The following is a 57,671-nucleotide window of genomic DNA, read 5'->3' as shown; positions in this document are numbered from 1 at the left end:
ATACAAAAAGGCCTTTTGTTCACAGGGGTTACACCCTGCACCCGCCCCGCGCGCAACCCGTGGCAGGCCTGACTCTCATGGGGCACCGGTGCCATAGCTCGATGGGATCGGATGATGCGGATGAGTATCCGTAGAAAGAAGTAAAAAAACAGATGTGAAAAGGAGATATGGTGACAGGTCAGGAGAGGTTAATGGCCCGTACCGCCCAAGCCATGGGATTTGAGTTTGCGATACAAGGTCTTGTAATCGATCTTCAACCGGCGGGCAGCCTCCCGCTTGTTGCCCCGGCTCTGTTTTAAGGTTTCCCGGATGATCTCTTTCTCCCAGAGGCCCGAGACATGCTTGATAGCATCGGTGAGGGAGCGGCCCCCCAGGCCTGAGGCCGGAACCGGGAACGCGGCAGGGGCCATCACCTCGTCCTCGGCATGGAGCGCCAGGCACCCCGGTTCGATGAGCTGCCCTTCGCAGATCAGGGACGCCTGACGCACAATGTTCTTCAATTCGCGGACATTGCCGGGCCAGTCATGGGCAAGCAGGGCCTCCATGGCCTCGTCGGAAAACCCCATGACCTGCCTGCCGTAGGAGCGTTTGCGGTTGCGGTTGAAAAACCGTTTCGCAAGGTAGGGAATGTCCTCCTTGCGCTCCCTCAAAGCCGGGACCCGGATGTAAAACTCCTTTAACCGGTAGTACAGGTCCGAACGAAAGCGGTCGGAGTGACGGTCCTGGTCCAGGGCCTGGTTGGTGGCCGCCACAATCCGTATCTGAACGGGCTGGGCCCGCTTGGCCCCCAGCCTCTGCACGCAGCGCTCCTGCACCGTTCTGAGCAGCTTCTGCTGGGCCCCGTAGGGGAGGCACCCCACCTCGTCCAAGAACAGGGTGCCGTCCTGGGCCAGCTCGAAAAAACCCGGCTTGTTCTCCTGGGCACCGGTAAAGGCCCCCTTCATGTACCCGAAGAGCTCGCTTTCGATGAGGGTCTCCGGGATGGCGCCGCAGTTCACCGCCACAAAAGGTCCCTCCTTCATGGGGCTCAGGGCATGGATGGTCTGTGCCACCAGCTCCTTGCCCACCCCGCTCTCCCCTTCGATGAGAACCGTCAAGTCGCTGGCCGCAACCTTCTCCACCTTCCAGGCCAGGGTCTGTACCGCATGGCTCCGCCCCATAGTCTCAAACAGGGGGTTCTCCCCGACGCACCGCCCGGCCCCGGGCAGGTTGCGGTTTAAAATATCCGCGTGCTGCAGCGCCTCCTCAATGAGGTAAAGCAGGTCGTTGTTGTTGACCGGCTTGGTCACGTAGTCGCGGACCCCGATCTTCATGGCCTTCACCGCGGTTTTCACCTCGGAGTAAGCGGTCACCATAATAATGGGAAGGGAGGGGTACTGCCGATACAGGCACTCGGCAACGGCTATGCCGTCTTGTCCGGGCATCCTCTGGTCGAGAAGCACCAGGTCCGCCATGTCGTCGTTTAACAGCTTCAGGGCATCGTCCCCGTTGAGGGCCTGCCTCACGTCGTACCGCGCAAGGGAAAGCACATTGGAGATGGCCCAGCGAAAGTCCTGGTCATCGTCCACCACCATGATCTTTTTCTGCATCGCCTCTGTGGGGTTGTTCATCCAGCCTCCCAGTCTCCGTTCCTGTTACGGTTTCCCGATGGGCAGCAAAATGGACATATCGGTGCCGTGCCGAGCGTCTCCGCTGATGCGTATCTGCCCGCCATGCTGTTTGATGATGGCATGGGAAATGCTCAGCCCCAGGCCTGTGCCGTTGTCTTTGGTGGTAAAAAACGGATCGAACACCTGCTCCCGATACTCCTCGGGAATCCCCGGCCCGTTGTCGATGACGTTGACCTCCACCATGTTTGCCGTTTTCACATGCCGCGTGGTGAGGGTCACCCGCCCCTGGTGCGCCACGGCCTGAAACGCGTTCAGGGTAATGTTCAAAAAAACCTGCTCCAGCTTTTCCCTGTCCCCCACGATCCGCGGCAGGTTGGGGTCTGCCTTGAGGCAGGTCTGGATCCTGCCCTGACCGGCCTCCAAGCGGGCCATCTTCACCACATGGGCCAACAGCGCGTTCACGCTCAGCCGTTTCCAGTCCAGGTTGGACGGCTTGGCAAAGGAGAGCAGCTCTTCAATCAGGCGGCTCGCCTTCTGGCTGTTTCGGTAGATCACCTTCAGGTTCTCCGCCAGCGGCCTTTCGATGGTGAGATTTTCGATGCTGAACTGGGCACAGGAGCTGATCACCGCCAGGGGGTTTCGCAGCTCGTGGGCAAGCCCGGCGGACAGGTGTCCCAGGGCAAGGAGCTTCAGGGACTGACGCTTGAACTCTTCGGTGCGGCTCTTTTCCGCCAGGGCCACGCAGGCCCCCATGAGCCCTGAGGGCCCCCGGCCCGATGATTGAAAGAGGCTGATGGCCGCCTCCACGGGAAAGACGGTGCCGTTTTTCTTCACCGCCGTCATCTCCCGAATCGCCTCTCCCGTGGGCCCAACCCCACTGCGCCACTTGCCAAGCCCCCCCTTGAGGATAAAAAACCGATCCAGCTTTGCCCCCAGCACCTCCTGTGTCTCCCCATACCCCCACAGCCTCAGAAAAGCGGGGTTGACGTCAAACACGGTCCCTTGAGAATCGGTGAAAAAGACCGCATTGAGGGAGTGGGCCAGGGCATGCTCCTTTATCCTCAGGGCGCAGGCCAGGCGATGGCACTCCAGTACCTTTTCCTTGAGCATGTCTCGCTGGTCAGGTCGTTTCATGGCACGCCTGTTCGTCATAGGTCGGATAAGGCGGGGATATGGTCTTCCTGTGCCCATGCAAGGGGTGTGGCACGGAAAAGAACCCGCGACCACAGCCCGTCTACCGGGGTGGGTGATGGTCTTCGTTGAGTCGGAGAGAAAGCAGGTCACGATACGGGCAAAGGAGCCAGGATGGACGCGGTGTTTCAGGTTTGGGGCCAACGGGCAGGACCACGGCCATGGGCCACCAAAATAACCACCGCAGCAAATTGCTTTACATTACACTAAAAACAGCTATAATGTCAATTATTTATACGACAAAACCCCATAGTATCCCACGCACCGCCGGATGCCCGCACGCCCCCGACCTCTCCTTGACAGCCTTTGCACCCCCGATCTATAGAATAGCCATCCCTGAACGCAGGTTCAGGCTCCAAGGGCAAGGGAGGGTGCCGCGTCCCCTGAACGGGGTAGGCCCCCCGTTGCAGGCTCCCGACAAGCCTACCATACCGCCCGAACGGCTCCCCGGGCCCCGTGGGAAGCCCTCACAACCCGAGACGTGACCATGAAACAACTTTTCTTCACCCTTATGGCCCTCATACTACTCGCTGCCCCCACGTCAGCCCGGGCCAAGGCCCCCGTGTCCTCCCGGCCCTCCCAGGCAGCCGTGGCACAAAAAGATACGGGGAACCGCCACTTCAAGGCCGGTCGCTACATGGAGGCCGTCGCCAGCTACACACAGGCCATCAAAGCCTCCCCAGACTATTTTGAAGCGTATTACAACCGGGGGCTGGCCTGGCACAGCCTGAAACTTTTCTACAAGGCCATCGTGGACTTCGACCGCGCCCTGGAACTCCGGCACAACGACCCGGACGTTCTCTACTCCCGGGGGCTTGCCTACGAAAAGACCGGCCAGTTCGGGCTGGCCCTTTCCGATATGCAAAGCGCCGCCGGCAAAAAGAACAGGCTGGCAAAAGACCACTTGAAGGACGGTGAACTCAAGCGCAAAGCCGGTTCCATGTCCCGGAAGGACAAGGCCATCGAGCTCCTGGCCGAGGGGATCTCGGGGACGGCGGGCGCCCGGACCACCCGCACCACCCTGACCCACAATCTGTATGGCGGTAAAACCACCACCACGGTCTTTTCCAAGGGAGACCCCCTTTACGATGGCCCGGAGGGCATCTTCAAGCAACTCAACCACTTCAACGAAGCCGGCGTTCTCAGGCGCAGCGACACCTTCCACCACGCCCTGTTCAGCACAAAAAACAACCGAAACAAAACCATCACCCACTTCAACGCCCAGGGGGACTACACCCTCATGGAGTATCACCTCACCGGCAAAAAACTGGGCAACGTGGAGCTCTTCTACTACGGAGAGAAGGGCGACCTCATCAGGTCCGAAACCGTCTCCCTCGCCAGGTATCACGCCATGGAGCTCAACACCCCGTGACCCGAAGCTGTCCACGCCTTGCGTATGAAATCTCTCGGGCAAGGCTGCCAAACGATAAAAGCCCGATCCGCATGATGCGGGACGGGCTTTATGTGTGAGAATCGATGATATCTTTCGGCCCCATGGGGCCCATGGCAACCGGGATCAGGGCCGTGCGGCAAGCCCCTCGGCGATCTCTTCGGCCACCTTGTCCGCGGCCGCCGCAGGGTCGGCAGCGTCCCGTATGGGCCGCCCGATGACAAGGTAGTCGGACCCGCCCGCCATGGCGGCGGCAGGGGTCATCACGCGCTTCTGGTCGTCCGCTCCCGTGCCTTCCCAGGCCGGGCGAATGCCCGGTGTCACCGTGTAAAACCCGTCGCCCGCGGCATCGCGAATCACGCCAGCCTCATGGCCGGAGCAGACCACGCCGGCACACCCGCAGGTATGGGCCATCACCGCACGCTTGACCACGAGCTGCCTCATGTCGTCGGCATACTGGGGCAGAAAACCTGATTTGCGGATGTCCTCGGCCCCCACGCTGGTGAGCACCGTGACCCCCAAAATCCCCACCTTGCCCTGGCTGCCGGCCACCGCGCCTCTGAGCATGGCCTCGGACTCCCCGCAGTGCACCGTCAGAAACCGCACGCCGAGATCGGCCACGCGGGCCACGGCCCGCTCCACCGTCACGGGAATGTCATGGAGCTTCAGGTCCAGGAAAATATCCGCATTCCCCGCCTTGCGGACCTTCTCCACAATGGACGGCCCGCACTCCAGGAAAAGCTCCAGCCCGATTTTAAACAACCCCACCTTGCCGGAGAGCAGGGCGGCATACGCCAGCGCCTCTTTCTCCGACGGGAGATCCAGAGGAAAAATGATTCGATCGTGGGAACCCAAGGGCGCCTCCTTACCTTCATGTTGATTGCGGTCATTGAACAATAAAAAACCACGGCTGTGTCCATGGTCACAGGGGGTATACCCTATTTCTCCCACAGGATAAAGCATCAAAATTGTTTGGCATCACCCCCCCGGCAGCCCCCCGCCGGGTCCGTGGTCCGCACACCGGAGCATAGCCCTTCGAAAACAATGAAAAAACAGTGAGTTTAATGCCTTTTGGGTTGCAATACACCAAGCAAAGTGCTACCTCTTTTCTCTTAACAGCGCTTGAAAAGCCGGGAAGGGACCTTTTGCACCCACCAGGGTGAGCAACCGCTCACTTTCGAGGACGCTGGCTAGTACGGTGCCCCCCTCTCCGAGCCCGATCCGGTCCTTTGCCCGAGCGCATTCCGGTTGAACAGGTACCCGACATGGCAAGGGCCTTGTTCACCACACTTGGGAACGACCCCTTGCAAGAGAGTCTCTCCGTATGACCTACTACCAGAAATATCATGTTCCGGCAGGAACGTTCCAGGTAAACGCCCGAAAACCCCTGATTCTCCAAGCGTACCTCAACTCCTGTGTCGGGGTCGCCCTCTTTGATGCCGAAGCCGGCATCGGGGGCCTCTACCACATCCTCCTGCCCGAGCCCGTCTCCCACAAATCCGAGTACAACCGGGAAAAATACGCCGCCACCGGCCTGCCACTGTTTCTGGGAAGTCTCGTCCGCGAAGGGGCTGACATCTCCCGCCTCCAGGCCGTCATCGCCGGAGGGGCCCTGGCAGGAAAGGTCAGCAACCAGGACATCCGCCTCGACATCGGCGGGCGCACGGCCGAGGTGGTCAAAGAGGTGCTGGGCAAACACGGCATCAAGGTGGCCCTTTCCGAGACCGGCGGTTTTTTTACCTGCTGCCTCAACTTCAACCTGGAGACCTTCGACTACGAAGTGATCCCGGCACTCCTCTCCGACGAGCAGGAAGCCGATGACACCACCCACGGCCGCATCTCCCGGCTGGACGACATCCAGCCCATCCCCCAGGTGGCCCTGAAGATCCTCAGGATGATCGATGAGGACATCTACGACATCCACAACCTCTCCCAGGAGGTAAGAAAAGACCAGGTGATCAGCGCCCAGGTCCTCAAATACTGCAACTCCGCCGTATTTTGCGGGCAGGGGGGCATCGACTCCATCGACGATGCCCTGCTCATCATCGGCCAGGCCGCCCTGGCCAAGATCGTCACGGCCATGGCCGTAAAAAAACTGCTCAACAACAGCTACACCGGCTACTCCCTGGCCAAGGGCGGCCTGTACCACCATGCCATCGGCGTGGCCCTGGTGGCGGAAAAAATAGCCTCTTTAAGCGGCAAGGCCTCCCCCTTCGCCGCCTACTCCGCAGGCCTCACCCACGACCTGGGTAAGGTGGTCCTGGACCAGTTTGTCTCCGGCGCGCGCCCCTTCTTTTACCGGGAGATCATGGGTGAAAACGACCTGGTGGAGACGGAGAACCGGCTCCTGAAGACCAACCACACCAAGGCCGGGCTCAAGCTGGCCAAAAAATGGGACCTGCCCGCCTCCATCGCCAACACCATCCGCTACCACCACTGCCCATGCGAAGCCGAAGCCCACCGGGAACTGGTGACCATCATCTCCGTGGCCAACTCCCTGTTCCACATGTTCAGCGCCAGCCCCAGCCTCCATAAGGTGGACATGAACTCCCTGTCCCGCAGGCTGGAGCTTCTGGATATGTCCATCTCGGACTTCCCCGCCATCGTGGACGCCATCCCTCACCAGGTGCTTTCCGGGAGCCCGGAACTGGCCATCACCTGACCCCTTGCAACGCCCCCCTTCCCGCGGGGAAAAGCATTTGCCGAGGCAGACCTTTTGAGATACAAAGAAGGGGTTTGGCAGAACTGATGAAACCATCTCCGGCCCTGCGGGCTCCCTGTCGTCCCTGTCCCTCGAGACCCGGATACGGGAAGCCGCACCACGCCGCATCCCACTATATTTTTAGGTAGTCAAAAATGGAATTACGGGACACTCAGAAACAGCTGCTTCGCGCCCTGCCGGGTGTGGATACCCTCCTTGACGCCCTGACGGCAGAGATCCCTTCAGAAACGGTGCCCCGAAGCGTCCTCACGTCGTCGGCCCGGGAAGCTTTGGAAGCCACCCGTCGCGCTATCTTCACCGGGGCAAACCCCACCGTGGACCTGGCCTCGGTGCTCACCCTGGCCCATGAACTCATCGCAAAAAAAATGCGCCCCAACCTCACCCGGGTGGTCAACGGAACCGGCGTGGTGGTTCACACCAACCTCGGACGGTCCCTGCTGGCCGAAGAGGCCCTGGACCGCATCAAGGCCGTGGGGGACCGCTACTCCAACTTAGAGTTCAACCTGGCCACCGGAAAAAGGGGCCTGCGCTATTCCGCCGTGGAAGAGCTGATCTGCGAGATCAGCGGGGCGGAGGCGGCCATGGTGGTGAACAACAACGCAGGGGCCGTGCTCCTCTGCCTGGATACCCTGGTCAACGGCAAAGAGGCCGTGGTCTCCCGGGGGGAACTGGTGGAGATCGGGGGGGCCTTCCGCATCCCCGATGTCATGGCCAAAAGCGGGGGCATCTTAAAAGAGGTGGGCACCACCAACCGCACCCACCTCCGGGACTATGAAAACGCCATCACCGACGAGACCGGCCTCTTTCTCAAGGTCCACACCAGCAACTACAGCATCGTTGGCTTTACATCGGCGGTCTCCGTGGCCGAGCTGGCAGCCCTGGGCAAAGAACGGGGCATCCCCGTCATGGACGATTTGGGCAGCGGCACCTTTGTGGACTTCGGACAATACGGCCTGCCCAGCGAGCCCACGGTGCAGCAGTCGGTGAAAGCCGGGGCCGACATCGTCACCTTCAGCGGGGACAAGCTTTTGGGCGGTCCCCAGGCCGGGATCATCGTGGGCAGCAAGACCCACATCGACGCCATCCGCATGAACCCGCTGACCCGCGCCCTGCGCATCGACAAACTCACCCTGGCCGCCCTGGAGGCCACCTTGCGCCTCTACCGGGACGAAGCCGAGGCCGTGGCCAAGATCCCCACCCTGCGCATGATCACCATGGACAGGGAAGAGACAGAGACACGGGCCACGGCCCTCATGGAGGCCCTGTCAAGCCTTCCCGTCACCACCGAAGCCCTGGCCCTTGCCTCCCGGCCCGGCGGCGGCTCCCTGCCCCTTCTGGAGCTGCCCTCCTGCTGCGTGGGACTCACCGTCCCCGGCATGGGGGCCAGCGCCCTGGAAAAGGCCCTGAGAGAAAACGAGCCGCCCGTCATCGGGCGCATTGAAAACGATACCTTCATCCTCGACCCCCGAACCCTGCAGGAGGGCGACATCCCCCTCATCGCAGGCGCCCTAAAGACCCTTGTGGAGGCCCGCCCATGATCACCATCATCAACGACACCCTTCAGGCCAGCATCGAGACCAAAAAATCGGCCATCGCTGAAAACGGTGAGCGCCTGGTAAACGCTGCAACCCTCATGGCCGAAAGCCTCACTGCCGGAGGAAAGATCCTCCTCTTCGGCAACGGGGGCAGCGCCGCCGATGCCCAGCACATCGCCGCCGAGTTCGTCAACCGGTTCCAGACCGAGCGGGTGCCCCTGGCCTCCATCGCCCTGACCACGGACTCCTCCATCCTCACCAGCATCGGTAACGACTACAGCTTTGAGGAGATCTTCTCCAAGCAGGTCACCGCCCTGGGACAAATCAACGACGTGGCCATCGGTATCAGCACCAGCGGCAACTCACCCAACGTGGTCAAGGCCCTTGAAGCCGCCGAAAAAAAAGGCATGCACACCATTGCATTCACCGGCAAAGGGGGGCGCGCCGCCGACATGGCCGACATCGCCCTGACCGTGCCCGTGGGGGTCACCGCGCGCATCCAGGAGAGCCACATCCTCATGGGCCACATCCTCTGCGACCTGGTGGACCGGATCCTCTTTCCCGAAAATTTTTAACGACACCGTTTGCCATCCTGCCCCAGGGTGCTTATTGTGTGTCGTACCCGAAAAACCCTGAACTTAAGGACAGGCCCGTCCGATGCGTCCAAACGCCCGGCCTGAGGGGCCATAACCCGAATAACCATGAGGTGAGACCATGCCCATTTATGAATACAAGTGCGGTGCGTGCAGCCACGAGTTCGAGTACCTCGTCATGGGAGGAAAAGACCCGGAGAGCTGCCCCAAATGCGGCGACAAAAACGTTGCCAAACTGATGTCCCGCTGCGGATTCGTCAGCAAGGGAGCCGGGGGTGAAATCTCCTCCTCATCGGCTTCCGGCTCTTCCTGTACCGGCTGCACAGCCACAAGTTGCGCGGGGTGCGGTTCCTGATGGAAAATAAAATTGTCATCGGCACCCGGGGGAGCCAGCTGGCCCTCTGGCAGGCCAACTGGGTCAAATCTGAACTGGAACGACTCCACACAGGGGTCACCTGCGAGCTCCTCGTCATCAAAACCAAAGGGGACAAGATCCTCGACGTGCCCCTGGCCAAGGTGGGGGGCAAGGGCCTTTTTGTCAAAGAGATCGAAGAGGCCCTTTTGGACGGCCGCATCGACATGGCCGTCCACAGCATGAAGGACATGCCCGCAGACCTTCCCGAGGGCCTCAAGATCGGCGCCATCCCCGAACGCGAAGACCCCAGGGACGCCCTTATCTCCAAAAACGGCCTCACCTTCGAGAACCTGCCCCAAGGCGCCCGGGTGGGCACCAGCAGCCTCAGGCGCTCGGCACAGCTGCTTGCCAAACGCCCCGATCTTCAGATCGAGACCCTGCGCGGCAACATCGACACCCGCCTTCGGAAAGTGACGGAAGGCGATCTGGACGCCATCATCCTGGCAGCCGCAGGCCTCAAGCGTCTGGGGCTCGGAGAGCACATCACCGAATGCCTTGCACCGGAGCTCATGCTCCCGGCCGTGGGCCAGGGCGCCCTGTGCATCGAATCCCGGGAAAAGGACGACCGCATCGACGCGGCCCTTGCCCCCTTGAACCACATGCCCACACGGGTCACGGTCCTTGCCGAGCGCGCCTTTTTGAACACCCTGGAAGGAAGCTGCCAGATCCCCGTGGGCGCCTTTGCCGAAACCGACGGCAAAGACGTCACCATCCGCGGCCTGGTGGCCGAAGTGGACGGATCCCGCATCCTCATGGAACAAGAGACCGCCGAAAACGCTCAAGGCCAAGCCCTGGGCGTCACCGTGGCAGAGCGCCTCAAAGAGGCCGGCGCAGCAGATATCCTTACGAGACTCCTGGAGAACCAAGCATGAGCAAGACATACGGAACCGTCTATCTGGTGGGCGCAGGACCCGGAGACCCCGGCCTGATCACGGTCAAGGGCCGAGAGTGCATCGAAAAAGCCGACGTCCTGGTCTACGACTACCTGGCCGCACCCTCCCACCTGGCCCACGCCAAAAAAGATGCAGAGATCATCTACGTGGGCAAAAAGGGCGGAGACCACACCCTGAGCCAGGACGGCATCAACGCCCTTCTGGTGGAAAAAGCCAAAACAGGGGCCACCGTGACCCGCCTTAAGGGAGGCGACCCCTTTATCTTCGGACGCGGCGGCGAAGAGGCCGAAGTCCTCATCAAAGAGGGCATCAACTGGGAGGTGATCCCGGGCGTGACCTCGGCCATTGCGGCCCCGGCCTACGCAGGGATTCCCCTGACCCACCGCAAGTTCACCGCCACCTTGTCCCTGGTCACCGGCCACGAAGACCCGGAGAAGGAGAACTCCAACATCGATTGGGATGCCATCTCCAAGTCGGGCACCATCGTCTTTTTCATGGGCGTGAAGAACCTGCCCAACATCGTGGAAAAGCTCAGCGCCTGCGGAAAGCCTTCGGACACCCCCGTGGCCCTGGTCCGGTGGGGCACCACCACCCGCCAGGAGACCGTTGCCGGTACCTTGGCCACCATTGTGGAAGACGTCCGAAAAGCAGGGCTCAAGTCCCCCAGCATCATCGTGGTGGGCGATGTGGTTTCCCTGCGCGACACCATGACATGGTTTGAAAACCGCCCCCTCTTCGGCAAGCGCATCGTGGTCACCCGCGCCCGCAAGCAGGCCAGCGGCCTCACCACCCGCCTCATGGAGCTGGGAGCCGAGTGCCTTGAGGCCCCGGCCATCGAGATCGAGCCCATCAAAGACTCCGCAGCCGTAAACGACGCCCTGGCTACCCTCAAGGACTACGACTGGGTCGTCTTTACCAGCGTCAACGGGGTCATCACCTTTTTTGACGAGCTCTTCGCAAAAGGCCTGGATGCCCGGGCCCTGGGTGGTCTTAAAACCGCCTGCATCGGCCCCTCCACCGCCGCCGAGCTGAAAAAATACGGCATCGGCACCGATGTCCTGCCCGACAGCTACGTGGCGGAATCCGTTGTGGAGGCCTTCAAGGACCAGGAGATCCAGGGCGCAAAGATCCTGCTCCCCAGAGCCGAAGAAGCCCGCCCGGTCATCCCCGTGGAGCTCACCAAGATGGGGGCCACAGTCAACGAAGTGGCCGTCTACCGCACCACCATGGACACCACCTCCACCGAAAAAGTGGCCGAAGCCCTCACCAACCGCGAAGTGGACATGGTGACCTTCACCAGCTCCTCCACGGTGAGAAACTTCGTCTCCATGATCCCGGACGGCGACCTCTCCCTCATGGAGAACGTCACCGTGGCCTGCATCGGCCCCGTCACCGAAGAGACCGCCAAAGAGCTGGGCCTCACCCCCCACCTCGTGGCCGACACCTTCACCATCGACGGCCTCGTGGACACCATCGTCGGTGCTGCCGAATAAAACGAGGTGAACCACCTCGAAAGCGGATTACTGCGGCGCTGTGCCCTTCGTTCTCAAGGCACAGCGCCGCAGCTTTTCATATCCGCCTTTGCATCGAAATGCATTCAAGAAAGATGCTTAAAGCCTATCCTCCCCTTGCCACCTGAATTATTCCTGCTACAATCAACATCCGGATTTACCGTACACCACGCCGGTGGCCGCCTCCATGGGCCCCCCCCGGCCATGACCCATAATAAAAGGCTCGTTGCCATGACACACACACTTACCGACAGCTATGACCGAACCATCGACTACCTGCGTATCTCCGTCACGGACCGGTGCAACCTGCGGTGCAGTTATTGTGTGCCCCCCACCCCCTTTGCCCACATGGACCACACGGACATCCTCTCCTATGAAGAGCTGATCCGCCTTGTGCGCATCGGCATCTCCCTGGGGATTCGAAAGGTGCGCCTCACCGGGGGAGAACCCTTTGCCAGAAAAGGACTCATCGGGTTCATCCGGGAGCTTGCCGCTCTGGAAGGCCTTGAGGACCTGGCCGTGACCACCAACGGGACCCTCATTGCAGATGAGATTCAAAACCTGAAGGAGGCCGGGCTCACCCGCATCAACATCAGCCTGGACAGCCTCAAGCCCGAACGGTTTGCCCGCATCACCGGAAAAGACCTCTTTGCCGAGGTCAAAAAAAGCATTCAGGGCGCCCTGGACGCGGGGCTTGCCCCGGTGAAAATCAACACCGTGCTGCTGGACGGGACCAACGGCGACGAACTGGAAGATTTTGCCCGCCTCACCTTCGATCACCCCGTGCACATCCGCTTCATCGAGTACATGCCCATCGGCAAAGGCTCCGGCCCGGATCACAGCGAGCTGCTGGCGCCTGCCATCACCCGCCGCCTCCAAGCCCTTGGCACACTGACCCCTGTGCCAAAAAGCCCCCACGATGGCCCGGCCAGGCGCTTCAGACTCGACGGCGCCAAAGGGGAAATCGGCCTCATCAGCCCCATGACCAACCACTTCTGCGCCACCTGCAACCGCCTGCGACTCACCGCAGACGGCCACCTGCGCCCCTGCCTCCTCTCCGACGTCACCGTGAACCTCAAGGACGCCCTGCGAGGCTCTGCCGACGACGCCACCCTGGCCGCCCTCTTCCGCCATGCAGCAGGTATCAAAGGCAAGCGCCACGACCTTTCGGCCAATGGGGTTCAGGACATGATGTCCTCCATCGGCGGATAAAAAACGTTACTATTCAACTTATGCCTCCGGCGGCCCTGCCGGGGGCCAAACTTTTAAAAAGTTTGACAAACAGGTCTTAAGCAAGCCTTTCCAGGCTCCGCCGAAATAATTTCCACTTTTTCGCCATTACAAACGTTTTTTGTGGAGCTTTTTTTCAAAAAAACGACCCGCCGGAGGCAAGCTGAATAGTTACCAAATTTCACGTGCTATCTCCATGACAAGCCCACCAGAACGTGATACACCAAATCCCGGAAACATAAGGGCTTGATGAACCAACCGGAAACGCCGAACCACGACGACCTTTCCGTATGCAGCCCGCAGCACCTTAATCACCATGGCCCTGCGGTGCGTGCATGGTCTCCGGTTCCCTCGAGCCCAACGCGTATCACCTGTTTTGACCTGGAGATTTTCAATGAATATCACGACAGCACACCTCATCTGCTACTCCCCCACACGCACCACCTTCACAACCCTTGAGCACATCGCCAAAGGGCTGGACGTGACCGAAACCAAAAGCCTGGACCTGACCCGGCCCACCGAAGCAAAGGCCCCTTCGATCGCCATTGAAGACGGCATCGCCGTCATCGGAGCCCCGGTCTACTCCGGCCGCATTGCTCCGGTGGCCGTGGAACGCCTCAAAGGCATCCGCGGAAACGGCACTCCGGCCGTCGTCGTGGCTGTCTACGGCAACCGTCACTACGACAACGCCCTTTTCGAACTCAAGACCCTTGCGGAAAACGCCGGGTTCAAGGTGGTTGCCGCAGCCGCCCTCGTTGGCGAGCACACCTTCTCCACCCAGGAAAAGCCCATTGCCCAGGGCCGCCCCGATGACAAGGACAAAGCCGCAGCAGAAAGCTTCGGTGCCGACGTGGCAGACAAGCTGAAAGGACGTTCAGATCTCTCTACCATGACCCCGGTCACCGTCCCCGGAGAACTCCCCGAAGGCCCCTACGGCGGCCCCGGCAACATCGCCCCGGACTGGAAAGCCTCGGCCTGCGCCCTGTGCGGCCTCTGCGCCCAGGCCTGCCCCACCGGCACCATCACCGTGGACAAGACCGTCACCTTCGACCCCTCCCGCTGCACCGTCTGCTGCGCCTGCGTCAAGACCTGCCCCAAAGGGGCCCTGGCCTTCAATCAGCCCAAGATCGCCCACATCGCAGGGGTCCTTCACCAAAACTGCCGACAGCGGCGTGAACCTGAGCTCTTCCTGTAGACGATAAAGCCTCCGGCGGCGAGGTGGAGCCACCTCGAAAGCAGATTGCCCTTGCGCTTTTTCAGATAATTGTTCCGTTGCCTCCGGCGGGTCGCTTTTTTGAAAAAAAGCTCCGCAAAAAACTTTTCTAATACACCCGTGCGTCGTTTTGATCGCCCCGAAGGGCGATCAAAACGACGCACGGGTTCGAAAATATCGAAATTATTTCGGCGGAGCCTGGAGCTGATGATTTAGGACCTGTTTGTCAAACTTTTTAAAAGTTTGGCCCCCGGCAGGGCCGCCGGAGGCTGTTTTTTTCCTGCGATTTTCACCATAAAAGGCACCATGGAGCCATCATGAGAGTGCATTACCTGCAACACGTCCCCTTTGAGGGCCTGGGAAGTATGGAAGCTGTTCTCACTGAGGCCGGTCACAACTTGACCGCCACGCACCTGTACCGCGACGAGGTGTTGCCCGAACCGTCGGCCTTTGATCTTCTCATCATCATGGGCGGGCCCATGGGGGTTGGCGATGAAAGTGTCTACCCCTGGCTTGCCCCGGAAAAGCGATTTATCAGGGCGGCCGTTGAACAGGGCAAAAAGGTCCTGGGCGTCTGCCTGGGGGCTCAGCTCCTGGCCGAGGCCTTAGGGGCTGAGGTCACGAAGAATCCCCACCGGGAGATCGGCTGGTTTCCCGTCACCCGGGACCCGGCCCTTTCCGGCACCTGCCTTGGCGACATTTTTCCTGAGCAGGCCGAGGTCTTTCACTGGCACGGGGACACCTTTTCTGTCCCCCACGGGGCCGTTGCCGTGGGCTCAAGCCAGGCGTGCAGGCACCAGGGGTTTCTCATGGACAACCGGGTCCTGGCCCTGCAGTTCCACCTGGAGACCACCCCGGACTCTGCTGCCCGGCTCATCGAACACTGCGGCCACGAGTTGGAGGCCCTTCCCTATGTGCAAAGCGAGGCCGAGATGCTGGGCAAAGCGGAACGGTTTGAGGCCATCAACCGCATCATGAAAGGAGTTCTCAGCGCCCTGGGAGCCTGATTCGCGAATACTCCCGGTCTTCGCCCCTCTGACCGGTCACATGCTCATTATTTTTGACCGAACCCCTTGACTTCTTTTCCTCATAAAGAGAACGTTTATCAACCCGGAGATCCCTTGAGGGTGTCTTCGGTCCCCCCACCTGTCCGAGCTGGTTGCCACACATCACGCATCCGTCACAGGAGACAACGATGGGTCTTTCGGAAAATCGCAAGGCTTTATTGGTGGAAGGAAACCGAAAAGAGTACGGCAGGAGTTACGCCGCCCTTTCCTGGGTGACGCCGGAGCAGGCAACCGCCGGGGAGGCCAGTCGCGACGCCCTCATGGACAAAATCCACGGCCTGGGCGGAGAGATCCTCGCTTCAGGGACCAAGGTCGCTGCCCCACCGCTCTCCCCGGGATGCCGGGCCTGCATGCAGGGGACATGGTCCTGCCTCTTTGTCAACGGCCGGTGCAACGGCAGGTGTTTTTACTGCCCCACACCCCAGGATGAGGTGGGGATCCCCACCACCAACCACCTTGCCTTTGCCTCCCCGGAAGATTACGCCGCCTACGTGGCTGCATTCGGCTTCTCCGGCATGAGCATCAGCGGGGGCGAGCCCTTCCTCACCTTTGAGCGGAGCCTGGCCCATATCCGGGCCGTGCGCGAGCACCTCGGCCCGAAAATCCATATTTGGCTCTACACCAACGGCACGCGCGTGACCCGGGAAAAACTGAAAGCCCTGGCTCAAGCAGGGCTGGACGAAATCCGCTTTGACATCGGGGCCACCAACTACGCCCTGAAGAAAACCGCCATGGCCAAAGGGATCATCCCCACCGTCACCGTGGAGATCCCCATGATCCCGGAGGAGACCTCCCGCCTGAAGGCCCTCCTGGCCCCCATGGCTGAAGCGGGCGTCTCCCACCTCAACCTCCACCAGCTGCGCCTCACCCCCCACAATATCCGTCACCTGGCCCTTCGGGACTACACCTTTCTCCACGGCAGCCGGGTCACCGTGCTGGAATCGGAGCTGGGGGCCCTGGAGCTGGTGCGCCACGCCCTTGAACTGGGCCTTCCCATGGGGGTCAACTACTGCTCCTTTGTCTACAAGCAGCGCTTCCAGGGGGCCGCTGCCCGAATCCGTGCCGCCGAAGCCCTGTGTGCGCCGTGGGAGGCAGTGACGGCCAACGGATACATCCGAAACCTCACCATTGCCGGGGCCAACAACACCGTGGGTTCTCTGGAGACAAGCCTGGCCGACGCCGGTCATGGGGGAGCCTTTACGCGCACCCCTGACGGCCTTCACCTGCCTGCGCACCTTGCACCGCACACGCCCGATAAAAACACGACCTGCAGGGTCTCCTACGACGAGGCAGCCTTAAGTCCCATGCCTTTAGGAAGCCCCGGAGAAAAAGAGATGCATTTCGGCTCATGCACGGTTTACGCCCAGCGAAAACCCCGCAGTCCCTCGCTCATCCTGCCAGATAACGTCCCATGCCACGACCCCATGGACAGGATTCTCGAAGGCTGGGCCCCAGCCGCACCATTTGAGGCCATTCCCCAAGGGCTCCTTTCTTATTTTTAAAAAACAGCCTCCGGCGGCCCTGCCGGGAGCCAAACTTTTGAAAAGTTTGACAAACAGGTTTCATTTTTTTGGGGCGCATCGAAACCGTTCACTGCCCTCTTATTTTTTCGTTTTACCGGAACGTTTTTGCGGAGCTTTTTTCAAAAAGCGACCCGCCGGAGGCAACTGAATTGTTACATGCGTTGGCCCTGGAGTGCCCTGCCAGGGGACTTGACACCCCTGGGTTCATCCCCTATGATTCGGCGCAATAACTACAATACCTTAAAAGGAGTAAAACATGAAAAAGGCGATTGTTGTAGGATGCGGCTCGTATCTGGATTCTGGCTACGGATGCCCCGGTGAATGGCGATGTCTCAAGGCAGGTGCCATGGGCGACGGCAAATTCGAAGAGCCCACCCAGATCATCGGGTTTGTGAAATGCGAATGCCCCGGACGTTCCGCAGCACCCAACGTCGGCATGACCATCAAGCTCTCCGGTGTCAAGCCCGACGCCATCTTCCTGAGCAGCTGTATGGTGGGCGCCAAGCCCGACTGCCCCTACTCCACCCCGGAAGAAAAAGCCAAGTTCATCGAAGAAAAAACCGGTGTTCCCGTTATTTTAGGCACCCACGACTACAAATAAGGGGTGTTTGAGGAGCCACACGGCAAGGCCCTTGTTCGGCCATGCTGCTTGTCCTCAGCCCCACCCGCCGCGCGCCCTTTGGCGTCGATGCCGCTTCCCGTCGGCCCTCGACATCGCCACAAGGGTGCGCCGCAGGTTCTGTATCTGCTGCCTTCCAGGCCGTCATGTTTCTTTTTACAGAAACACCTTCTCTGTGATATAACCCCATTTCAATCGACCTTTGACCTTACCCTTGGAGCGACATGATGAAAGAGGCCTACGACGAATTATTGAGCGTGCTCGCAGAGACCACCGACCTGGAAAAGGTGCGCGCCTTCCTTGACGACATCCTCACCCCCAAGGAGCGCTCGGATCTTGCCATGCGATGGCAGCTCATGGTGGAACTCCATCAGGGACAGACCCAGCGAAGCATCGCCAAACGCCACAACATCAGCCTCTGCAAGATCACCCGGGGCTCCAAGATACTCAAGACCGAAGACTCCTTCACCGCCAACGCCCTCAAAAAACGCCACCCCAAAGAGTAGTTCACGCCTCCGGCAGACCTGCCGTGAGCCATCATTTTCCGACTTTTATGCGATGTGCCTGGCTTGACGCACAGGCCATGCTTTTGCGCGTGCCGCCATCTCGACCGTGGAGGCAGAGCCTCCGTGCGTCATTCCCAGGCAGAGCCTGGGAACGAAAGGTCCCCCTGACGCAGGCTCGGCATTCAACACGGGCGAAGCCCGTCAGCAAATGCGCAGGGCGAGGAACGAGCCCCAAGACGTCCGATCATAGCCACTGGACGGATGAAAGGGGATAGGAGACGCGGACGGTGCGGCCCGGTTCCGGGAGCTGGTGGGGAGGACAGGAGAGGGTGAGGGGAAATCCGGCGCCGATGAGGGTAACCCGAGCGCCTGTCCGGCCTTTTTCCAGGGCGGTTTCCCGCACCTCGGCGTCGAACCCGGCTTCGTGATCCCCCTCTTCCGCCCCCATGCGAAGGCACCGCTCGGGGATGGCGGCCACGGCATCGGCCGACGGGGGTTCGGGAAGGGCAATGGTCCCTTGCCCTGTGCCGGCAACCCACGCGCCGGAGGCAGGGTCTTTGGCAAAGGGACCGAAAAGGAGAAGGCCCATCTTTTCGGTGACACGTCGCCCCCGAAAGAAAAAGAGGACTTCGTCGCTGACGCTGTCGAGCCAGGCCGCATCGTGGCTGGTGAGGATCACGGTTTTTCCGGGCTGGGCGGCAAAGGCGAGGATGGCCTGATGGATGAGAAAGGAGCTGGCGGCGTCCACGCTGGCCGTGGGCTCGTCTAAGATCAGCACCTCAGGATCCAGGACCAGGCGGGCTGCAAGGGCCACCCTCTGGGCTTCGCCGATGTCGGTGTCGCCTGCGCCGTGAAACCACTGGATCAGGAGCAGCACGGGCAAGGGCCGAGCAGCCTTCTGGGCCGCGTCGGTGGTCTGTTGTTGAGGAAGGCGGTCGGCGCACAGTTGTTCAAAGACGCTGCGGTCCAGCAGAAGGGGGTCTGGGGCATGAGGGTCACGCGGTGGCGGACTGCCGGGGAAAAGGGGTGCTCTTCCCGGCCCTCAAAAAGGACCCGCCCTTCATCGGGTCGCTCCACAAAGGCCAGAAGGCTCAGAAGGGTGCTCTTGCCGCTGCCGTTGGGCCCGGCAATGCCCGTGACCCGGCCTGCGGGAATGGTAAACGAACACCGATCCAGGGCCCTGGACGCACCGAAACACCGGGACACCTCTTCCAGCTGATACAAAGGGCGATCCATGCCTACCTCCTGAAAACCGACACGCTGACATTCACCACCAAAGCGATGCTGAGCAGCACCAGCCCCAGGGCAATCCCCTCGGCAAACATGCCCTTGCCCGTTTCCAGGGCAATGGCTGTGGTGATGGTGCGGGTGTGCCATTTGATGTTTCCCCCCACCATCATGGAGATCCCCACCTCGGTCATCACCCGTCCCATGGCCGTCATGGCTGCGGCCACGATGCCGTAGCGCACCTCCCACAAAGTGGTGAAGAAGAGCTGGCGCTTGTCGGCCCCCAAAGAGACCAGGGTGAGCCGCATGCCGTTGTCCAGGTTGTCCAGGGTTGCCGCAGTAAGGGCGGTGATGACGGGAAGGGCCAGGATGGTCTGGCCCACGGAGATGGCGGGAATCGTGAAAAGAAGGCCCAACCCGCCCAACGGCCCCCGATTGGAGAGGAACGCATATACCAGCAAGCCGATGAAGACTGTCGGAAGGGCCAACATTGTATCCACGATGGTGCGCGCCGTTTTTTTTCCCCGGAACTCACAGTATCCGAGGAAAAACCCGGCGGGCACCCCGATGAAAAGGGACATGCCCATGGAGAGAAAGGCTGCCTTGAGGGTGGTGGTGACCGCCGAAAGGGTCTGGGGGTCTGCCTGAATCAGCAGCACCAGGGCCCGATAAAAACCGTCAACGAGAAAATCCACCGCCCCTCCTTGGTCCTGGCCTTATTGGGCGTTGGGGGTAAACAGCGCCATGCCCAGCAGGCGGAAATCGGCGATGAGCTTCTGGGCCCTGTCGCCTGCCATCCACGCGGAGAAGGCCTCGGCCAGCTCCTTTTGGGCATCTGGGCAGTTGCTGCTATTGAGGATCAGCACGCTGTACTGATTCTTCAAAATAGCCCCGCCTTCCACGAGAACCTTCAAAGGCGGGTTGCCGCCGTTCTTGTGGCTGTACTTGATGTAGGTGCCGCGGTCGGTCATGGTGTAACCGCCGCGCTCTGCGGTGATGTTAAGAGACGCCAGCATGCCCTGGCCGGTCTGGACGTACCAGGCTTCCTTTTCGGGAAGGGGGCCGCCCGCCGCTTTCCAGAGCAGCTTCTCTTTTTTGTTGGTGCCGGAGTTGTCCCCGCGGCTCACAAAGGTCTTGCCTTTGGTGCGGATGGTGGCAAGGGCCTTTTCCACGGCCATGCCCTTCACCTTGGCAGGGTCGGCTTCGGGGCCGACGATGACAAAGTCGTTGAACATGATCTCTTTGCGGGACTCGGCGTAGCCGTCTTTGATGTACTTCTTCTCGGCAGGGGGCGCATGGACGAGGAGGACGTCCACGTCACAGTTCATGCCCAGCTTCAGGGCCTTGCCCGTTCCAACAGAGGTCCACTTGAGCTCAATGCCCGTGTCCTTGGTGAACTCCGGGGCCAGGTAATCCAGGAGTCCGGTGTTGTCGGTGCTGGTGGTGGTGGCCATCATGAGCGCCTTGGCCTGTACACTTCCCGCCACGGCAATGGCCGCCACAAGGGCCATCATCGTGGTCATAAATCGTCTCTTCATCATGGTAAATCCCATCCCTTGTTGCATCTGGTTGTTCATGTCACGGACTGTCGGGAAACCGCATCAGCCCGCTCCCCTCAATATCGTATCCGGTCAAGCCCTGTTTCAACTCGTTGAGAGAGCTCTCCCGAAGCAGGGCCAGAAAGCCCTGAACCCTTCGATCAAAATAGAACTCACGCAGCACAAGCAGGTCGAACCGCTCCCGTCGCAGGGGATAAAAGCCAAGCCCCAGGAGATCTGCCACGGTCCGGATGCCCGGTCCGGCGTCGGCCCGCCCGGAGAGCACGGCCAGCCCCACGTCCATGTGGCGGGAAACCTCCTCACCGTAGCCTTCGAGGCTCACGGCCTCAATGCCGCAGGCCTTGAGTTCCCGGTCGAAAAGAAGCCGGGTGCCTGTTCCCAGGGGACGGTTGACAATGCGAATCCCGGGTGCCGAAAGGTCGGCCACACCGGAAAAATCGGTCCATCCCGGGCGGTACACGATGCCCTGCTCCCGGTGGCAGAAGTTGATCACCACCGGCTGCCGCTCCAGCTCCCGACCGGCAAACTCAAAGTTGTAGTCCTGGTCGTCGGTGGATACGAGGTGGCTGGAGGCGATATGGCACATGCCGCTCTTAAGGGCCTGGATGCCCCCCATGCTGCCCACGTTGCCGAAAACCGCCAGCTCTCCCCGGCTGCTCTTGTTGTACTTTGAAAGCACCCGGTCCAGAAGCAGATCGTTGCTCCCGGCCACCACCAGGGGGCCGCTGCCGCCGGTGTGGATATGGGCGGCATCCGGGTAGTTGATGGTGCTGTTCTCCACCCACTGCTCCACCAGGTATCGAGGGAAAAGCCACTTTCCCGTGACCTTGGACGCGGGCAGGCCCTTGTCCGAAATCAGCTGATACACCATCTTCTCGTTGACACCGAGAAAATCGGCCACCTCCCTGGTGGTAAGAAGGTCTTTTCCACGACCCCTGTTTTTCATCCATCCCCCTTGAAACAATGCATTTCAGCGTTTCAGAGTTTGGTCCATTGATTTCTTGTCAACTCATTTTGAAGAGACAGACCAAGAATAACCCAAAATGACCCAGAATGACAACTATCCCCCATAGTGTCCCTTTTCCGCCGGTTTTTCCAAAGCCTCATTTCGTGTTTCACGCGGCCCCGCCCCTTGCCAAAGCAAAATTTGTCTTTATCTTTTGGTGAATACACTTCGGAGTCATCCCCTTCAGCGCCCCAAAGGCCAGAAAGAATGCAGACCGACGTCCCGCAATCCGCACCGCCAGCCATTGCGGGCCAAGGTACCGGGCGCAGGGGCGATGTTTCCGAGCCCGAATATTTCATTCTCATCAAGGAGTCTTCCATGGGCAACCAGATCAAAACCACGATGCTCTTAACGGTCTTAACCCTTCTTATTGTCATGGCAGGACGTGTCATCGGCGGCCAGGCTGGCATGGTCATCGCCCTGGTCCTGGCCGGGGGCATGAACTTCTTCTCCTACTTCTACTCGGACAAGATGGTCCTTAAAATGTACAAGGCCAGGGAGGTGAGCCGAACCGAAGCGCCCAAACTCTACGCCATGGTCGAAGAGCTTGCAGGTCGCGCCGGGCTTCCCATGCCCAGGGTGTGCATCATCCCCCAGCAGGCCCCCAACGCCTTTGCCACGGGCCGCAACCCGGAACACGGGGTGGTGGCCGTCACCCAGGGCCTTCTGGACCTCATGGGGCCCGAAGAGGTTAAAGGCGTCCTGGCCCATGAGCTGGGCCACGTCGAGGCCGGGTTCGTCCTCGTGGGTACCGTGGCCGCCACCCTGGCCGGTGCCATCATGACCCTTGCGTCCATGGCCCGCTGGGCCGCCATCTTCGGCGGAGGGCGCAGTGATGAAGAAGGAGGCTCCGGCATCTTCGGCCTCATCGCCATGAGCATCATCGCCCCCATGGCCGCCGTGGCTGCTGCAGATGGCCATCTTCGGTGCCGGGATGCCTGCAGGCCAATGCAGCGGCCGCCCAGCTCACCGGCAACCCCGAAGGCTTGGCAGGCGCCCTTGAAAAGCTCGGGGCCGCCTCCAGCCGCATCCCCATGGACGCGGAACCGGCAACGGCCCACATGTTCATCACCAACCCCCTGTCGGGCCGCAGCCTGGCCAACCTCTTCTCCACCCACCCTCCCATTGAAGAGCGGGTGGCCAAGCTCCGGGGCACGCGTCCCCGCCCCACGGGCGGCACCCCCAAGGGCCCTTCCGGCCCCGCCAACCCCAGAATCCGGGGAAAGTCAACAAGAAGCATCCAAAGCTTATTGCCCTTGCGCTTTCTCCTTCGTTCCTCAGGAAAAAAGCGCAAGGGCCGGCGGCCTTTTGGGGGGTGTCATCAAAAACACCCCGGTGGCCGATACGATGACGAAGGCCACTACGCCCCATTCACCACTCACCATTCACTACACCCTATTCACCATCCCCTACTCCCTGTTTGCGTTCCCCTCCAAGATTTTATAAAATCCTTTCAAATTCCTGTTTTATCCCTCCCTGATTTGGTGTATACAAAGCTGCCTCCCCATGGAACATCTGCCGTTTTCCAAACCCGGGGAGCTGTTTGCCCGGCTGCCGGAGCCCGAAGTGTCCCGGCGTGCCCATGCGTAGTATTCTGAATCAAGGAAGCAAGCCCCGTGGACCTCTCTTTATTCATCAACGACGCCCTGAAGATCTTCTTTATCTTCACCCCCTTTTTCGTTCTCTCCGCCTTCATCTCCATGACCCAGGAGATGGAAGAGAAGGAGAAAAAATGCCTGGCCCTGCGGGTGACCTTCGGCATCATCGTCATCTCTTTCTGCGTCTTTCTCTTCGGGAAATACCTCTTTGCCCTCTTCGGCATCACCCTGGATGCCTTCCGCATCGGGGCAGGCAGCATCCTCTTCCTTTCGGGGGTCTCCATGGTAGGAGGCAGCTCCAACATCAAGAGCGCCGGGGAGGGCAACGACATCGCCATCGTGCCTCTGGCCCTGCCCATCACCGTCGGTCCCGGGGGGATCGGGGTCCTGCTCCTCTTCGGTGCAGAAGCAACCACCCTTCCGGCCAAACTGGAGATCGGTGCGGCCATCCTCACGGCCTCAGGCTTTGTGGGTTCCATGCTCTTCTTCGCGCCCCTGGTGGTCAAAGCCGTGGGCAAGCAGGGCGTGGTCATCCTCTCCAAGGTCACGGGCCTCATGATCTCCGCCATCTCCGCCCAGATCATCTTCACCGGCATCCGAAATTTTCTGCTGCTATAGAATAAAAGCCTCCGGCGGGTCGCTTTTTGAAAAAAGCTTCCGTCTTCGCCTTCGGCAGGGCCGCCGGAGGCAATTTTGAGCTGAAAACGATGAAGGGCATTTAGCATTTTTTAAACAGCTCCCCTGCCACGAACACCCTTGTCCCCTGGAGCGCCGCACTCCTGTGCGGCACGGGTAACGACGGACTAAAAAGCCGCACCGGAGTGCGGCGCTCCGTTTCGGTCGATCTTTAGCGGTTGTTTTGAAAGCCCCCAGCAAGGCTACTGAAGGTTTTTTCCCTTCAACCGCCCCGCCTTCTATAACCCATCCCCTATGCCCCATGACCTGCTTCCCCCTTGCAAGCACCCGACAAAATCGGCAGGATAGGAGCCATGAAAGCCGAACCCCACAACCACACAGCCTAAGGGACCGCCCATGATCCCCCTGAGAGACACCCTCACCTCCCGCACCCTGCCGGTGGTGAACACCACCCTTATTGTCATCAACCTCCTGGTCTTTCTGCAGACGTTGTCGCAACCAGCCCACTTTTACCATATTTACGGACTGGTCCCGGCGCGCTACACCACCCCTGCGGCCTGGGAGTACTTTGGCGTGGCGGGCCAGATGACGGCCCTGGTCTCTTTCATGTTTCTCCACGGCGGCTGGCTGCACCTTCTCGGCAACATGCTCAGCCTTTACATCTTCGGGGACAACGTGGAAGACCGGCTGGGCCATGTACGCTACCTTCTTTTCTATCTGGGCGGGGGTGTCGTCTCCGGGCTCTCCCACATGCTTTTAAATCCGGGCTCCACCGTGCCCACCATCGGCGCCAGCGGTGCCGTGGCAGCGGTCATGGGGGCTTATTTCCTCCTCTACCCCCGGGCCAAGGTCCTGACCCTGGTGCCCCTGTTCTTCATCCCTCTTTTCTTTGAAATCCCGGCTTTCATCTTTCTCGGAATCTGGTTTCTCATGCAGTTCTTCAACGCCACCGGCGGCAGTGCCAGCGCCATTGCCTGGTGGGCGCACATCGGCGGGTTTCTCTGCGGCATGGCCTTTGTTCTGGTCACGGGTGCCCGCAAGGCGCCCACCAAACCACACAGGTTCCAGGCCGTCCGGTCACGGTCCCCGCGCCTGCAGATCATCCATGTCCGCGTGGACCAGGGAGGCTTCAACCTCACCGGGCGCCTTGCCATCACGCCCAAAGAGGCGCGCAAAGGGGCGGTCAAGCGTATCAACCTCTTCCGCTTCGGCAAGGGCCGCCTCATCAAGATCACGGTGCCACCCGGTGTCGAACCGGGCAAACGGCTTCGCTTAAAAGGCCTGGGGCTTCCCCACCCCAACGGCTCACCGGCAGCATCTTCCTCACCATTGCCATGGATTGATGGAGCCGAAATCATCGGACAACGGCCGGTGCTGTATCTGCCGATCACCCTGCCTTTTCTTGGTCTTAGCCCAAAGAAATCGCGTCCCCCTTTTTGTATTAACAGCATTCCCGAACAATACTCATAGTATTTTCCTTCCCACGTTTTTTTTACAGGCATTACTGCATCCTCAATAATAACATAGTTCATGTGCGCCACCATAGTATCAAGGCAGGATCCGCGGGCTTCGAGCCCCATGGAGACATTGAAACAGCAAGGGGGGATATGGGTTATGACAAGTAACACAACGTACCATGACAACACCTCCGCCTGTGTGGAAGAAGTCATCCGCACCGTCGGAAACGGATCCTGTTTCGGCATGCCTCTGGCCTTGGGAAAACCGGCCCTTTTTGTCAACGAACTCTACCGACACGCCAAAAGAAACCCGCAGATCAAGCTGACCATCCTCACCGCCCTGGCCCTGGAAAAACCCGAAGGAGCCAGCGACCTTGAAAAACGCCTGTTAGGTCCCCTTGTGGAGCGCATCTTCGGCGGATGCCCGGAGTTTGACTACATGAAAGACTTCCGGGCCGGAACCATGCCCGAAAACATCAAGCTCTACGAGTTCTTCAACAAAGCCGGGGGGTACATGGGCAGCCCCGAAGCCCAGCAGAACCACCTCAACTCCAACTACACCCACGTCATCCGGGACGGCATCAATTTCGGCATCAACGTCTACGGCCAGATGCTCTCCGTGCGGGACGGCAACGGATCGGGCCCCCAGTACTCCATGGGCTGCAACACCGACATCAGCTTAGAGTGCATTGCGGCCCTGAAAAACCAGCGGGCCAAGGGCAAAAAAGTGGCGGTGGTGGGCGAGGTCAACACCAACCTCCCCTTCATGTACGGAGACGCCGTGGTCCCGGCTGCGGACTACGACTTCATCTTAAACAACGACAACACCTCCTACGAACTGTTCGGCCCGCCCAAGGAGTCGGTCTCCGACGTGGACCACCTCATCGGGCTCCATGTGAGCGCCCTGGTCAAGGACGGGGGGACCATCCAGGTGGGTATCGGCTACTTGGGGGACGCCCTGGTCTGTCTCCGGCCTGCAGCTTCGCCACACCGACAATGCCAGGTACAACACCATCATTGAAAAGGCCGGGATCACGGCCGCCTACGGCGACCTGATCCAGAAGGTGGGAGGCACCGACACCTTTGCCCAAGGGCTCTACGGCTCTTCCGAGATGTTTGTGGACGCCTTTATGGAGCTCTACAAAAGCGGCATCCTCAAGCGAAAGGTCTTTGAGAGCGAGCCCCTCATGGAGCTGATCAACGAAAAACGCCTGGACTGCGAGGCTCTCCCGGAGAACCTGTTTGACCTTCTCGTCGAAAAAGAGGCTGTGCAGGAAGCCGAAAAGATGTCCGGTTCCTCACCGCCTTCGGCCTTCTCAAAGAGGGGGTGACCTGGAGAGACGGCACACTCTACGACGGGGAGACCGCCTATGAAACCGACCTGTCCGTACCGAAAAACCTCCAGGCCATCAAAGCGATCCGCGGAGAAAAGCTCAACGGGGGCAGCGTGATTTTAGGGGCCTTTTTCATTGGTCCGCGCAGTTTCTACAAGGCCCTCAACACCATGGACGAAGAGGAGAGAAAGCTCTTTGGCATGTCCGGGGTGGACAAGGTGAACCAGCTCTACGGCGACGAAAAGCTCCGCAGCCTCCAGAGAAAGGACGGCCGCTTCATCAACACCGCCATGATGATCAGCATCTTCGGCTCCGTTGTCTCCGACGCCCTGGACGACGGACGGGTGGTGAGCGGCATCGGGGGGCAGTACAACTTTGTCTCCATGGCCCATGCCCTTCCCGACGGCCGTCTCATCATGATGGTCCGCAGCACCCGGGGAAACGCAGACAACCCACAGTCCAACATCGTGTTCAACTACGGCCACTGCTCCGTGCCCAAGCACCTTCGGGACATCGTGGTGACCGAATACGGCATCGCCGACGTCCGGGGCTTGCCCGACAAGGATGTCATCCTGGAACTCATCAAGATCGCCGACTCCCGCTTCCAGGGCGACCTTTTGGCCCGGGCCAAAAAAACCGGCAAGGTGCCCTCTCACTACGAGATCCCCGAAGCCTATCGTCACAACACCCCGGAAAAGGTTTCTGCCTTTCTGGCCCCGTACAAACAAGAGGGACTCTTTCAGGTCTTTCCCTTTGGCACGGACTTTACCGACGAAGAGGTGGCCCTGGGCGGTGCCTTGCGGGCCTTCAAGGCCAAGGCCGGCAAAAACAAGCTCGGCGTGGCCATGTCCCTGGCCGGTGAATTCTTTAAACCCGTGCCCGCTGGGGCCGAGCCCTACCTGAACCGCATGGCCCTAAAAACCCCGGCGGTCTTCAAGGAGAGGCTCCTCCAGAAAGTGGTGATCTCCGCCCTGAAAGCCAACGGACGGATCGCCGGGTAACCCGCCATCCCGAAACAGGGCCTGCACCCCGTCCGGGGGGGCAGGCCCTTGCATCCCCATGGCCGTTACAGGGAGTACCGGCGCCCCTGATTTATTCTGTTGAGATTCAATACAATATATCGCATACTTCACAGGTCGGGTCCTGGAACCCGACCCTTGTGCCCAAGGATGCCCGTATGCACACGATGATCCGCACCAACTCACCCCACGTCACCCGACAAGGCACGTTCCTCATCAGCTGCAGCATATGGGAGCCCAACCCAGCGACGCACTCATCGGTTCCCGCAACATCACCCAACGACGCACAGCCAAACGGCACCCGGACCCGTTCACCGGGGCCGCCGTCCCACATGAGGGAAACCATGACCGTTCGGAAAAAAAGCCGACGACACCCTTATGCCAAGCCGCATCGCAAACGAGAGCGAAAGCCCGTTGTGACGCCCGCCCAGATCTGCATTGTGGCCATCCTCACCACCGCCCTTTTTGCCGGTGGGGCCATTTTCCTCAAGATCACCAGCGCCTCGGCCTTCAATATCACCACCCAACACGATCTTCAGCTCTTTGCAGACTTCCAGAAATTCCATTTCTCCATGAACGGCACCTGCATCGGCGACCAGGGGGAGTCCATTCGCAACGACGGCCTGCCCTCCACCATCGACCTGACCGACTACACCCTCTCCAAGGGGGTCTCCATCACCATCGTTGCAGGATCACCCGAGGACCCGTACAATCCCAACAATCCGTTCACCATGCAGGCCAAGCACAAACGTGCCGCCACCGTTTACGAATACAGCTTTGCAACCGACACAATCATCGAAAGGTAGAGCCGTCATGTCCAAGGATCATGAACGCAAGCTGAGAAACTATGTCATCAACCGCTCCCTTCAGCTCCGCCTGATCTTTGTCAGCCTGGGGTACATGGCCATCACCCTTGCCGTGACCCTCGCCTTTACCCTCCTGCCTGTTCTCCACGCCATGTTTGACGCCTCCGACCCCAACGCCCAGTACGAGGCCGCCCAGGTCTTTCTCCTGCTGGCCCAGCGCCTCGTGCCCGCCGTGCTGGTTCTCTTCCTCTTTTTTTTCGTCCACCTGGTAATCATGACCCACCGCATCTGGGCCCCCTCAGTGGACCCCGCCCCTTGAGTGACTCCTGGCAAGGCAACCCCCCCGCCGCTTCGCCGTCCGCCTTCGGAACGGGACTATCTCCGGGACGAAGCAGACATGGTCAACGAGGCCCTGGACTCCTTGACAGACCAGCTCACCGCCCTCCGGCAAGAAAACCTCGCCCTTGCCGAAAGCCTGGAAAAGGCCTCCCACAACCCTGAGATGCTCACCGAAGCGCGCCGCAGAAACGACCGTATCGACGAGCTGCTCAGCACCTTTCATCCGTAGCCGGCCTCAGCCTCGCCCATCCATCCCTGCACGCAACAAAGGGTTTCAAGGTGCCCCACCTTGCCGCCGAAGGCTTGCTTTTTCCCCACGTTAACCATAGAAGGCTCTTTTGAACCGAACGGTTACAAAGGGAAAAACCCACGCCTACAGGGTTAACGCATTTAGATTTTGGCCTCCGGCGGCCCTGCCGGGGGCCACACTTTTGAAAAGTTTGACAAACAGATTTTGTTTTTTGAAGGTGCGTTACTTCAGAGCATAGTCCCTCTTCTTTTTTAATTTATCAAAGCGCTTATCTCCAGCCCCTGCGGGGCTGGAGATAAGCGCCTTTTGATTACCCGGAACGTTTTTGCGGAGCTTTTTCAAAAAGCAACCGCGAGGCGGCTCATTTTTAAATGCATTGGCCCTGCCCACGCCTCGCCGTGGCCTTGATTTTACATGGCATTGTCATTAAAGTGTCCCTGCCGAAGCCGGGGTAAGAGTGGAAACCCCCGGAGGATTTATCACCCGTGGAGAGCAGGAGACGCATGGAATCACAGGCGTTTAAAAAAGAGGTGGAACGGGCCTTACGGAGCCTGGGCCGCACCATGATCAGGGACCGCCACCCATTGCGGCGGGACCTGAAGAAACTCGAACGCATCAACACCCCGGACGAGAAAGCCATGGGAAGGCTTACCGCCCTCCGGGAGCGCCTTGCAGCGTCCATGGACGAGCGCAACCGCCGCCGCCAGAACCCGCCTGCCCTCAACTACAACCCGGACCTTCCGGTTACCGCCCGAAGAGAAGAGATCGTCGAGACCATCAAGAAGCACCAGGTGGTGATCATCTCCGGGGAGACCGGCTCGGGCAAGACCACCCAGATCCCCAAATTCTGCGTGGAGGCAGGGCGCGGCACGGGCGGGCTCATCGCCGTGACCCAGCCCCGGCGTATTGCCGCCGTCTCCGTGGCCAACCGCCTGGCCGAAGAGATGGGCGAAGAACCCGGCAAGAGCGTGGGCTACAAGATCCGGTTCCACGAAACCGGAGACAAAGACGGCACCATCCGCCTCATGACCGACGGAATCCTCCTGGCCGAAGCCCAGGGCGACCCCTTCCTCTCCACCTACGACACCATCATCGTAGACGAGGCCCACGAGCGCAGCCTGAACATCGACTTTATCCTCGGCATCCTGCGCACCCTGGTGAAAAAACGGCGGGACCTGAAGGTCATTGTGACCTCGGCCACCATCGACACGGAGAAATTCTCCAAGGCCTTTTCCGGGGCCCCCATCATTGAGGTGTCCGGCCGCACCTTCCCCGTGGAGGTGATCCACCAGCCCCTGGAATCCAAGGACGACAGCTACGTGGAGGCCGCGGTCACCGCCCTGGATCAGCTCGTGGCCCTGGGTCCCTACGGGGATGTCCTCATCTTCATGCCCACGGAGGCCGACATCAAAGAGGCCTGCGACATGATCGAGGGTAGGCGCCACAAGGCCATGACCGTGCTGCCCCTGTATGCGCGCCTCTCCGCCCACGACCAGAAAAAGGTCTTCCAGAGCGCCTTCGGCCGCAAGGTGATTGTCTCCACCAACGTGGCCGAGACCTCCATCACCATCCCGGGCATCAAGTACGTCATCGACACGGGCGTGGCCCGAATCCCCCGATATTCCCCCCGCACCCGCACCACCAGCCTGCCGGTCATGGAGATCTCCAGGTCAAGCGCCGACCAGCGAAAAGGGCGCTGCGGCCGTGTGGAAAACGGGGTGTGCGTCCGCCTCTACGACGAGGCATCCTTGGAGAGCCGCCCCCTGTTCACCCTGCCGGAGATCCTGCGGGCCAACCTGGCCGAGGTTATCCTGCGCATGCTTTCTTTAAAACTCGGCCGAGTGGAGACCTTCCCCTTTGTGGATCCCCCCTCTCCCCAGAGCATTGCCGACGGCTTCCAGACCCTTCTGGAGCTCGGGGCCATCCAGGAGACAAAGGGCCGAAACGGGGAGGTGCGCCATGCCCTCACCCGCACCGGGCGCATCATGGCCTCCATCCCCGTGGACCCCAAGCTCTCCCGCATCCTCATCGACGCCTCGGCCAACGGCTGCCTCGAAGAGGTTCTGGTCATCATCTCGGCCCTGACCATCCGGGACCCCAGGGAGCGCCCCGACGGCAAAGAGGCCCAGGCCGACCAGAAACACGCGGCCTTCAAAGACCCCAGCTCCGACTTCGTGACCCTGCTCAACATCTGGAAGCGGTTCAAGGAGCACATGGGGGGCACCAAAAAAATGAGCGCCATGAAGGCCTTCTGCAAGGAGAACTACGTCTCCTTTCTGCGCATGCGCGAATGGATCGACATCCACGGCCAGCTCTCCCGCATCGCAAAGGAGTTCTCCCCGGACGTCACCCAAAAATCCACCCGATCGGCTGAGCCCCAAAAGGGGAAAAAAGCGACCTTCGGAGCCGAGTACACCGCCATCCACAAATCCATCCTGGCCGGTTACCTCTCCAGCATCGCCACCTGCAAGGAGAAAAACCGCTACAACGCCACCAAGGGGCGCGAAGTGATGATCTTCCCGGGGTCGGGGCTCTTCAACAAGGGTGGGCAGTGGATCGTGGCATCGGAGATGGTGGAGACCTCCCGGCTCTTTGCCCGGAACGTCGCCCGCATCGACTCGGACTGGCTGGAGGAACTGGGGGAAAGCTGGAAGCGCACCTTCTCCAACCCCCGCTGGGAAAAGAAGATGGGCGCGGTGGTGGCCGACGAGCAGGTCACCCTCTTCGGCCTGATCATCGTCGCAGACCGAAAGGTCCTTTTTGGGCCCACCGATCCCGAAGAGGCCACCCGCCTCTTCATCCGCAGCGCCCTGGTGGAAGGGGATCTGGAGGTGCCCAAGGGCAACCGGCATTTTACCTTTTTAGAACACAACCGGGCCCTCATCGACGACGTCCGAGAGGTGGAAGACCGCATCCGAAGACGGGACATCCTCATCAGTGAGGAGGATCTTTTCTCCTTTTACGCGGACAAAATCACCAACACCTGGGACATCCGCACCTTCTCACGGCACCTCAAGGTGGCCGGGGGAGACGCCCACCTGATGATGGACCCCGAGGCCATCGCCCGGTACACCCCGGAGGAAGAGGAGCTGGCAGCCTTTCCCAAGGGCATCACCGTGGGAGGCGGCACCTTTTCCCTCTCCTACGCCTTTGAACCTGGAAAAGAGAAAGACGGCGTCACCCTCACCGTTCCGGCGCACTCGGCCAAAGCCCTCTCCAAAGAGGCCCTGGACTGGGTGGTGCCCGGCCTCATGCCCGAAAAGATCGAGGCAATGATCAAGGCCCTGCCCAAGGAGCACCGCAAGCGACTGGTGCCCGTCTCCGACACCGTGGCAGTCATCGCCCGGGAGATGGAAGAGCTCGACACCTTGAAACAGGGAGCCTTTCCCACCCGCCCCCTCATCACCGCCCTGGGCTCCTTCATTGCCAGGCGGTTCGGGGTGCGCATTCCCCCCAACGCATGGCAGGCCGGGGCCGTGCCCGATCACCTCAAGGTGCGCATCGCCGTCACCGGCGCCAAGGGCAAGGAGCTGGCCGCGTCCCGGGACAAATCCGTCCTCCTCACCCCGGCAGCCGAAGCCGTGGCCCCCAAGGACGACGCCTTCCGAAAGCTGAGCCGAACCTGGGAGAAAACCGGCCTCACCGAATGGCCCATGGACGAGATCCCCGCATCCGTCCCCGCGCCCGGAGGCCTTTTTGCCTACCCGGCCCTGACCGTACGCAAAGGTTCCGTGGACCTTGTCCTCCACCGCCACGACAAGGAGGCCCTGCGCCTCCACAGAAAAGGGGTATCGGCCCTCACAGCCCTGCGCCTGGCCAAAGAGGTCAGAAGCCTCTCCAAAGACCTGAAACTCACCGGAGAGGCAAAAAAACGCGCCGCTTACTTCGGAGGGGACGCCCCCCTCACCACGGCCCTGGCCGCCAAGACCACGGAGCTGCTCTTTGCAGCAGACATCCGCACCCGCGCTGCCTTCGAGGCCCACGTCAACGAGGTGTCCAAAAAGCTCTACGCCACGGGAACCAAGCTCCTGGCCGCGGTGGAGGCCATCCTCACCGAGTACCACGCCACCAGCAGCCTCATCTACACCGAAGAACTCCGGCGCTCCAAGACTCCGGCGGGCCAGCTCTTAACCGGCATGATGCGAAACGAGCTGGACCTTCTGGTCCCCAAAAACTTCATCGACCTCTACGGCCCCAGCCGCCTCACCCGGCTCGACGCCCGCATCCGGGCAGTAGCGTCGCCAAGCGCGCCTTTGACGCCCCGGAAAAAGACCGCGTCAAAGCCCGGGAAGTGGCCCCCTTTGTCCAGGCCATGAACAGCCTGGTGGCCTCCCTCAACCCCGACTCCTCCGAAGAGAAAAAAGAGGCCATCGAGGCCCTCTTCTGGTCCATCGAAGAGTTCAAGATCTCAATCTACGCCCAGGAGATCGGCACCCGGGAAAAGGTCTCGGCCAAGCGACTCAACAAATGGATCCGGGAGATAGAGGTAATGATCTGACAGATTGCCGGGGTATAGCCCCCCAGAAAAAAAGGCGCGAAGGCCATGCCTTCGCGCCTCCCCCTGTCATTATTCCCTCAAGGGAAACGCCCCATTGACCGTTATATGATAAAACACCGTTCCCGCATCCCCGCGGGAACATCCGAGGATACCGCACGGTGCGGTGTCTTCCCTTTAAGTTGACCACCCCATCATTTCCAAGCAGGACAAACTGATGATTTTTCGTTTTATCGTGGCCCTGGCGTTTTTCACGGCCACCCTTTTCGTGACACAACCAGCAGGGCCACGGCGATAATCACCCATGTGGCCCAGAGGATTCTATCCTTCACAAACCCACCTGGATCATGCCCGCCACCTGGTCCAATGAATACAACGGAGATGAAACCGAGGCGGTCTTTCAGATCAGCGTCAAAAAGCGGATCATGGACACCGGGCTCTACGTGGCCTACACCCAGAAATCCTTCTGGCAGGCCTACAACACGGACGAGTCCAGCCCTTTCCGGGAGACCAACTACAACCCTGAAGTCTTCTACCGCTTTGAACCCGGCAACGACCTGTTCCAGTCCCTGGGAAGCCAGAACCTGGGCCTGGACATCGGCTTCGAGCACGAGTCCAACGGCCGCTCCATGCCCGAGTCCCGAAGCTGGAACCGCGCCTACCTCACCCCGTACTACGCCGACGGCAACCTGCTTGTGGCCCTAAAGCTCTGGTACATTACAGAGGACAGCGAAGACGTACCCGAAGACGGAAAGAGCGGAAGCAACAACCCGGACATCGCCGATTACATGGGGTACGGAGAGCTCAACCTCACATACCAGACCTACGGGGACCAGCTCTTCAACCTCATGGGCCGATGCAACCCGGCAACGGGCAAAGGGGCCGCGAGCCTCACCTGGAGCATTCCCATCACCGACGGCGGGGCCTTCTTCATGGTCCAGGGATTCCATGGATACGGGGACAGCCTCATCGACTACAACCGGTCCGTCTCCCGCATGGGTGTGGGCATCATGCTCTCCCGGTAAGCCCTCCGGCTCCTGTGGCGTCAAGGTATTCATAGCGTGGCCCCCACTCAAAACATTGTACACATCACGTGAAGCCTTTTCACAAATCAGCCTTTCATGCTAACGTACGGCGCTGATATGCAAGCAGCACGCTTCTCACCGGGGCCTTCCGCGCGGAGGCCCTCAGACCCATGCGAGCTTTGAAAAGGTAACCCCCATGCGCCCACGTGCTTTTCACCTCCTCCTGCTCCTTGCGGGGCTTGTGTTTTCAACACCCGCCCGCGCCTTTGACTACACCATCACCGACATGGCCCAGGGCATCTCCCGGCACAAGGCCACCTGGATCATGCCCTTCACCTGGTCCGATGCCTACCACAGCGAACACAGCGAACTCGTTTTTCAGTTCAGCCTCAAAAAACAGATCATGAACACCGGGTTCCACGTGGCCTACACCCAGAAATCCTTCTGGCAGGCTTACAATCACGACAAGCTCCTCCCCTTTCGGGAGACGGGGCAGGCCCCCAGACCCCGGAGATCTTCTACCGGTTCCTGCCGGGCAGCCCCCTTCACCAATTGTTGGGAAACGGCCCCCTTGTCAACAAGATGGGGGCGGACCTCGGCTTCGAGCACGAATCCAACGGCCAGGACATGCCCGACTCCCGAAGCTGGAACCGCTTTTACGTCACCCCCTTCTACGCCGACGGCAACCTCCTTGCCTGGCTGAAGCTCTGGTACATCACCGAAGACAGCAAAGACGTCTCCTCAGACGGCTCCGAAGGAAGCAACAACCCGGACATTGCTGACTTCATGGGCTACAGTGAGTTCAACATCAAGTATCAGTTCGCCAAAGAGCAGCTCATCCACCTCATGGCCCGGGGCAACCTGCGGGAAGGAAAAGGGGCCGCAAGCCTCACCTGGAGCATCCCCGTCACCGAAGGGGGCGTCTTCTTCATGGTCCAGGGCTTTCACGGATACGGAGACAGCCTCATCGACTACAACCGCGAGATCACCCGCGTGGGAGCGGGTTTTATGCTCACCAGATAAACCCGCCCACATGCAAACAAAGGCGAAGGATGCTAAATCCTGAAACTGCTGATGGCAGACCTCAGGTCCCTGGCAAGAACGCTGAGCTGCTCGGCGCTTCCCTGGACCTGCCTGCCGCTGCCGGACATCCGCTCCGCTGACTCACAGACATTTCTGATATCCACGGTGGTCTCCCGGGCACTCAGGCTCCCTGCCCTGACCCGTTCGGAAACCGTATCGATGCCTACGGCGATCTGATTGATGTGCCTTGTGATGTCTTGGGTGGATGCGGCCTGCGCATCCACAGCCTGTTCCATGCCCCCCACCATATTGTGGGTGTTTTTCACGGCCTCGGTCATGGCATGGATCTCTTCCAAGCTCTCCCGGGTGGCATCCTGGATGCCCTGAACCGTTTTTTTGATGGCCTCAATGGCCTCGGCTGTCTGGAGGGACAGGGCCCGGATCTCGTCGGCAACCACGGCAAACCCTTTGCCGTACTCCCCTGCCCGGGCTGCCTCGATGGTGGCATTGAGGGAGAGCAGCTTGGTCTGCTCGGAAATTTCCGTGACCGCCTCGGAGACCGTTTCAATCTGGGTCGCGGCCCGCCCCATGCGAGTGATGGTTTCAAGGGTCCTGTCCGCTGTCTCCACAGCGGCTCCGGTCTGCTGCATGGCCTCTCCGGCCCCCTTGGAAACAGCCTGGATCGCCACCCCCATCCCATCGGCTGCGGAGGTAATCCCCGCCGCCTGGCGGGAGGTATCGGCCATGGTTTCCGAGATGGCCTCGATGCCCGAACCCGTCTGCTCGGTGGCGGCGTTGGCCGCAGAGGCTTTTTCCGAAGTGTCACGGGTTTCATTGACCAGGTCCCGGGAGATGCCCAGCAACTCCTCGGATGCCGCTGTCACCTCCTCTGCGCTCCTCGAAATCCGCGCCACAATATTCTGGAGCTTTTCCATGAAGGTGTTGACCCAGGAAGCCAGCTCTCCGATTTCCATCTTTGCGCCCCCTACAGAGCCTGAGGTCCATCCGCCCTCCCCCGTGGCAATGTCTTTGATTCGGGCAACGGTTTCGTTGATGGGCCGGTGATGGTGATACAGAGAACAGGCAGGCCCCGATCCCTGCACGGCAAGCAGCAGGAAGGTGACCACAAGGATGGCGATCAAGCCGTTCATCTCTTTTAAAAGGGTACTGCTCACCGTCTCGATCAGCTCGTCCTCATTGGCTTCGGCCACAAGGGTCACCAGTCCGGGACAAAGCGCGTCATGGCGATAATGGCATCGCCCCGGGCATCGGTCAGGCGGATGACTGAGCGCTTCTTACTCAGTACGGCTTCGGCGTGCTCCCCCCACCCGGCTTTGTCCGCAAGGGTCTGCCGTTGAATGAGGTCCCGGTTCCGATGCAACATCACCCGTCCCGTGCGGTCCACCATGTAGGTTTCCCCTTTTTCCCCCACGGTGGTGTCCGTAATCTGGTGGTTGAAGGTCGCAAGGTCCAAAGAAACGGAGGTCAGCCCCAGGAAGCGCCCGTCTGATTCAATGCGACGGTTGATAAAGGCCATGGAACCATACACCGGGTCATTGATGTGCAGGTTGATATCGAGGGTTTTCCCGCTCTCCTTAAACGCCTTGAACCAGGCGTCGGAAGGTGAAAGTGTCTTGAAGCTCGCTTTCCCGTCCCGCATGTCGTAATAGCTCTGGTTGTCCCACAGCACCACATTGGCCCCACCGGTGCCCAGGCTACCAAATGACGCCCTTGGAGCTGATCTGCCGGTCTCACGGCCCGCTTCGGGCTCTCCCTCTTTGACCCACCGAATCAAAAAGGGGTTTTCCGCCACCATGTCCAGGCTTTTCGCAGGCCAGATCAACCGATCATCCACCACGGAAGAGATATTCTTCATCACCGCCGGCATGTGGATCGCCTCGAGAAACGTTCCAAGGCAGGACCGCCCGATACGATAATTGATGGATGTCACCGCAGCACAGGTCAACAGAACCAGAATACCCGTCAGGATATTTAATTTCGCCCCTACCCCTCTTACCCTCATATCCATTCCCCATTTAAGCAATATGTTATTTAAAATTGAAGAATGGTATATAAATTTCAAGTAAAAGAATCAACATTATTTCAATGAAGGGAGCCCCCTGTAGGCATTCCTCATAACATCACCTGCCCACCCTCATCGCCACACAGTTGATCATCTCAAAGGTAACAATTTAACTTGTTTTTTGCCTCCGGCAGAATCACCGGAGGCAGAAGGTGGCTCAGCGTCTCAATTGCTTCGTTTCACGCCCAGGGTTATTTTGTACAGCACGGTAAGGACCAGAAGACCGATGGCCGTAATACCCGCCGAGATCATCAGCTCCATGAAGGAGGGCACATACTCGGTGACATGGTGGAGGGGAGACGGCATGATCATGCCGAGGCCCTTGTCGATCCAGATGCCCACAAAAGCGCAAAGACAGGCCACAGCAAGGGTCGTCTCATTGTTGCGGGTCACGGGGGGAATAAGCAGGAGCGCGGCCGCCCCCATGAGAAGCAGGGAGCCCCGCATCCAGGGAACGAGGACCCCGTGGCCGTGGAGCCCCACGTAGAGGTACTTCAGGTGGTCCATGTGCTCTGGAATCCGGGAGTAAAACGCCACAAACGCCTCGCACCCCAGGAAAAAGAGGTTGGCCACCATGCCGTAGGCGGTGATGACGGCAAGGGTCTTGATCGCCTTCTGGCCGGGGTCAAAGTCCGAGACCTTTCGAATGATAAAACAGAGCAGGATCAGAAGGGCCGGACCGGCGGCAAAGGCCGAGGCAAGGAACCGGGGGGCCAGAATGGCCGTCAGCCAGAACCCCCGACCTGGAAGGCCGCAGTAGATAAAGGCCGTCATGGTGTGGATGGCAAAGGCCATGGGAATGGAAAGATACACCAGCACTTTCACCCAGGGGGCCGGTGCCACCCCGTTACGCTCGGCCTCAAGGACATTCCACCCGATGATGATGTTCATAAGAAGGTAAGCCATCAGCACGTTGCCGTCCCAGAAGAGCATGGACGACGGCGTGGCGTTGAGGAAAATATTCAGGGCCCGGAAGGGCTGCCCCAAATGAATGAGCAGGTAGAGAAAACACATCACAATGGAAGCCACGGCCAGAAATTCCCCCAGCACCGTGATCCGCCCGAAGGCCTTGTAGTCATGGAGGTAATACGGAAGCACCAGCATCACCCCCCCTGCCGCCACCCCCACCAGAAAGGTCATCTGGGCCGTGTAAAATCCCCAGGAGACATCCCGGCTCTGGCCCGTGATCATCAACCCGTGTTCAAGCTGTTGCCCGTAACACAACGCCCCCAGCACCAGCACCGCCAGAAGCCCCGCAATCCACGCCCAATACCCTTTTCCGCCCTTAATCGCCAACTCAAGCATACGCCCTCCGCATAGAAAAATTCCAGGTCATCAAACATCTGTCGGGAGGGAGTATACAAATCGCAAGTTAAGCAGGAATAAAGCAGCAGTAAAAACGCCAGGGAAAAGCGTGCCTCCGGCGGCCAAGGGCTGAGCCCTTGGAACCCAGGTTCGCAAATACTCCGGGACTCGTTCCTCGCCCTGCGCATTTGCTGACGGGCTGCGCCCGTTCTGAATGCCAAAGGCAAGGGGCAATACCCTTACCTTTCGTTCCCAGGCTCCGTTTGGGAATGATGCACGGAGGCTCTGCCTCCACGCCCGAAATCGCTTCACCCGGTAAGGGAAATCCATTACGTCGCTATGCTTCACACCGGCAAGGCGGAGCATTGCTGCCGACACTCCCAGGCAGAGCCTGGGAGCGAGCAACGGTAACCGAAAAATCGGAACGGCCATGCAAGCACACGCCACGATATTCTTTCGTTCCCAGGCTCCGCCTGGGAATGATGCACGGAGGCTCTGCCTCCACGCCCGAAATCGCTTCACCCGGTAAGGGAAATCCATTACGTCGCTATGCTTCACACCGCCAAGGCGGAGCCTTGCAACCGACACTCCCAGGCAGAGCCTGGGAGCGAGCAACGGTACCCGAAGGTCCGGTACCGTCATGAGGCAAAACCTTTCAGCCAATAAGCTGCTCGTACAACGCCATGGTTTTTTCGTGCAGGGGGCATCCCAGGGCCTGCATGTGGGTTTGGCAGGCTGTGTAGGCGGTCACCACCCCGGCGTTGTTGCCCATGCGGGCATTAAGGCGCATAACGGTGCGGTAGACGGGTTCGGCATGGGGATCGAGCCCCAGGTAGGTTTCTGCGCAGGCAAGGGCTTTGGCGGGGTGGTCTGCCATGTCCGGGTGATCCATGATCCGGATAAGCAGGGCAAGGTACCGGGTTGTCAGGGAGTCGCGCTCCGGCTGGCACCAGGCGTCAAAGGGGTACTCTTCCAGGAGAGGGCCTTTCCAGCAGGCTTCGGCGGCAAGGAGGTCCTGAAGGGGGGCGTCCTTTTCGTTGTCCAGGGCCTCCAGATGGTCCAGAAACACCTCCACGTCGATGATTCCCCCATCGCCCAGGTCGAGCCGATAGGCGTCCTGCTGCCTCACAAGATAGGACGAGGCCCCTTTGGCGGTGCGGTGGGGCTCCAGGGTGGCGCGCAGGGCGCTCATGGCCACGTTGAAGCGCTTGGCGGTCTTTTCCGCATCCTCTTCGGGCCAGAGGAGTTCGGTGAGGGTCTCCCGATGGACAAAGCCCGCGCGCCGTTTTGCCGCCAAGGCCTGTAGAATTGTCAGGGCCTTGGTGCTGTTCCAGGCCTCGGAAGGGATTGCCTCACCCCCAACACTGACCGCAAACGGCCCCAGAAGAGAGAGAGTCAAAGGGGACGAGGCAGGGGAGGGCATGAGGGCCATCAGTGCTTTTGCGCTGCCTTTGGCCGCAGAGTCCCTGCCCCTGGCAAGAACGGCCAGCCCATCTGTTGCGGGAGCGCCCATTGCCTTGAGGAGACGCACCACCAGCTCTGTCCGGCAGCCTTTTGCATAACATCGGGCCAAAAGGGGCACGAGCTGCTTCGGTTCACCGGTCATCCGGTGGACAAGTCCCTTGTCTGCGGCAAGGTGAAGGGCGCGCTCGAAAGCGACCTGAGCCTCTTCCTCCCGTGAGGCTGCCAGGTGGCACCTTGTCTCCAGAAGATAAAGGGCAAGGAGATGATGGGCGGCGGGCCGAACCTTGTCTCTGCTCTCCTCAAGAATGCTCAGGGCTCTTTCCGGGTTCCCCTCTCCCAGGGCCAGCCCGGCCTGACCGATGCCCAGAATGCCTTCGGTGACGGTGAGACCGTAACCTTTGATGAGCCCTGCGGCGGTCGCCAGGCTTGCCCGGGCAGACTCGACATCGCCCCGCGCCAGGCTGATCTCGTGAAAAAAGTCGTGGGTGCTGGCCATGCCCCACCTGTTCTCCGGACACTCAAAGATGGCAAGGCCCTTTCGCGCCAGAGACTCGGCCCTGTCAAGGGCTCCCAAGCCCAGGCAGTTCTGGGCCCAGGCCACATAGACCCATCCCTTCTGGCTGTCGTTAAGGTCAATGGCCTCGGAGGCTGCGATGCCCTGCTCCGCATAGGCGCACCCGTCATCAAAGGCACCCATGAAAAAGCAGCACACAGAAAGCTGGTAGTAGGTCAGGGGCAGGCAAAAATCCAGCCCATGCTCCCCGGCCCGTTGAAGGGAGCGGCGGCTCACCTCCAGGGAGGCCTTGAAATCCCCTGCGTAGTAAAGGCGGTAGGCCAGGGAGGTTTCCACGATGGTGAGGTTTGCGGACCGGTCGGGTTCGTCCAGGAGTGAGATGGCATCCATGGCCTCCCGGGTGTAGGCGTCCGAGGCCTCCATATCCCCCAGCACTGCGGCAAAAAAGATAAGGAAGGTCATGGTAAAGGCGTAGGTCTCGGAGTGGGTGTCCTGGCCCCCCACGATCTGCTCCAGCAGGAGCCTGGCTTCACGCACGTTGCCGGTGTAGTAATAGAGAAACCCCAGGTTCGACAGGCACTTCATCTCGTTGGAGCCGTCATGGACATCGCGAAAAAGAACCAGGGCCCGCCTCAACAGGGCGATGGCCTCCCGGGGCATGCCCGCACAGGACAGGAGCTTTGCCTCGATGGTCAGAAGATGGGGGGTCCGGTTGCGATAGGCCGACGGGAACGCCTCCAGGCACGCCCTTAAGGAACGAACCTTGCCCTGGATGATGAACCGCCCCTCCAGGGATTCCACAACCCGGGCGGCCTTGTCATACCACAGCCCGTCCAGGTAGTGGTTCAGAGCTTCCAGAGGCGTGTCCGTCTCCATGGCCTCGCCCGCCGCAAGGTGAAGGGCGCCAATGTCCTCGCCGCTCACCTGTTCGGAGAGCTTTTCCCGCAAAAAATCCCGAAGCAGATGGTGGTACTGAAAGGACCTGCGCCCTGGGTCCAGGGAGAAGGTAAGCAAGTGGCGGTCTTCGAGGGCTCGAAGGCGCGCCAGGGAGTCGTCAATGCCCAGGACGGCATCGCACAGCCCGGGGTCAAGGGTTGCAAGCAGGGAGCTCTTCACCAGAAAATCCTGTTCGTCGGGCTCCAGCGTCTCGAAAACATTCTCCTCCAGGTAGGAAAAGACATAGCCCTGGGATCCTTTGAGCTCCAGGAGCCTGCCCTCCACCCCGCGGTCCCCCGCATCCTGCAGAGAACATCGAAACAGCATGAGACTGGCGGCCCATCCCCCGCTTTTCTCACGCAGATGTCCCACGGCATCCCGTGAAAGGGACATGCCGAACACCCGGGAAAAGAGGGCGCCGATCTCCTCCTCGGTAAAGGCAAGCTCCCGTTCGCCGATCTCACGAAGCCCCCCTGCCACCCGAAGCCTCGACAGGCGAAGGGGCGGGGCCGTGCGGCTGATGACAACCACATGCACCAAAGGAGGGAGTCTCTCCAAGAGAAAATCCAGAGCCCTGTTGACCTCGGCGCTCTCGCCCACCAGGTGGTAGTCATCCAGCACAATGACGGTCTCGGTGGCGACCATCTCTTCAAGGCCTTTGACAAAGGCCAAAAGAAACGCTTCGCGCTCCTCCCGGGAGACCGATACCCTCTCCGGGACAGCCGGAAGCACCCCGCCATACCCGGCACAAAGCCCTTCGATCCCGCTGATGAGGTACCCCATGAACACCGACAGGTCCCGGTCAAAGGCATCCAGCCGGTACCAGACGGTCTGAGCCCCGCCTTGCCCTAAGGCCCGGGCCACCAGGGTACTCTTGCCGTAACCGGCCCCGGCCACCACCGTCGTAATTTTTCGTTGGAAGAGCTCACCGAAGCATGCATGGAGCCGTCCCCGGTCGAGGAGGCCCTGCGGGTGAGGCGCAAGGAGCTTGGAGTGAAGGATGTCTGCCATCTTGGGGAAACCCTGCCGAAGACGTTGCCCATAAAAAAACGTTTGCCTTTGGCAATCTATACCAGAAACCCGGGCAAGGGCCAGCCAAGATTTTGCAGGGTGCGGCTTCCACCAAAGGATCCCTTGATCTTCCCCGGGCACCGAATTACACTAAGGGTATTCCCCGTGAACCAAACCAAAACAATGGATGGCCCCATGGATTATTCGCAGATCAACAGCGCCGAAGCCCTTGTGCTGATGCGCATGGAAGTTGCAGGCACCCTTGAGATCTGGGCGGAAGAGTCAAAGGACAACGGCAAGACAACCCCCAGAAGGTCCCCCCGCCTTTTTCACATCGCCTTCCCCGGCGAGATCATGGCCTTAGAGAGCCTCAACGCCAGTTACACCCGCGAGGCCGACAAGGGAACGTACACCGGAGCGACACTGCTAGGCAGCTCCACCGGCCTCCCCCTTCCTCGACTACGTCCGGGCCGAGACATACGCGGCCTCCACCATGAAGCATCCCCTGCACCACTTTCAGATCATCACCGAAGAGGCCATCATCGACGTGGTCACCATCACCCCGCCCCAGGTAAGCGAGGTCACCCTCGGCTAACCGGGGACATGCCTCTGCTGCTTTTCTTGAGACGAACCAGCCACCGCCCCGGACAGAGAATCGTTGCTGTGCCCGCAAGACATTCTGCAAGATTCCCCTGCCGCGACAAAGGCTTCGGCCTTGAGGGCATGGATGCGCCTGCGTGCCTGGCAGGCAAGGGCCCGATACCACTCGGACCCGGCCTCCTCGCCGGCACAGCGCCTGTACCCATGGCCCGGCCTCACGGCGTCCCTTGCCTTTTCTGAGCCCCCCAGCTGCACCAGGGCCCTTGCCAGCACATCATGCCCGTCGGGATAGTGAAACCTGACCCCCACAGACGTCAGCGCCTTCTCGGCGGCCTCCTGGCATCGCCGACGCGCCACGGTGCATCGCCTCAGCCCCAGGGTAGCCCCGGAGTTGTCCGGGACCACGGCAAGGGTTCGCTTGAAGTATCTCTCCGCGTCGCTCCAGCATCCCATCTTCAGGAACATCGCCCCCAGGGCCTGGCAGAGCCCCGGCTCCTCGTCGGAAGCAACCAGAACCACCGTGGCGCCGTCTTTCACCTCGTCCAGCACCCCGCACAACACCTTGAAAAGAGAGTCGTCTCGGTTCGTTACAGGTACGTTTCCGCTCTCCATCAGGAAGAAGATGGCGTCCCAGCACGACGCATCCCACCCGATGAGCAACACACGTGAAGGAGAGCTCATTGTTTGTTTTCCTCAGCAACCATTCTTTCGATACCTCGTTGTCTTGAGGCATTGCAGGGCAATCACCCATGTTTTCCGCAGCCATTTTTTCGCACACACCATCCGGGATGAAACCGTATACCGAGGCAGACGCAAAAAAAAGTTAAAACAAGGCCAATTTTTTCCAATGGTTTCCTTGCATCAAACACAAAAGGCCCGGCGGGCGGATGCCTGCCGGGCCTTCAGTAGTAAGTTCATTCAAGGGAGCATAGTCACCCTGCCATGGCGTCAGATGGAGAGGTACTGACGCTGCTCCCTTGCCGAGATATGGATGCGATCCGCTTCCCACTCCTCGATTTTCAGGGTCATGAAGTTGTCGTAAAGCTTCTCCCCGAGAAAGTCCTTGAGAAACTCGCTTCGCTCGGCCTCCACCAGTGCTTCGTAGAAGGTGCGGGGCAGGAAGCGCTCGTCCCAGACCTTCATCTGGTAATCACGCTCGTAGGTGCTGCCCTTGTCCGGGTTGTCCGAGGCAAGGGCCTCCCGAATGCCCTGCAGGCCCATGGCGATGAGGGTGGCCATCTGCAGGTAGACGTTACCCGCCGGGTCCGGGTTGCGCAGCTCGATGCGGGTGGCCGAAGGACTTGTGGTGTAAGGGACCCGAACCATGGAGCTGCGGTTTCGAAAGCCCCAGCCACGCACAATGGGAGCCTCCTTTTCCACCACATACGCCTTGTAGGAGTTGACGGTGGAGGCCATGACCACCGAGGTTTCCCGGGCGTACTTGAGGATCCCGGCGATGAACTGACGGGCCACGGTGCTCAGGTTCTGGTCTGCGGCCTCGTCGTAAAAGAGGTTGGTGCCCTCGGCGTCCTGAACGGAGAGGTGCATGTGAAAGGCGTTGCGGTTGTGCTCCTTGAAGGGCTTGGGCATAAAGCTGGCATAGAACCCGTTCTCCTGGGCCACCCGCTGGGCCACATAGGTGAACAGGAGGGTCCGGTCTGCCGCGCTCACGGGGTCGGTGCACTCCAGGTTGATCTCGTGCTGGGACGGGGTGACTTCGTGGTGGGATTTTTCGTAGACGATACCGCAGCGCTCCAGGACATCCGTGATCTGCTGGCGAATGGCCTGGCCCTTGTCGTGGGGGGTGGAGTGGAAGTAGCCTGCCTGATCCGTGTGAACATCCGAGGGAAAGCCCCGCTTTGCGGTCAGGGCAAATTCATCGCCGTTGAGCAGGAAAAATTCGTGCTCGGGCCCCACCAGGAACCGGAAGCCGAACTCCTCTTCGGCGCTCCGGACCACCTCCTGGAGAATGGTCCGGGGATCCACGGCTGCCGGGGCTCCCTCCTCGTTGAGTACATTGGCGATGAAAAACCCCACCTTCTCCTCTTCAAAGGGAATCTTCCAGAGGGTGTCCGCGTCCGGCATCAGGATGCGATCGCTGTGCTCCACGTTGGCGAACCCGGCAATGGAGCTGCCGTCAAACCCCACGCCGTTTTCGAAAATTTCGCCGATTTTGTGCTTGTTCACCGACAGGTTCATGAGCCTGCCGTTGAGGTCTGTAAAAAAAAGCTTGGTGCAATCCACGTGTTCAAGATGACTGTCTACCTCGTCCATAATCTCCCGCCCAGGTGTAATTTCCGCCATGACAGCAAAGGGCCTGCCCCTGCGCTGCCTGTTTACCAGGTAAAAACATTGATTCACCACCTACCACGAAATTATTTTGAACTCAATATATGTTTGCCCCGACCTCCAGTGGATTTTATTTATAATATCTCCCAAAAAAGGCCGTTTTACCACAAAAAATTAATTACAATACAATACAATTTTTCAGTTTAACCCAACCCCACACCCCCTGATTGGCCTCGTCAGCCAGCCGAGCAGTGGAAGGGGAACACCCCTTGGCCACCAAGGATAAAGCCCCCTGCGGAAGATGAGATGAGGCTTGACGAACCCTGCGATCTCTGAGACAAAATGGGGTATTCGCAGCACACACTTACCGCCCGCGACGGCCTGCGGGCACAGATTCCACAGCCATTTACACGACAAGACCATGCACGACGGCAAACCCGGCGATGAATCGCAACGGCAGGGGTGCAGGCCATGACGTGCCTGCCCCCATCCCATCGCGGTGATCCACACGGTCCGGGCTTTTTCACGGGTGACGAGGGAGGATAAGATGTCCGATAGTCTGTATATTGCGGGAACAGAGGCCAGAAGCGGAAAATCAGCCATAGTCCTGGGGGTGATGGAGCTGCTGCATCGAAAAATCGGCAGGGTGGGATTTTTCCGCCCCATCATCTCGGGGCTGGACGAGCTGGACAGCAACACCCACCTCATCGCCACCCACTTCGGCCTGGAGGCTCCCTACGAGAAAATGTACGGCTACTCGGCCAAGGAGGCCACGGACCTGGCCACACGGGGCAGGCCCATGGAGGTCATCGAAGGGATCATCAAAAAGTACAATGAACTCAAAGAGACCTGCGACTTCATCGTCTGCGACGGCACCAACTACGCCACATCCACCGCCGCCTTCGAGTTCGACATCAACGCCGAGATCAGCAAGAATCTCTCCTGCCCGGTGCTGCTGGTGGCCAACGGCCACGGGAGGTCCACCCACGAAACCGTCCGCGCCATGGAAGTGGCCCTGGAGTCCCTCCAGGACAAGAAGTGCCAGACCATAGGCGCCGTGATCAACCGCACGGCGCCGGAGCAGACCGAAGAGATCGTCCGTCGCCTCCGGTCCAACCCCCAGGCAGCGTCCCTTCTCATCTGCGGTATCCCGGAGAACCCGGCCCTGGCGCGTCCCACCGTTTCAGAGGTGGCACGCGCCCTGGGAGCCGAGGTGCTCTGCGGGGAGAAGTGGCTCGGATTTCACGTGAGCAGCTTTACCATCGGCGCCATGCAGATCCAGAACCTGTTGAAACGGGTCAGGCGAGGCTCCCTGGTCATCACCGCAGGGGACCGCACCGACGTCATCGTGGCCTGCCTGGCCGCCGGAGCCTCCGCCACCCGCCAGAACATCGCGGGCATGATCCTCACCGGGGGCCTGAAACCCGACGACACCATCATGGACCTGCTCACCACCGCCCCCCGGAGTTTCCCGGTCCTCAGCGTGCAGGAGGACACCTTCCCCATTGCCAGCCGGGTCAGCCGTCTCCACACCAAGATCTCCCCGGACGACGACCGAAAAATCACCCAGCTTCTGGCCCTCTTTGAAAAGCATGTGGACACAACCGAGCTGGAGCGAAAACTCGTCACCACCCGTACGGCCATCGTCACCCCCAAGATGTTTGAGTACAACCTCATCCAGCGGGCAAAAAAGAAAAAACAGCACATCGTGCTTCCCGAAGGGGACGAAGAGAGAATCCTTCGTGCCACCGAGCTCCTCCTTCATCGGGAGGTGGCCGACATCACCCTGCTGGGAAACACCGAGCGCATTCAGGAAAAAATCACCCAACTGGGCCTGCGCCTCTCCCGGGGCAACATCGTCGATCCCCACACCTCTCCCCTCCTCGAATCCTATGCCCGAACCTACTACGAACTGCGCAAACACAAGGGCATCACCGAGGAAAACGCCTGGGACGTGGTCAGGGGGCGAAACTTTTTCGCCACCATGATGGTCCGGCAAGGCGACGCCGACGCCATGGTCTCGGGAGCGGTCCACAGCACGGCGGACACCATCCGGCCCGCCCTGCAGATCATCCGCACCAAGCCGGGGGTCTCCCTGGTCTCCAGCGTCTTTCTCATGTGCCTGGAGGACCGGGTCCTCGTCTACGGGGACTGCGCGGTGAACCCCGACCCCGATGCGGCCCAGCTTGCCGAAATCGCCATCAGCTCGGCCGAAACCGCCCGCACCTTCCACATCGACCCCACGGTGGCCCTCCTCTCCTATTCCACCGGGGGCTCGGGAAGCGGCGCCGACGTGGAGAAAGTCCGCGAGGCCACCCGCCTTGCCCGGGACATGGCCAGGGCAAATGGCCTGGACCTCAAGATCGAGGGGCCCATCCAGTACGACGCCGCCGTGGATTCGGCCGTGGCCCGCACCAAGCTCCCCGACAGCGAGGTGGCCGGCAAGGCCACGGTCTTTATCTTCCCGGACCTGAACACCGGCAACAACACCTACAAGGCGGTGCAGCGATCCGCCGACGCCGTGGCCGTGGGCCCCATCCTCCAGGGCCTGAGGTACCCGGTCAACGACCTCAGCCGGGGCTGCACCGTCCCCGACATCGTTAACACCGTGGCCATCACGGCTGTCCAGGCCCAGGCGGCAAGGGAGGAAAAGCCCCGATAGCCCGACCCATCCTGCGCAGGGTACCGCCTTTACAGGCGGGCCCTGCCCGGTTCCCCTTGACGGTTGAACGATTCAAGGCCGCGGTATTTTCGACCCCACGGCTTCCATACGCATCACCATGACATCGGCCCAACGCTATGCCTGTACCCTGCACCTCTTTTGAGTCCCGAAACGGAAAGACCAGACAGGTCCCGTCCCCTTCCACGCCATCTGCCCCGAAGTCCCCGGGAGATGGCACCTGCGTCCGACACTCTGTGTTGCAGGCCATTGACCTGCGCGCCTTCGGCAAAAAACGATCCCTGCTCATCGAGGCCCAGGCCGGCCAGGGGAGGCAAAGCTCCGCCAGTACCTGGACCACGTCTCCACCCGGAGCATCTGGTGCGCCCTGGACCCTGCGGACATGGAGGCCACCCACCTCATTTCAGGGCTCTACACCCTCTTGAAAGAGGCTGTCCCCGCCTTTTCCTCCCGCACGGCAGGCACCATGCTCACCCGGGGCGATCTCTCCATCCAGGCCATGGGCAAAATCGCTCGGGCCCTCCTTGCCGACCTGAAAAAGGCCCTTAAGACCGACCTGTACATCGTCTTTGACGACCTGCACCACATCGAAGCCTCACCGGCGGCCTTAAAATTCCTCACCGCCTTTTTGTCGCAACCCACCCCGGGCCTCTACGTCATCCTCATCTCCAGGCGCCGTATCCCAAGACAGGTACGCGCCCTGTTTCAATCGGGCCAGTGCGTCTACCTGGACAGCCGGTCACTGGCCTTCAGCGCGGAAGAGTCCCGTGATGTTGTGCACCGATGCATGGAGCTGCCCCTGTCGCGGGCTCAGCTCCACCAACTCGTTGAGACCTGCGACGGCTGGATCACGGGGCTTAGGGCCAGGTGCCTTTTCATGGGCGGCATCCCGGCGTTGCCTCCGGTTTCCGGGAAGCGGCCCTGCCGGGACGCGGAGTTCGATTTCTGGTATTTTGCCGAGGAGGTCTACCCTGCCATGGCTGCCCATGTCTCGGATGCTCTGCTCAAACTGGCCCTTTTGGAGGAGATCCCGCCGGGCATTGCCCGGCAGGCAGGAGACGGCCCGGAGCTCTGCGATACCCTGGAGGTCCTCCGCCGTGACCACTTTTTTCTCTCTCAAAGCAAAGGCAAGGACGCGCCCTACACCTTCCATCCCCTCTTCCGGGAGTTCCTGAGGATCAAGTGCAGGGAGCAATGCGGTGCCGAAGAGATCACCGACTTCCTGAACGTGGCCGGGGCATGGCACGAAAAAAACCATGCGTTCCGGTTTGCCCTCTCCTCCTATGCAGCCGCGGGCAATTTCAACGCCACGGAGACCCTGCTGAGGCGACACGGCCTCTCCCTCTACCGGTCCGAAAAGCCCCATGCCATCTACAAAATCCTCTCCACGATTCCAGCTGACGAGGCCGACACCAGGGGATGGACCTCCTTTTTCACGGGCCTCATCGCCCTTGAGACAGATCCCGCCGCGGCCCTTAAGAACCTTCACCGCGCCCGCACCCTCTTTGTGGCCCAAAGGGACCTGCCCGGAGAGTTCCTGGCCACCACCGAGATCTGCATCAACCACGTCTTCATGGACGGCGAAGTCAACCGGGCCAGGCCCCTTTTTGCCCGGGCAACCGAGCTCTTCAACCGCCTGCGCCAGGGCCTGTCTCCTTTTTACCTGACCCGGTCGGCCACGGCCCTGGGCACCTGCCACCTCTACTTTACGGGGGACACCAGCGCCTCCGAAGCCTGTGCCACCCTGGCCAAACGAACGGCCCGCGAGCACCACATGCAGCCCCTGCTGGTGGAGGCACACACAGCCTCCTGCTTCAATCGCATGGGCCGGGGCCGGTTTCTCAAATCCGCCGAAGAGCTCGACGCACAGCTTCCTCACCTCTCCACCCCCGGGCTCACCGAGTCCGCCAGGCTGCGCGCCGGGCTGGCCCAGCTCAACCAGCTGGAGATCACCGGGGACTTTTTCAACTACAACCACCTGAAACCCATCCTCCAGCGGCGGACGCGCCATGACCTGCTCCAACAGACGGTCCTCAATGGTTTTTCAACCATCTGGGAGACCTGCCAGGCCCTTGCCGTCGGCGACACGGAAACGGCCCTGCAGCTAACGGAAAGGGCCCTCTCCCCGGACAACGCAGGGGAAAACGCCCACCTGAAAAGCCAGTTTCTTCACTACCAGGCCTACATCTACGGATTGAAACACGAACCCGTCAAAGCGCTGGAAGCCGCCCAGGTCTCCCTGGCCCTTCGCCATCAGGCCAGGGTGCCCTATTTTGTGACTCTCCAGTCCATGGTGCTGGGGGCCATGTATGTGCAGCTCGACAGAGCCGAAGAGGCCGAGGCCTACCTGACCCGGGCCATCGACAACAGCCGGGGCTCGGGCGAACGCTTCATCCGCTGCGGCGCCCTTGCCCACCGGGCCTGCCTCTACCTGACCCGCAACCGGGACCAGGAGGCCTGCGACGACATTCGAAAACTGCTCTCCCTCATGCAGAAGGAGCGATACGTCCACTTTGACACCTGGACCCCCAGGGTCATGCTCCCTGTTCTGCAGATGGCCCGCGCCCAGGGCATCCTACCCGAGTTTGCCCTGACCCTGGCCGAAGACCGGCTGAAGGTCTCCTTTGATGCGGAACATCGCCCCCTGCCCCTCCTTGAAATCATCACCCTGGGCAGGTTTGCCCTGTACATCGAGGGCCACGAGATCCTGGACGGCACCCGGCTCAGCCATCACGAGCAGCGCCTCCTGGCCGCCTTGATCTGCTCCCCTTCCCGCAGCATGGGGATCCACGATATCTTCCATATGATATGGCCCGAATCCGATGAGGAAAAGGCGCTCAAAGCCCTGAAAGTCATGCTCTTCAGGCTGAGAAAAAAAGTATCCCACCCAGCGGGCCGACCCGCCTTTGATTTCCAGGACTACCTCCAGCACAAAAACAGGCAGCTCTTCCTGGCCCACTGCCGCATTGACGCCCATGATTTCCTGGACGCCGCCTCCAAGGGGATGACCCACTACAGAAACCGCCAGCACTGGCAGGCGGCCAACGCCTTTCGCCATGCCCTCTCCTTCTGGAAGGGACCTTTTCTCAAGAGCATCTCCTACGACGACGCCGCCGGAGAATTTAACGATCGCTTTTTCCTCAACACACTAAGTAATGCTGCAACCGCCTGGAGCGCCCTGATCAATGCCCACGGCATCCCGAGCCGGGAAGATCTGGAGCTCATCGAACGTTCCGTCCCCCGTGGGGCGGGCACCACAGAAATGATGAACAACCTCTTTGACCTCCACGCAGCCGCCGGGAACACCGGAAAAATCCACGACCTCACCCGTGCCTACCAGGAAGCACTGGTCCGTACCGGATACACAGAAGAGGAAGTAAAAGAAGAAATAGACAGGCTCTGGGCCCCTGATTTTGGTGCGTCAACGGTTTAACCCCCACATAAAAAAGTCCGCTAACCGCACCATTTCCAAAGACATCCCCCCGAAGCATCCCATTCAGAGGCGAAAGGGTGGCCGTTTCGTAACCGAAATGTAACTCCCATTTTTATATGGTTGCCATGGTTTGGTGACCACAGGGGCGTTTCTCAGCCCCGCAGTAAACAGGGAAGACGGAAGAATAACATTGAACACCCCCGGGCAAGACCCATGATGGCCATGGCAGAATGAGCCATCTATCGTATCCGCTCCCCTGAAAGAAGCATCCCGTTTTTTTTAATTAAGATTATGACGTCCCGACTCAGGGGCTCACTCGACGAAGTCGACGCAACACCTCCCGGCCGACAGGGCCAGGGCCGCAGTCTTTTCACGGCCCATGCCTGCCCCGCCTTGGGAGACGACTTCTGTGATGCCGGAGCCCTGATACAGGTGTATAGGGCGAGCATCGATCCTCTGCGATAGATATGTCAGAGTTTTGAGTCCGGGGGGGAGAGTTCTCCCTTGGCCCAGCGCACGGTTGGTGCTCAATGCCCTAGACATAAAGGCCCCGTCTTCCAGCAATGGATGGCGGGGTCTTTTTTTTGGAACGGAGATATGAACATGTCAGCTATGTTGAAAATACAAACTGTAAATCAGCCTTTGCTGTTTGTTTTCCTCACCCTTCGGGCGGGCCGGGCTAATACACTTCCACGGAAACCCGATCCAGGGCGCCGCTCTGATCCACCACAAGAATCTGGTACCGGCCGCCATGGGTGGGCCGAAAGGACCAGGTGGGGCCCTGCCCTGCCGGTGCGGAGTTTTCAAACCAGTACCAGGGGCCGTTGCCCCCTTCCACCCTCAGGTCAAAGGAGGGGTAATCCCGCTTGGCATCCTTTCGCATGATGATCTCCCCGTCTTCGATCCCCTTGATACACACAGGCTCGTCAATGACGCTGTCGGTGACCCCTGCGCATGCAGGAAGCCGAGGCGGTATGATCTGCCGTCGCCTCCGGGACGGCTCAAGCCAACTCTCCAGGGCCACAGGCCAGAGGGTAAAGCGCTTTCGCACAGAAGGTTCTCCGGCAACGCAGCCTGAAGGAATGCGATACCGACCGTCCGGGGTGACGGGCAGCTCCAGGGTGGTCACGGCAGGCCCGGAGGTCTCCCGGGTGGCGGTGAGGGTGGGAGGGGCGGTCCTGTCCAGGAGCCAGGCGATGCGCGGCTGATCGCAGCTCTGCCCCGGAGCCACGGCCTTGCCCTCGGGCCAGCAGATGGTGCCCTCGGAGACGGAATCCGGCCGCGGCACAAGGCCGGTGTGACGGGGCAGGAGCTGAAAGGCGAGTTTCAATAGCGGGGTGGCGGTCTGGGCACCGTAATGGCCCGGCACCGGAGCGCCGTCGGGCCGCCCCACCCACACCCCCACGGTGTAATCCCGGTCCACCCCCAAGGACCAGGCATCCCGGAACCCGTAGCTGGTGCCGGTCTTCACGGCAAACAAGGCCCCTGTGTCCCGGATCTGACGGGCACGGGGGGGAATCAGCATGTCCTGAATGATCCAGGCGGCCCCTTCGGAGAGAAGCTTGGCTTCCTCGGCGGGAGCGCCCCGGACCAGGCGGGGCTTGATTGTTTTGCCGCCCCTCCCCAGACTGGAGAAGGCCAGCACCAGGTCCTCCAGGCTCGTGGCAAAGCCCCCCAGGGCCATGGAGAGGTTGGGCACGGCCCCCACGGGCAACTTGATGTGAAACCCGCTGTTGACCATCTCCGCATAGAAAAAACGTGGGCCCACATGGTCCATAAGCTGCACGGCCGGAAGGTTCAGGGAGTGGGCCAGGGCCGAGGCGCTGCTCACCGGGCCGCTGAAGCTGCGGTGAAAGTTCACGGGCTGGTAGTCCCCGAACCGGATGGGAACGTCCATGAGCAGGCTCTGGGAACAGATCAGCCCCTGGTCCAGGGCCATGCCAAAGACAAAGGGCTTTACCGTGGACCCCGGGGACCGAAGGGCCCGCACCATGTCCACGTGGCCGAACCGCTCCTCATTGAGAAAATCCGCAGACCCCACATAGGCCTTCACCGCCCCGGTTCGGTTCTCCATAGCAAGGACCGCCACCGACACATGGGGGGGCAGCGCGGTGGCATAATCCATCACCAGCTGCTCCATGGCTTCCTGCAAGGGAAAATCGATGAGGGTCTCCACCCGGGCGGTCCCTTCCGCTGCACCGGCATGAAGCCGACGGGCCAGGATCGGCGCGGTCATGCTGGTCTCCACCGGCCAGGGCACCACCTTCTCCTCCTTGGCTTCGGTGACCTCCAGGGCGCTCCAGACCCCGAAGCCCTGAAGCCGGTTCAGACACTTGTTCCTTGCCTTTTCCGCGGCTTCGGGAAACCGGTCCGGTCGAAAACGGCTCGGGGACTGGGGCATCACCGCCAGAAGCGCTGCTTCGGCACGGGTAAGGTCATCCGCCCCGTGACCGAAATAGGCGTGACTGGCCGCCTGCACCCCCTCAAAGGTTCCGCCAAAGGGGGCGTGGTTCACATAGTAGGTGAGGATCTCAGCCTTGGAAAAATGCCACTCCAGCTGCAGGGCCGTGGCCATCTGAAGGCATTTCCCCCAAAGGCTTCGGGGCACCGGCCGACGCAGCCGGGCAACCTGCATGGTGAGGGTGGAGCCCCCCGACACAATGCGTCCGCTTGCCGCCCACTGCCAGGCCGCCCGCACCATGGACACGGGGTTGATGCCGGGGTGACGGTAGAACCATCGGTCCTCGTACCCAAGAAGGGCCTCCACATACAAGGGGGAGACCTGCTCCGGGGTCACGGGATAACGCCACACCCCGTTGGGATCCGCAAAGGCACGCAAGGGCGTGCCGTCCTCGGCCAGGACCACGCAGGTCCGGGTCCGGGGGGCAAGGTCCACAGGGTAGAGGCGGTCCAGCGCAAAAAGCCCTGCCACCAGCAAAAGGACAAACAGGCCCAAACATAAAAAAGCCCTGGGAAACCGCCCCCCCAGGGCCTGGATCTTCTGCGCGACCGCGCTGCGATTGAAAAGCATCTGTTTCAATCAAGCCTTCTACGATGAAAATGGTTAAAGTACACAGGAAAAGCCTGCCTCCGGCGGCCAGGGGATAATCCCCTGGACCCCAGGTTGCGAATGCCCTCTCCCTTCGTTCCTCAGGGCGAGGACATTCGCGTAGACTTTTGGAGAATAGAACAAAACCTGTTTATCAAACCCAAGGCATAGAATCGGTAAAAATTTGACCTCCGGCAACGAGGGAAGTGAAACAACACCTCGAAAGCATATTGCCATATCTATGCGGCATAAAGAAGACACGAGCAAGGAATTTCATGACCGTTGCCGCCCATCGGCGGTGCGCAAGCGCACCCGACCCACCGTCGAAGGCGGTATCTCTCGTGAAAAGGGTGCGTTTGCGCACCCTTTTCACGGAAAAGAAGCGATATTACTCCGTCACGGTCAGGGTTTCAAAGGTCCCGCCAATGGCGTGGCGGAAGGGCCGGTACATATCTTCGACGTAGCTGCCCGGCATGCGGTAGACCCCGGGGGTAACGGCGCGCACCAGGTAGAACAGGGTGACGGTGCTCTCCTCGCCCACGGAAACGGCGGCCACGTAGCGGTCGTCCCGGAACTCTTCGTGGGAGACGGCGCCTTTGTCCCACAGCTTGCCCACGGGCTTGTCCCCGATACGGATCTCGTCCAGGCGGACGCTTGAGAGACCCAGGTTCTGGTTCTCGATCTCCACCCCTGCGGGGAGCAGGTCCACCACCAGACCGTCCGGGGTGCGCCGGGTGGCGGAAACCGTCAGCTTCACCACCATCAGGGCACCGGACTTCAGGGTGGTGGGCGAGATCTCGTTGCCGTCCACGTCGTAAAAGTTCCGGGTAATGGTCATCTCGTTGGAGACCGGCTCAGGGGCATTTTTGCGTTCGCCGGTGAGGCTGACGTTGGCGTAGATGGGCTTTTCCCCGGCCTTGATGGCCGTGAGCCCCTGGAACTGGTCCAGGTCAAACAGAGAGGAAAAATCCCTGTTGCGGGAAAGGGCCTGGTCGCCGTTTTGGGTCATGAGCACGGCCTGCCATTTTTTCTTGTTGGCGTCGCCCTGTCTGGACAAGGCCTTGGTGGCGGTGCGGAACAGGCAGATGCGCTCCTGGGTGCTGAGCCACCTGCGCTCCCTGACGGTGTCCGCCAGGTCCTCCACCAGTTCGCCGAGGCCCTCAAAGCCATAGGCCATGGCCAGCTCGGTCATTCGGCCCAGGTCCCTGACGGGGGACCCGTAATCGCCGTAGTACCTGCGATCGGAACGCAGTCGCTCGGAAAGGGCCTTTTCATAGGATGCCTCCCCGTGCCGCTCATCCCCGGCGAATTTAAAGGCCGCGGACAGGTACATCCAGCTGAGGCCGTCGTCATCGGTCTTTCCGTCGTAGTGGGAATAAAGACGACGCAGATCGCTCAGGCGAGCCTTTCCGTTACGGGCAAGAATGTACCCGGCGTAGCTTCGGTAGGCAAACCGGTAATGATCGGGGTCTTCGCTCCAGTGCCTGCTGCTGGCGTTGTTGCCTTTCAGATAGGTACGCAGCCTCTTGTCGGCCTTCTCAAGGGCCTTGGAGCCCACGGGGATCCCCATCTTCTGGGCGTCATGGAGAAACTCGGCGGCGTAAACCGTCAACCACTCGTCTTCAGGGCTGTCCGAGGACCACAGGCCAAAGCTCCCGTTGGACTTCTGGCAGTCCAGTACCCGGGTCACGGCCTTGTCCACCTGGGCCCGTCGAAACGCTTCGTCATAGGGACGCTTGAACTGCTCCTCCACACGGTTGGTCAGACCCAGCTCTCCCAGGCCCTCGGGGGTGGCCAGAACCCAGGGATACCCTGAACTGATGGACTGCTCCAGGCAACCGTAGGGGTAGTGAAGCAGGTACTCAAAATGCCCCGCAAAGTCAATGGGGGGACGGTCGGACAGGTTCATCAGGAACCGCACGGAGGCGGGCACCAGGTCATCGGTTTGAAGGGTCGGGGTCCACTGACTGTTCGGGTCAATGGTGGCCACGGTTTTCCGGGAGATCGAAGGATAGGGCGAACGAACACCCAGCCGCCAGATACGGTCGATGTCCAGAGCCTCCCCGGAGTCGCCCCCCGGTCCGGTGAGATGCATGGAGACCACGCCCTGGCCGGTGCTTTTTTCCGCCGTAAGGGGAAAGCGCAGGGTGGTCTTCTCCTTCTCTTTAAGGGAGACGGAGCGGGTCTCGGTGGACGCGGCAAGGGAGCCGCCCTGGGTCATCTTAACGGAAAACGTCTGGGGCTCGCCGCTCATGTTGCGCAGGTCCAGGGCCAGGGTGGAATTATCCCCCATGGCCAGGAACCGGGGCATGGCCACCTGGGTGACGATTTTGTCGGCCACGGTGGTGTTGGCGTCCGCCTTGCCGAACTGCTCATCGGCATAGGCCAGGACCATCCACCGAAGCTGGCCGTTGAAGTCGGGCAGCTCGAACTCGGCGGTAACATGGCCGTCTGCGTCCACGGCCAGGGGCTCAGAAAAGAACGAAACCATGCGCACGTCGGATTTTGGTTTGTC

The 57,671-nt window shown here is 60.5% G+C and carries 45 protein-coding genes and 1 pseudogene (1 of these 46 running past the window's edge); 29 read left to right on the top strand and 17 right to left on the bottom strand.

What is annotated here, in order from left to right:
• Nucleotides 1-188: 188 nt before the first annotated feature.
• Together ACOYW2_RS28875 and ACOYW2_RS28870 are read right to left on the bottom strand one after the other, a co-directional pair.
• Entirely contained in the window at nt 189-1,610 is a 1,422-nt protein-coding gene (locus tag ACOYW2_RS28875; RefSeq protein ID WP_482768844.1) for a sigma-54-dependent transcriptional regulator, read from the bottom strand.
• Nucleotides 1,611-1,634: 24 nt separating this feature from the next.
• Nucleotides 1,635-2,744, bottom strand: a complete 1,110-nt coding sequence (locus tag ACOYW2_RS28870; protein WP_482768843.1) for a two-component system sensor histidine kinase NtrB — start codon at nt 2,742-2,744, stop codon at nt 1,635-1,637.
• 544 nt (nt 2,745-3,288) lie between these two features.
• Here ACOYW2_RS28870 and ACOYW2_RS28865 point away from each other — a divergent pair.
• Nucleotides 3,289-4,173 carry a tetratricopeptide repeat protein gene (locus tag ACOYW2_RS28865; RefSeq protein WP_482768842.1) on the top strand — a complete coding sequence of 295 codons (885 nt, stop codon included), beginning with the start codon at nt 3,289-3,291 and terminating at the stop codon, nt 4,171-4,173.
• Between the two features lie 144 nt (nt 4,174-4,317).
• Here the strand turns inward: ACOYW2_RS28865 and pyrF are convergent, their stop codons facing one another.
• Nucleotides 4,318-5,046: an orotidine-5'-phosphate decarboxylase gene (gene pyrF / locus ACOYW2_RS28860; RefSeq protein WP_482768841.1), complete on the bottom strand. Its 729-nt coding sequence runs from the start codon at nt 5,044-5,046 to the stop codon at nt 4,318-4,320.
• Nucleotides 5,047-5,515: 469 nt separating this feature from the next.
• Here pyrF and ACOYW2_RS28855 point away from each other — a divergent pair, with 469 nt between their 5' ends.
• The 12 genes from ACOYW2_RS28855 to ACOYW2_RS28800 all read left to right on the top strand — a co-directional run bounded on the left by ACOYW2_RS28855 (nt 5,516) and on the right by ACOYW2_RS28800 (nt 18,018).
• Nucleotides 5,516-6,853 (top strand): HDOD domain-containing protein, encoded by a 1,338-nt coding sequence (locus ACOYW2_RS28855; RefSeq protein WP_482414611.1) that lies wholly within the window; start codon nt 5,516-5,518, stop codon nt 6,851-6,853.
• A gap of 194 nt (nt 6,854-7,047) precedes the next feature.
• Entirely contained in the window at nt 7,048-8,451 is a 1,404-nt protein-coding gene (gene selA, locus ACOYW2_RS28850; RefSeq protein ID WP_482768840.1) for an L-seryl-tRNA(Sec) selenium transferase, read from the top strand.
• Nucleotides 8,448-9,023 (top strand): D-sedoheptulose-7-phosphate isomerase, encoded by a 576-nt coding sequence (locus ACOYW2_RS28845; protein ID WP_482421052.1) that lies wholly within the window; start codon nt 8,448-8,450, stop codon nt 9,021-9,023. Before selA ends, ACOYW2_RS28845 begins: the two co-directional genes overlap by 4 nt.
• Before the next feature lie 139 nt (nt 9,024-9,162).
• The gene (locus tag ACOYW2_RS28840) at nt 9,163-9,396 is read left to right on the top strand and encodes an FmdB family zinc ribbon protein (protein ID WP_180137275.1); all 234 of its coding nucleotides are present in this window, start codon (nt 9,163-9,165) and stop codon (nt 9,394-9,396) included.
• Nucleotides 9,396-10,328: a hydroxymethylbilane synthase gene (gene hemC / locus ACOYW2_RS28835; protein ID WP_482768839.1), complete on the top strand. Its 933-nt coding sequence runs from the start codon at nt 9,396-9,398 to the stop codon at nt 10,326-10,328. The genes ACOYW2_RS28840 and hemC overlap by 1 nt, the downstream gene beginning before the upstream one ends.
• Nucleotides 10,325-11,842, top strand: coding sequence for a uroporphyrinogen-III C-methyltransferase (gene cobA, locus ACOYW2_RS28830; protein ID WP_482768838.1), 1,518 nt, complete (start codon nt 10,325-10,327; stop codon nt 11,840-11,842). The genes hemC and cobA overlap by 4 nt, the downstream gene beginning before the upstream one ends.
• A 249-nt stretch (nt 11,843-12,091) precedes the next feature.
• Nucleotides 12,092-13,072 carry a GTP 3',8-cyclase MoaA gene (gene moaA, locus ACOYW2_RS28825; RefSeq protein WP_482768837.1) on the top strand — a complete coding sequence of 327 codons (981 nt, stop codon included), beginning with the start codon at nt 12,092-12,094 and terminating at the stop codon, nt 13,070-13,072.
• 412 nt (nt 13,073-13,484) lie between these two features.
• Complete coding sequence (locus ACOYW2_RS28820) at nt 13,485-14,285, top strand: 4Fe-4S binding protein (RefSeq protein WP_482768836.1); 801 nt, start codon at nt 13,485-13,487, stop codon at nt 14,283-14,285.
• 335 nt (nt 14,286-14,620) lie between these two features.
• Nucleotides 14,621-15,310: a type 1 glutamine amidotransferase gene (locus ACOYW2_RS28815; RefSeq protein WP_482768835.1), complete on the top strand. Its 690-nt coding sequence runs from the start codon at nt 14,621-14,623 to the stop codon at nt 15,308-15,310.
• A 188-nt stretch (nt 15,311-15,498) separates the two neighbouring features.
• Nucleotides 15,499-16,872 (top strand): radical SAM protein, encoded by a 1,374-nt coding sequence (locus ACOYW2_RS28810; RefSeq protein WP_482768834.1) that lies wholly within the window; start codon nt 15,499-15,501, stop codon nt 16,870-16,872.
• Between the two features lie 277 nt (nt 16,873-17,149).
• Nucleotides 17,150-17,494 carry a CGGC domain-containing protein gene (locus tag ACOYW2_RS28805; protein WP_482414602.1) on the top strand — a complete coding sequence of 115 codons (345 nt, stop codon included), beginning with the start codon at nt 17,150-17,152 and terminating at the stop codon, nt 17,492-17,494.
• Between the two features lie 242 nt (nt 17,495-17,736).
• Nucleotides 17,737-18,018: a Trp family transcriptional regulator gene (locus ACOYW2_RS28800; protein ID WP_246317699.1), complete on the top strand. Its 282-nt coding sequence runs from the start codon at nt 17,737-17,739 to the stop codon at nt 18,016-18,018.
• 244 nt (nt 18,019-18,262) lie between these two features.
• Here ACOYW2_RS28800 and ACOYW2_RS28795 read toward each other — a convergent pair whose 3' ends face one another.
• The 5 genes from ACOYW2_RS28795 to ACOYW2_RS28775 are packed head-to-tail and all read right to left on the bottom strand — an operon-like array spanning nt 18,263 to nt 21,750.
• Nucleotides 18,263-18,901 (bottom strand): hypothetical protein, encoded by a 639-nt coding sequence (locus ACOYW2_RS28795; RefSeq protein ID WP_482768833.1) that lies wholly within the window; start codon nt 18,899-18,901, stop codon nt 18,263-18,265.
• Complete coding sequence (locus ACOYW2_RS28790; RefSeq protein ID WP_482768832.1) at nt 18,883-19,254, bottom strand: ATP-binding cassette domain-containing protein; 372 nt, start codon at nt 19,252-19,254, stop codon at nt 18,883-18,885. Before ACOYW2_RS28790 ends, ACOYW2_RS28795 begins: the two co-directional genes overlap by 19 nt.
• Before the next feature lie 2 nt (nt 19,255-19,256).
• The gene (locus ACOYW2_RS28785; protein ID WP_180137287.1) at nt 19,257-19,940 is read right to left on the bottom strand and encodes an ABC transporter permease; all 684 of its coding nucleotides are present in this window, start codon (nt 19,938-19,940) and stop codon (nt 19,257-19,259) included.
• Nucleotides 19,941-19,961: 21 nt separating this feature from the next.
• The gene (locus ACOYW2_RS28780) at nt 19,962-20,768 is read right to left on the bottom strand and encodes an ABC transporter substrate-binding protein (protein WP_246317700.1); all 807 of its coding nucleotides are present in this window, start codon (nt 20,766-20,768) and stop codon (nt 19,962-19,964) included.
• A 55-nt stretch (nt 20,769-20,823) separates the two neighbouring features.
• Nucleotides 20,824-21,750, bottom strand: coding sequence for a substrate-binding domain-containing protein (locus tag ACOYW2_RS28775; RefSeq protein WP_482768831.1), 927 nt, complete (start codon nt 21,748-21,750; stop codon nt 20,824-20,826).
• Between the two features lie 267 nt (nt 21,751-22,017).
• Here ACOYW2_RS28775 and ACOYW2_RS28770 point away from each other — a divergent pair, with 267 nt between their 5' ends.
• The 12 genes from ACOYW2_RS28770 to ACOYW2_RS28715 all read left to right on the top strand — a co-directional run bounded on the left by ACOYW2_RS28770 (nt 22,018) and on the right by ACOYW2_RS28715 (nt 34,769).
• Nucleotides 22,018-23,256, top strand: coding sequence for a M48 family metalloprotease (locus ACOYW2_RS28770; protein WP_482768830.1), 1,239 nt, complete (start codon nt 22,018-22,020; stop codon nt 23,254-23,256).
• 170 nt (nt 23,257-23,426) lie between these two features.
• The gene (locus tag ACOYW2_RS28765; RefSeq protein WP_180137290.1) at nt 23,427-24,026 is read left to right on the top strand and encodes a MarC family protein; all 600 of its coding nucleotides are present in this window, start codon (nt 23,427-23,429) and stop codon (nt 24,024-24,026) included.
• Nucleotides 24,027-24,440: 414 nt separating this feature from the next.
• Nucleotides 24,441-25,514: a rhomboid family intramembrane serine protease gene (locus ACOYW2_RS28760; RefSeq protein ID WP_482768829.1), complete on the top strand. Its 1,074-nt coding sequence runs from the start codon at nt 24,441-24,443 to the stop codon at nt 25,512-25,514.
• A gap of 144 nt (nt 25,515-25,658) precedes the next feature.
• A complete protein-coding gene (locus tag ACOYW2_RS28755) occupies nt 25,659-26,522 on the top strand; it encodes a hypothetical protein (protein ID WP_482768828.1) in 864 nt (287 codons plus the stop codon).
• 43 nt (nt 26,523-26,565) lie between these two features.
• On the top strand, nt 26,566-26,832 hold the full coding sequence (locus tag ACOYW2_RS28750; protein ID WP_482768827.1) for a hypothetical protein: 267 nt from the start codon (nt 26,566-26,568) through the stop codon (nt 26,830-26,832).
• Nucleotides 26,829-27,836, top strand: coding sequence for an acetyl-CoA hydrolase/transferase C-terminal domain-containing protein (locus ACOYW2_RS28745; RefSeq protein ID WP_482768826.1), 1,008 nt, complete (start codon nt 26,829-26,831; stop codon nt 27,834-27,836). Before ACOYW2_RS28750 ends, ACOYW2_RS28745 begins: the two co-directional genes overlap by 4 nt.
• A gap of 362 nt (nt 27,837-28,198) precedes the next feature.
• The gene (locus ACOYW2_RS28740) at nt 28,199-28,660 is read left to right on the top strand and encodes a hypothetical protein (protein ID WP_482768825.1); all 462 of its coding nucleotides are present in this window, start codon (nt 28,199-28,201) and stop codon (nt 28,658-28,660) included.
• 7 nt (nt 28,661-28,667) lie between these two features.
• Nucleotides 28,668-28,979, top strand: a complete 312-nt coding sequence (locus ACOYW2_RS28735; RefSeq protein ID WP_482768824.1) for a hypothetical protein — start codon at nt 28,668-28,670, stop codon at nt 28,977-28,979.
• Nucleotides 28,980-29,228 (top strand): hypothetical protein, encoded by a 249-nt coding sequence (locus tag ACOYW2_RS28730; protein ID WP_482421034.1) that lies wholly within the window; start codon nt 28,980-28,982, stop codon nt 29,226-29,228. It abuts the gene before it with no gap.
• Between the two features lie 524 nt (nt 29,229-29,752).
• A complete protein-coding gene (gene hrpA, locus ACOYW2_RS28725) occupies nt 29,753-33,565 on the top strand; it encodes an ATP-dependent RNA helicase HrpA (RefSeq protein WP_482768823.1) in 3,813 nt (1,270 codons plus the stop codon).
• The gene (locus ACOYW2_RS28720; protein WP_482768822.1) at nt 33,541-33,747 is read left to right on the top strand and encodes a DUF3418 domain-containing protein; all 207 of its coding nucleotides are present in this window, start codon (nt 33,541-33,543) and stop codon (nt 33,745-33,747) included. The genes hrpA and ACOYW2_RS28720 overlap by 25 nt, the downstream gene beginning before the upstream one ends.
• 344 nt (nt 33,748-34,091) lie before the next feature.
• Nucleotides 34,092-34,769, top strand: coding sequence for a phospholipase A (locus ACOYW2_RS28715; protein ID WP_482768821.1), 678 nt, complete (start codon nt 34,092-34,094; stop codon nt 34,767-34,769).
• Nucleotides 34,770-35,016: 247 nt separating this feature from the next.
• Here the strand turns inward: ACOYW2_RS28715 and ACOYW2_RS28710 are convergent, their stop codons facing one another.
• Nucleotides 35,017-35,232, bottom strand: coding sequence for a hypothetical protein (locus ACOYW2_RS28710; RefSeq protein WP_482771114.1), 216 nt, complete (start codon nt 35,230-35,232; stop codon nt 35,017-35,019).
• Between ACOYW2_RS28710 and ACOYW2_RS28705 the strand changes: the two genes are divergently transcribed.
• Complete coding sequence (locus ACOYW2_RS28705) at nt 35,173-35,472, top strand: phospholipase A (protein ID WP_482771100.1); 300 nt, start codon at nt 35,173-35,175, stop codon at nt 35,470-35,472. The genes ACOYW2_RS28710 and ACOYW2_RS28705 overlap by 60 nt on opposite strands.
• Nucleotides 35,361-35,792: pseudogene (locus tag ACOYW2_RS28700) on the top strand (phospholipase A); the annotation flags it as partial. The gene ACOYW2_RS28705 and the pseudogene ACOYW2_RS28700, both read left to right, overlap by 112 nt.
• Nucleotides 35,793-35,824: 32 nt before the next feature.
• Here the strand turns inward: ACOYW2_RS28700 and ACOYW2_RS28695 are convergent.
• The 6 genes from ACOYW2_RS28695 to ACOYW2_RS28670 all read right to left on the bottom strand — a co-directional run bounded on the left by ACOYW2_RS28695 (nt 35,825) and on the right by ACOYW2_RS28670 (nt 45,979).
• Nucleotides 35,825-37,003, bottom strand: a complete 1,179-nt coding sequence (locus tag ACOYW2_RS28695; protein ID WP_482768820.1) for a methyl-accepting chemotaxis protein — start codon at nt 37,001-37,003, stop codon at nt 35,825-35,827.
• Between the two features lie 5 nt (nt 37,004-37,008).
• Nucleotides 37,009-37,680, bottom strand: a complete 672-nt coding sequence (locus ACOYW2_RS28690) for a PDC sensor domain-containing protein (protein ID WP_482768819.1) — start codon at nt 37,678-37,680, stop codon at nt 37,009-37,011.
• Between the two features lie 360 nt (nt 37,681-38,040).
• Nucleotides 38,041-39,180 carry a sulfate reduction electron transfer complex DsrMKJOP subunit DsrP gene (gene dsrP, locus ACOYW2_RS28685; RefSeq protein WP_482768818.1) on the bottom strand — a complete coding sequence of 380 codons (1,140 nt, stop codon included), beginning with the start codon at nt 39,178-39,180 and terminating at the stop codon, nt 38,041-38,043.
• A 655-nt stretch (nt 39,181-39,835) separates the two neighbouring features.
• Nucleotides 39,836-43,105, bottom strand: coding sequence for an AfsR/SARP family transcriptional regulator (locus tag ACOYW2_RS28680; RefSeq protein ID WP_482768817.1), 3,270 nt, complete (start codon nt 43,103-43,105; stop codon nt 39,836-39,838).
• Between the two features lie 591 nt (nt 43,106-43,696).
• Complete coding sequence (locus ACOYW2_RS28675) at nt 43,697-44,386, bottom strand: tetratricopeptide repeat protein (RefSeq protein ID WP_482768816.1); 690 nt, start codon at nt 44,384-44,386, stop codon at nt 43,697-43,699.
• A 267-nt stretch (nt 44,387-44,653) separates the two neighbouring features.
• Nucleotides 44,654-45,979: a glutamine synthetase family protein gene (locus ACOYW2_RS28670; protein ID WP_482414587.1), complete on the bottom strand. Its 1,326-nt coding sequence runs from the start codon at nt 45,977-45,979 to the stop codon at nt 44,654-44,656.
• 562 nt (nt 45,980-46,541) lie between these two features.
• Between ACOYW2_RS28670 and pta the strand changes: the two genes are divergently transcribed.
• Nucleotides 46,542-48,656 carry a phosphate acetyltransferase gene (gene pta / locus ACOYW2_RS28665; protein ID WP_482768815.1) on the top strand — a complete coding sequence of 705 codons (2,115 nt, stop codon included), beginning with the start codon at nt 46,542-46,544 and terminating at the stop codon, nt 48,654-48,656.
• 400 nt (nt 48,657-49,056) lie between these two features.
• Nucleotides 49,057-52,107 (top strand): winged helix-turn-helix domain-containing protein, encoded by a 3,051-nt coding sequence (locus tag ACOYW2_RS28660; protein WP_482768814.1) that lies wholly within the window; start codon nt 49,057-49,059, stop codon nt 52,105-52,107.
• Between the two features lie 679 nt (nt 52,108-52,786).
• Here ACOYW2_RS28660 and pbpC read toward each other — a convergent pair.
• Together pbpC and ACOYW2_RS28650 are read right to left on the bottom strand one after the other, a co-directional pair.
• The gene (pbpC, locus tag ACOYW2_RS28655; protein ID WP_482771099.1) at nt 52,787-55,138 is read right to left on the bottom strand and encodes a penicillin-binding protein 1C; all 2,352 of its coding nucleotides are present in this window, start codon (nt 55,136-55,138) and stop codon (nt 52,787-52,789) included.
• A gap of 406 nt (nt 55,139-55,544) precedes the next feature.
• Nucleotides 55,545-57,671, bottom strand: partial view of an alpha-2-macroglobulin family protein gene (locus tag ACOYW2_RS28650; protein WP_482768813.1) — the 3' portion only. It continues 2,784 nt past the right edge of the window; 2,127 of the gene's 4,911 nt are visible here — the last part of the coding sequence; its start codon lies beyond the right edge, outside the window; the stop codon is at nt 55,545-55,547.

The organism is Desulfoluna sp. CLI2B (assembly GCF_056847375.1).
This window is presented reverse-complemented; position numbering and strand designations above follow the sequence as displayed.

What these genes read in the sequence shown, in the direction of transcription:
- ACOYW2_RS28670 (WP_482414587.1), bottom strand. Translation starts at nt 45,979, where the DNA reads ATGGACGAGGTAGACAGTCATCTTGAACACGTGGATTGCACCAAGCTT.
- pbpC (WP_482771099.1), bottom strand. Translation starts at nt 55,138, where the DNA reads ATGCTTTTCAATCGCAGCGCGGTCGCGCAGAAGATCCAGGCCCTGGGG.
- ACOYW2_RS28845 (WP_482421052.1), top strand. Translation starts at nt 8,448, where the DNA reads ATGATCACCATCATCAACGACACCCTTCAGGCCAGCATCGAGACCAAA.
- ACOYW2_RS28820 (WP_482768836.1), top strand. Translation starts at nt 13,485, where the DNA reads ATGAATATCACGACAGCACACCTCATCTGCTACTCCCCCACACGCACC.
- hemC (WP_482768839.1), top strand. Translation starts at nt 9,396, where the DNA reads ATGGAAAATAAAATTGTCATCGGCACCCGGGGGAGCCAGCTGGCCCTC.
- ACOYW2_RS28775 (WP_482768831.1), bottom strand. Translation starts at nt 21,750, where the DNA reads ATGAAAAACAGGGGTCGTGGAAAAGACCTTCTTACCACCAGGGAGGTG.
- pta (WP_482768815.1), top strand. Translation starts at nt 46,542, where the DNA reads ATGTCCGATAGTCTGTATATTGCGGGAACAGAGGCCAGAAGCGGAAAA.
- ACOYW2_RS28870 (WP_482768843.1), bottom strand. Translation starts at nt 2,744, where the DNA reads ATGAAACGACCTGACCAGCGAGACATGCTCAAGGAAAAGGTACTGGAG.
- ACOYW2_RS28855 (WP_482414611.1), top strand. Translation starts at nt 5,516, where the DNA reads ATGACCTACTACCAGAAATATCATGTTCCGGCAGGAACGTTCCAGGTA.
- cobA (WP_482768838.1), top strand. Translation starts at nt 10,325, where the DNA reads ATGAGCAAGACATACGGAACCGTCTATCTGGTGGGCGCAGGACCCGGA.
- ACOYW2_RS28690 (WP_482768819.1), bottom strand. Translation starts at nt 37,680, where the DNA reads ATGCCGGCGGTGATGAAGAATATCTCTTCCGTGGTGGATGATCGGTTG.
- ACOYW2_RS28760 (WP_482768829.1), top strand. Translation starts at nt 24,441, where the DNA reads ATGATCCCCCTGAGAGACACCCTCACCTCCCGCACCCTGCCGGTGGTG.
- ACOYW2_RS28790 (WP_482768832.1), bottom strand. Translation starts at nt 19,254, where the DNA reads ATGGATCGCCCTTTGTATCAGCTGGAAGAGGTGTCCCGGTGTTTCGGT.
- ACOYW2_RS28840 (WP_180137275.1), top strand. Translation starts at nt 9,163, where the DNA reads ATGCCCATTTATGAATACAAGTGCGGTGCGTGCAGCCACGAGTTCGAG.
- ACOYW2_RS28715 (WP_482768821.1), top strand. Translation starts at nt 34,092, where the DNA reads ATGCCCGCCACCTGGTCCAATGAATACAACGGAGATGAAACCGAGGCG.
- ACOYW2_RS28770 (WP_482768830.1), top strand. Translation starts at nt 22,018, where the DNA reads ATGCAGACCGACGTCCCGCAATCCGCACCGCCAGCCATTGCGGGCCAA.
- ACOYW2_RS28740 (WP_482768825.1), top strand. Translation starts at nt 28,199, where the DNA reads ATGACCGTTCGGAAAAAAAGCCGACGACACCCTTATGCCAAGCCGCAT.
- ACOYW2_RS28660 (WP_482768814.1), top strand. Translation starts at nt 49,057, where the DNA reads ATGGAGGCCACCCACCTCATTTCAGGGCTCTACACCCTCTTGAAAGAG.
- ACOYW2_RS28780 (WP_246317700.1), bottom strand. Translation starts at nt 20,768, where the DNA reads ATGACCACGATGATGGCCCTTGTGGCGGCCATTGCCGTGGCGGGAAGT.
- ACOYW2_RS28675 (WP_482768816.1), bottom strand. Translation starts at nt 44,386, where the DNA reads ATGAGCTCTCCTTCACGTGTGTTGCTCATCGGGTGGGATGCGTCGTGC.
- dsrP (WP_482768818.1), bottom strand. Translation starts at nt 39,180, where the DNA reads ATGCTTGAGTTGGCGATTAAGGGCGGAAAAGGGTATTGGGCGTGGATT.
- selA (WP_482768840.1), top strand. Translation starts at nt 7,048, where the DNA reads ATGGAATTACGGGACACTCAGAAACAGCTGCTTCGCGCCCTGCCGGGT.
- ACOYW2_RS28815 (WP_482768835.1), top strand. Translation starts at nt 14,621, where the DNA reads ATGAGAGTGCATTACCTGCAACACGTCCCCTTTGAGGGCCTGGGAAGT.
- ACOYW2_RS28865 (WP_482768842.1), top strand. Translation starts at nt 3,289, where the DNA reads ATGAAACAACTTTTCTTCACCCTTATGGCCCTCATACTACTCGCTGCC.
- hrpA (WP_482768823.1), top strand. Translation starts at nt 29,753, where the DNA reads ATGGAATCACAGGCGTTTAAAAAAGAGGTGGAACGGGCCTTACGGAGC.
- ACOYW2_RS28800 (WP_246317699.1), top strand. Translation starts at nt 17,737, where the DNA reads ATGATGAAAGAGGCCTACGACGAATTATTGAGCGTGCTCGCAGAGACC.
- ACOYW2_RS28735 (WP_482768824.1), top strand. Translation starts at nt 28,668, where the DNA reads ATGTCCAAGGATCATGAACGCAAGCTGAGAAACTATGTCATCAACCGC.
- ACOYW2_RS28875 (WP_482768844.1), bottom strand. Translation starts at nt 1,610, where the DNA reads ATGAACAACCCCACAGAGGCGATGCAGAAAAAGATCATGGTGGTGGAC.
- ACOYW2_RS28680 (WP_482768817.1), bottom strand. Translation starts at nt 43,105, where the DNA reads ATGGCAGACATCCTTCACTCCAAGCTCCTTGCGCCTCACCCGCAGGGC.
- ACOYW2_RS28755 (WP_482768828.1), top strand. Translation starts at nt 25,659, where the DNA reads ATGACAAGTAACACAACGTACCATGACAACACCTCCGCCTGTGTGGAA.
- ACOYW2_RS28705 (WP_482771100.1), top strand. Translation starts at nt 35,173, where the DNA reads ATGAACACCGGGTTCCACGTGGCCTACACCCAGAAATCCTTCTGGCAG.
- moaA (WP_482768837.1), top strand. Translation starts at nt 12,092, where the DNA reads ATGACACACACACTTACCGACAGCTATGACCGAACCATCGACTACCTG.
- ACOYW2_RS28810 (WP_482768834.1), top strand. Translation starts at nt 15,499, where the DNA reads ATGGGTCTTTCGGAAAATCGCAAGGCTTTATTGGTGGAAGGAAACCGA.
- ACOYW2_RS28805 (WP_482414602.1), top strand. Translation starts at nt 17,150, where the DNA reads ATGAAAAAGGCGATTGTTGTAGGATGCGGCTCGTATCTGGATTCTGGC.